Source organism: Actinomadura macra NBRC 14102 (genome assembly GCF_001552215.1).
Lineage (GTDB): Bacteria > Actinomycetota > Actinomycetes > Streptosporangiales > Streptosporangiaceae > Spirillospora > Spirillospora macra.
In genome coordinates, this window is record NZ_BCQT01000017.1 from 341,859 (window position 1) to 398,652 (window position 56,794).

Consider the following 56,794-nt stretch of genomic DNA (forward strand, 5'->3'; position numbering starts at 1 on the left):
GTCGTTCACCTCTTCGGGCACCCAGGCGGTGCACCTGGCGGTCCTCGGGGGGCTCCAGGCGCGCCGGCGGGTCGGGCGCCACCTTGTGGTGAGCGCCGTCGAGCACTCCAGCGTGCTGCATGCCGCCGAACTGCACGAGCACGACGGAGGCGAGGTCACCACCGTCGGCGTCGACCGGACCGGCCGGGTCGACCCGGCCCGGTACGCCGCGGCCCTGCGCCCGGACACCGCGCTCGCGTGCCTCCAGTCGGCCAATCACGAGGTCGGCACCCTCCAGCCCATCGCCGAGGTCGCCGCCCGGTGCCGCGCCGCGAACGTGCCTCTGGTCGTCGACGCCGCCCAGTCACTCGGCCGGACGGACGTCCCGGATGGCTGGTCCTTCCTCGCGGGCAGCGCCCACAAGTGGGGCGGCCCCGCGGGCGTCGGCGTCCTCGTGATCCGCAAGGGCACCCGGTGGCGCTCCCCCCTGCCCGCCGACGAACGCGAAGGACGCCGCGTCCCCGGGTTCGAGAACGTCCCCGCCGTCGCCGCCGCGTCCGCCGCGTTGGAGGCGTACCGGGCCGACATGGCGGACGAGGCGCCCCGCCTGTCCGCGCTCGTCGACCTGATCCGTCAACGCGTCGCCCGCGATGTCCCCGATGTCGAGATCGTCGGCGACCCCGACCGGCGACTCCCACACCTGGTCACCTTCTCCTGCCTCTACGTGGAGGGTGAGGCACTTCTCACCGAACTGGACAGGTTGGGTTTCGCGGTTTCCTCGGGTAGCTCGTGCACGGCGGATACGCTGCGACCCAGTCACGTGCTGGAGGCGATGGGAGTGATTACCCATGGGAACGTGCGGGTATCGCTGCCGCGGGGCACCAATCCCGCGGACGTCGAGCGTTTCCTCGCCGTCCTCCCCGGCATCGTCGCCCGGCTGCGCCGGTCGACGTCGGACACGCTAGAGACAGGGAGGCGGTCGCGCCCATGAGGTTCCGAGGCCGCGCCAAGAGCGAGGAGCCGTCCCCCCCCGAGCCGGCGGGGCCACCGCCGGTACTGGTCATCGACGCGCTCGGCCGCAAATGCCCCATCCCGATCATCATGCTCGCCGAACGCATCCGCGAGGTCCCGGTCGGCGAGATCGTCGCCGTCCTCGCCGACGACGCCGCCGCCCGCACCGACGTCCCCGCCTGGTGCCGCATGAAATCCCAGGACTTCGTCTGGGAGGAGGCCCTCCAGCAAGGCGGCTGGGGCTTCCACATCCGCCGCACGTATTGATGGCGCCGCCTTCCCTCGCCGGTCGGGAGGCTGTTGAGAAACGGGCTTTGCCGGTTGAGAAAGTGAACGGCCGCGTCCTGTCGGACGCGGCCGTTCGGTTTGCTTGTGCCCGGGCTACGGGTTGGGGCAGATGACGTGGGGGGCGACCTCGCCGGCGGCGTCGGTGCCGTAGGCAGTGGCGAAGCGGTCCAGGAACGCCTGGCGGGACAGGGTGTACTCCTGCGGGCCCGCGGCCTCCAGGGCGTGTGCGGCGATGGCGTTGCCCACCTGCGCGGCGCGCTCCAGGGGCAGGCCCCAGGCGGTGGCCGACAGGAACCCGGCGCGGAAGGCGTCGCCGACACCGGTCGGGTCGACGACGGTCTCGACGGACACGGCGGGGACGTGCAGGCCCTCCTCGCCCTTACGGTCGATGACGACGCCCTTGGCTCCGAGGGTGGTGACGCGGACGCCGACGCGGGACAGGATCTCCTCGCCGGTCCAGCCGGTCTTCTCCTCGCAGAGGGCCTTCTCGTACTCGTTGGTGAACAGGTACACGCCGCCGTCGATCAGGCGGCGGACATCCGCGCCGTCCATCCGGGCGAGCTGCTGGGACGGGTCGCCGGCGAACGGGATGCCCCGGACACGGCACTCGTCGGTATGCCGGAGCATGGCCTCGGGGTCGTTGGGGCTGACCACGACGAGGTCGAGGCCGCCGACGCGGTCGGCGACCGGGCCCAGCTCGATCGAGCGGGCCTCGCTCATCGCGCCGGCGTAGAACGTGGCGATCTGGTTCTGGTCCTGGTCGGTGGTGCACAGGAACCGGGCGGTGTGATGTAGCTCGGACACGTGCACCGAGCCGGTGTCCACCCCGTGCCGGTCGAGCCAGGAGCGATAGTCGGCGAAGTCGTCGCCGACGGAACCGACGAGGATCGAGCCCTTGCCGAGGCTTCCCATCCCGAAGCAGATGTTGGCGGCGATGCCGCCGCGGCGGATCTCCAGCTCGTCCACCAGGAACGACAGCGACACCTGATCGAGTTGATCGGGCAAGAGCTGATCGGTGAACCTTCCGGGGAAGGTCATCAGATGGTCGGTGGCAATGGAGCCAGTCACGGCGATGCGCACGGCGTCGCTCTCCTCGTCGTGGTCGTCCGGCTGTTCACCGGCTGTTCAACCCGGAAAAGACTACTTCCCATCGGACCACACGTCGCCGCCGCACGCACCCCGCGACGGCGAAGGGCGGCCCGGAACCAGTGTCCGGGCCGCCCTTTGCGTGACGCTTGAGCCGCGCTCAGTTGAACGAGTCGCCACAGGCGCAGGAGCCCGAGGCGTTGGGGTTGTCGATCGTGAACCCCTGCTTCTCGATCGTGTCGACGAAGTCGATGGTGGCGCCGGTCAGGTAGGGGGCACTCATCCGGTCCACCCGGACCGAGAGGCCGCCGAAGTCCTGAATCTGGTCCCCGTCCATCTCCCGCTCGTCGAAGAAGAGCTGGTAAATCAGACCGGAGCAGCCTCCCGGCTGCACGGCGACACGCAGCGCAAGGTCGTCACGGCCCTCCTGCTCGAGCAGGCCCCTGGCCTTCTCGGCGGCGGCGTCGGTGATGATGACGCCCTGCTGCGTGGTCTCCTGCGTCGTCTCGCCTGAAACCGTCATGTGTTCAGCTCCCGGGTCTGCCGCGCCGCGGGTGCGGCGAACTGTCGCTTGTTCCGAGGACGTCGAACGACCTCTCTTTGTTAGGACAACGTACCTCGCTACAGGCCCATTCCGCTTATCCGCCCGGTTTAACTCCCCTGGCAGGTGCGGTCTACGTCACACCGCCGGACTCCGCCGGATGTGCCATGATTAGTCGTCAAAGCGACGATAAGTCCCCGTCGCAGGAGGGAGACTCCCGTGACCACTCCAGTGCGTGATCTTCCGCTGCTGCTGCTCGGCAGCGGCGCCGACCCGGCCAGCGAGCGTGGTGTGGACTGTCCCGGCGAGCTGCCGCCCGCGTCCGATCCGCTGCTGGTCGAGCGCGCCGCCGCCGCGAAGGCCGCGCTCGGCGACCGGGTGTTCGTCCTCGGCCACCACTACCAGCGCGACGAGGTCATCCGCTTCGCCGATGTCACCGGCGACTCGTTCAAGCTCGCCCAGCAGGCGGCGGCGCGGCCCGACGCGCCCTACGTGGTGTTCTGCGGTGTGCACTTCATGGCGGAGTCGGCCGACATCCTGACCGCCGGCCACCAGCGGGTGATCCTGCCGGACCTCGGCGCGGGCTGCTCGATGGCCGACATGGCGACGTTCGACCAGGTCGAGGAGTGCTGGGACGTCCTGGAGGACGCCGGGATCGCCGATGACGTCGTCCCCGTCACGTACATGAACTCCTCGGCCGACATCAAGGGCTTCGTCGGACGGCACGGCGGCGTGGTCTGCACCTCGTCCAATGCCAAGCGCGCCCTGGACTGGGCCTACTCCAAGGGTAGGAAGGTCCTCTTCCTGCCGGACCAGCACCTCGGCCGCAACACCGCCGTTTTGGAGATGGGGCTTTCCCTGGACGACTGCGTCGTCTACAGCCCGCACCGCCGCGAGGGCGGGCTGACGCAGCGGCAGCTACAGGACGCCAAGATGATCCTCTGGCGCGGCCACTGCTCGGTGCACGGCCGGTTCAGCAAGGAGTCGGTGGACGACGTCCGCGCCCGCGTGCCCGGCGTCAACGTGCTCGTCCACCCCGAGTGCCGGCACGAGGTCGTCACCGCCGCGGACCAGATCGGGTCGACCGAGTACATCATCAAGACGATCGAGGCGGCCGAGCCCGGCTCCTCCTGGGCGGTGGGCACGGAACTGAACCTCGTCCGGCGGCTGGCGGGTGCCCACCCGGACAAGAACGTCATGTTCCTCGACAAGACCGTCTGCTACTGCTCGACGATGAATCGCATCGACCTGCCGCACCTGGTGTGGTCGCTGGAGTCCCTGGTGCGCGGCGAGGTCGAGAACGTCATCCAGGTGGACGAGGAGACCGCCCGCTACGCGCGGGTGGCCCTGGACCAGATGCTCGCCCTGCCGTGAGCTTCTGGGCGGTTCACAGGCCGGGGACATCCCACAGGGGGAACCAGCGGGCCGTGTCCTGCTCGACGGGCAGTTCATCGGTGAGGGAGTCGCAGGCACGCCTCTCCAAGGCGTTGTCGCGGCGCCCCCGATCCCCCGGCCCCTGGGACGCGCTGGGCGCGAAGGGGTAGAACGTCCCGCGTCCGTGCAGGTGGACGAGGAACAGCCGCCGGGAGGAGTCGCCCTGGCGGAAGCACACCACCGTGCACAGCAGGTAAGGGCCGTATCCTGCGGCGGCCAAGGTGGCGTTGACCAGGTGCAGGTCGCTCACGAGCCGGTCGAGAGCCCCGGATGGGCGGATGACGTGCGCCCATCCCCAGCCGTGGGGGCCTCGGCTCGTCCCGGTTTCGCGGGTCTGGTTCCCGGCGCTGGAGAGTCCGAGCAGCCGGGCCGCCTCGCGCTGCGCCCGCCCGAACGCGCCGAACGGGCCGCCCTCCACGAGACGGTGGCAGACGGCGCCGCCGCCGGTGGCGGTGAAGCCGGTCGCGGCGTCCAGGGCCGCCGCGGCGGCGGGCAGGGCGAACAGCCCGTCCAGGTCGGGCGCGGCGGGCGCGGGACGGCCGAGCAGGCCGTCCAGGAGGCCCACCGCCTCAGCCCCCGCTCGCGAGCCGACGGGAGATCGCGGTGAGCCGCTCCGTGCGCCGCGCCAGCGTCGGGTGGGTGGACAGCAGCCCGGCGGCGCCCTCACCGCGCGCCGCCGCCACACAGAGGGCCCGCACGGGGCGCAGCGCGCGCAGATCGTCCCGGGACGCGTCCCGCAGGCCGTCGTCGACCTTGCCGAGGGCCGAGGCGAGGTCGGCGGGACGGCCGGTCAGCAGCGCCCCCGTCGAGTCGGCGCACAGCTCCCGGTGCCGGGACAGGGCGAGCCCCACCAGCGTCCCCGCGCCGTGCAGCAGGGCCGCCGCCGCCGCGACCGGCAGCAGGACGAGCCCGCCGGTCCACACGACCCCGGCCATGGTGCCCTGCCCGCCCCCGCGGAACAGGTCCGTCCACCAGCCGAGGAAAAGGCCGGCGACCAGGGCCGGAAAGGAGGCGACGGCCGTGACGAGCACGTCCCGGTTGGCCACGTGCGCGGTCTCGTGGGCGAGCACCGCGGCGACCTCCGCCGGTTCCAGGCGGTCGCGCAGCCCGTCGGTGACGCACACCACCGCCGAGCCGGGCCCCGACCCGGCGGCGAAGGCGTTCGGGATGTCGAGCGCGGAGACGGCCAGGCGCGGCTTCGGCAACCCCGAGGACATGCAGAGCCGGTCCAGGACGGCGTGCAGCTCCGGTTCCTCGCTCGGGTCGACGAGGCGCGCGTCCATCGCGTACAGCGCCAGCCGGTCCGCCCACCGGGACGACGCCACCGCGAGGGCGACGGCGACGGCCGCCGCGGCGGTGCCCCACACCGGACCCGCGAGGAACGCGGGCAGCACCGCCGCCGCGTAGACGAGGGTGACGAGGGTCATCGTGGCGAGCATCCGCCAGGTCAGCCCGGAGTCGGGCGCGTCGCGCGTGGGCCCCATGATCCGACGTTAGGGCGGTCGCTCGGGACGATCAGCGTCGCATGACACAGAAGAACTCGACAGGGGGGCGAACAGGCCGGTCAGGGGCCGGTCAGAGGCCCGGCGCGCCCCAGACGGGGAACCAGCGGCCGAGGTCGTCCTCGAACGGCAGGTCGGCACCGACGGCGCCGCGCACCTGGAGTTCCAGCGCGTTGTCGCGCTTGTCGCCGGGCAGCGGAGCGAACGGGTAGAAGGTGCCGCGCTTGTAGAGGTAGACCAGCGCGAGCCGCTGCCCGTCGGGGCCGGTGAAACCGGCCAGCGAGCACAGCAGATGCGGCCCGAAACCGCCGGACTCCAGTGTCGCGTTCACCGCGTGCAGGTCGGTGACCAGATCGGGCAACTGCTCGGGCGGATGTTCTGCGAGCAGCCAGGTGTAGCCGTAGGAGTCGGTGCTGATCTTGACCTTGGGGCCCTCGTCGGCGTCCAGCAGTTCCTGGACGTCGCGCTGGAGCCGCGCGAACGCGCCCCCCTCGGCGGCGCGAAAGCACACCGAGCCGAGCCCGGTGGGCGTGAATCCGGTCGCCGCCTCCAGCGTGATCGCGGCGGTGGACAGCGCGAACAGCCGGTCGAGATCGGGTTTGACCGGCTTGGACCGGCCGAGCAGCGTGTCCAGAAATCCCATCAGGCTCCCCTACTGAGCTGGTCGGAGATCGCCGAGAGCTGCGCGAGCCGCCGGTCCAGCGGCGGGTGGGTGGAGAACAGCGAGGAGATGCTGAAGCCCTTGCCGAACGCCGGGGTGAAGAAGAAGGCGTTGAACGCCTGGGCGGAACGCAGGTCGTTGGTGGGGATCCGTGCGATCTCGCCGGAGACCTTCGTCAGCGCGCTGGCCAGCGCGGACGGGCGGCCGGTGAGCAGCGCGGCGGCCCGGTCGGCCGACAGTTCCCGGTAGCGCGACAGCGCCCGGGTGAGCAGGAAGCTGATCGCGTACGCGACGGCGCTCACCGCGACCACCGCGAGCAGGACGAGCCCGGTGTTCTGGTCGCCGTCCCGGCGGTTGAAGCCGCCCCACAGGCCCCACTGCAGACCGAACCGGGTGATCAGGCCGGCGCAGATGCCAAGGAACGAGGCGATCGTCATGACCGCGACGTCCTTGTGCGCGACGTGGGCCATCTCGTGCGCGAGCACGCCCTCCAGTTCGACCGGGTCGAGCCGGCGCAGCAGCCCGGTCGTGACGCAGACGACGGCCTTCTTCTGGTTGCGGCCGGTGGCGAACGCGTTGGGCAGGTCGGTGTCGGCTATCGCGACCCTCGGCTTCGGCGCATCCGACATGGCGCAGATGCGGTCGATGACGCCGTGCAGCTCGGGCGCTTCCTCTACGGACACCTCCCGGCCGTGCATGGCGAACATGGTCAGCCGGTCGGAGAAGAAGTACTGGGCGAGCAGGAACAGCACCGCGACACCCAGCGCGATCACACCGAACTTCGGCGCGACGACGAAGAACGCCGACACGAAGACGACGTAGACCAGCCCCAGCAGGAACATGGTCACGAGCATGCGTGACGTCAGCCCTCGGTCGGAGGCGTAACGCGTCTGGGCCATTCCGAATCCCCCAGTTCTCCCCATTCACTTTGTAGGAACGCACGAGACCCGGGTTTTGTGCCTGAACCGGCGGTGGAGCGGTCCCACGACCGGCCGGCGACGGTCCCCCCGCTAGTCGGGGATCAGCCCCTCGTCGCCCAGCATCGAGCGGACCTCGTCGATGTGCGCGTCCGCCGGGGGGAGGATCAGCTCGGACGGCGCCAGGCTGTCGGCCGGCAGGGGGGTGCCCACCTTCCGGACGTTGTCCAGCAGCGCGTGCAGCGCGGAGCGGAAGGCCGCCTCGTCGCCGGACTCGATCGCCGACTCCAGTTCGGCGTCGAGCGTGTTCAGCGCGGACAGGTCGTCGGCCGCCACGTCCAGCTGGCCCTCGCCCATCAGGCGGACGATCACTGGGCACCCCCCGGCTTCTGCGGCCACGGGGCCTGCTGCGGGGTGTCGTGCGGCTGCTGCTGGGACTGCGCGGTGGGCGACCCCTGGTTCAGCTCCTTGGGCGCGGGGCCCTGGCCCAGTTCGGCCTTGAGCCGCTCCAGCTCCAGGTCGACACCCGGCCCGGAACCCATCCGGTCGAGCTCGGCCTGGATGTCGTCCTTGGGTCCGGAGAAGTCCTCCAGGGCGCCGGACGCCAGCAGCTCGTCGATCGCCCCGGCGCGGGCCTTCATCGTCTCGGTCTTCTCCTCGGCGCGCTGGATCGCCAGACCCACGTCGCCCATCTCTTCGGAGATGCCGGAGAACGCCTCGTTGATCTTCGTCTGCGCCTCGGCGGCGGTGTAGGTCGCCTTGATCGTCTCCTTGCGGGTGCGGAACGAGTCGACCTTGGTCTGCAGCCGCTGGGAGGCGAGCGTGAGCTTCTCCTCCTCGCCCTGGAGCTGCTGGTACTGCGCGCGCAGGTCGTTCAGCTGGCTGTCCAGCCCGGAACGGCGGGTGAGCGCCTCGCGGGCGAGGTCCTCGCGGCCCACCTGCAACGCCTTCTTGCCCTGTTCGGTCAGCTTGTTCTGCTGGCCCTCAAGCTGGTTGATCTGCAGCTCAAGACGCTTGCGCGAGGTGGCGACGTCGGCGACCCCCCGACGGACCTTCTGCAGCATCTCCAGCTGGCGCTGGTAGGAGTAATCGAGCGTCTCGCGAGGATCCTCCATCCGGTCCAGGGCTTTGTTCGCCTTGGACTTGAAGATCATCGACATTCGCTTCATCACGCTCATCGCGCGGCGCCGGTCCCTTCGTGCTGTCGCCTCAGTCACAAACTGGGCTCAATGACCACTGCTGGGGTTCTTATCACCCTACGCGTTAACGCGCGAGGCAGCCACGATGTTCGCAGCCGGTAGGCTGAGCCCGTGTTCAAGCGTCGTACCCCGGAAGCCCCGGCGAATCCTCCTCAGGTAGTAAAGCCGGGAGGAAAGGGCCGCCCCACGCCGAAGCGCAGTGAGGCCGAGAAGCGCCGTCGTCAGCCCATCACCGCCCCCGCCTCCCGCAAGGAGGCATACAAGAAGGTCAGGGCGAAGCAGGCCGACGAGCGTGTCCGAGCCCGCGCGGGCATGGCCAAGGGCGAGGAGAAGTACCTGCTCAAGCGGGACAAGGGCCCCGTCCGCAGGCTCGCCCGCAACTACGTGGACGCACGCCGCACCTTCGGCTCGTACCTCATGTACGCGCTGTTCGCGATCGTGATCCTCAGCCTGATGCCGATCCCCGCCGCGCGGCTGTTGGGGCTGTTCGCCCCGCCGGTGGTGCTGCTGATCGTGCTCGCCGAGGGCGTGTTCCTGAGCCGGGGCATCAAGAGGCTCGCTGCGGAACGCCACCCGGATGAGGACACCCGGGGCGTCGGGCTGTACGCCGCCATGCGCGCCATGCAGATCCGCCGGCTGCGGATGCCGGCCCCGATGGTCAAGCCGGGCGAGAAGGACAAGGTCTGACCGGACTGTCCCGATCCACGTCCGGCTAGGGTTCGTGACCATGGAGTTCCGATACTTGGGCCGGAGCGGTCTGAAGATCAGCGAGATCGCGTACGGCAACTGGCTCACCCACGGCTCCCAGGTCGAGGAGGACGCCGCGCGCGCCTGCGTGCGGGCGGCCCTCGACGAGGGGATCACCACCTTCGACACGGCGGACGTGTACGCCGGCACGCGCGCCGAGGAGGTCCTGGGGCGCGCGCTCAAGGGGCAGCGCCGTGCGGGGCTGGAGATCTTCACGAAGGTCTTCTGGCCCACCGGCCCCGGCCAGAACGACCGGGGCCTGTCCCGCAAGCACATCATCGAGTCGATCGACGGCTCGCTCCGCCGGCTCGGCACCGACTACATCGACCTGTACCAGGCGCACCGGTTCGACCACGAGACGCCGCTGGAGGAGACCCTCAAGGCGTTCGACGACCTCGTCCGGCAGGGCAAGGTGCTCTACATCGGCGTCTCGGAGTGGCGCGCCGAGGAGATCGAACGCGCTCTGAAGATCGCGGACGAGATGGGCCTGGACCGGATCATCTCCAGCCAACCGCAGTACTCGATGCTGTGGCGGGTCATCGAGGAGGAGGTCGTCCCGCTGTCCGAGCGCGAGGGGATCGGGCAGATCGTCTGGTCGCCGATCGCGCAGGGCGTGCTCACCGGCAAGTACAAGCCGGGGCAGCCGCTGCCGGAGGGGTCGCGCGCCACCGACGACAAGGGCGGCGCCGACATGATCAGGCGCTACCTGAACGACGACGTGCTGACTCGCGTGCAGAACCTGCGACCCATCGCCGACGACCTCGGGCTGTCGATGGCGCAGCTCGCCATCGCCTGGACGCTGCAGAACCCGAACGTGTCGGCGGCGATCGTCGGGGCGTCACGTCCTGAGCAGGTGGCCGACAACGTGAAGGCCGCCGGGGTCAAGCTGGACGCCGACGTGCTGAAGCGCATCGACGAGGTGCTCGGCGACGCGGTCGTCCGCGACCCGTCGAAGACGGTCAGCCCGAGCTCGCGCCCCTGAACATGAGGGCCGCGGGGTCCACGACCCCGCGGCCCGGTGTGCTCGGCCTTGCCGTCCGTCTCGCCGGGCGGCGCCCGGGACAAGCGGCATGCCCGGCGCCGCGTGTCACACGGGGTCGTCCAGGCTCATCCCGTACACGACCGTCTCGCCGTCCAGCAACGTCACCTTGTCGACCTCGTCGGCGCGCAGGCCGCGCCAGTTCTCGCCCAGCCAGCTCTCCGCGTCCGCCTGGGTGGAGAAGGTCTCCTCCGACACCCCCGCCGGCCGCCCGTCGGCCCTCTCCAAACGCCAGCTCCACGCCATCGCTCTCGACCTCCCTCGTCGCGGTGAGACTAGTGCCTCGACGGCGTCATCCGATCAAGACGCGGCCTCGATCGCGCGGCGCAATGTCTCGGGGCTGGCCGTCTCGGTCGAGCTGAGCATGCGCCCGTTGACCCGCACACTGGGCGTGCCTTGGAGACCGGCCGCGATATACCCCTGGCTGACCGTCGTGACCTCGCTCGCGTGCCGCTGGCTCGTCACGCACTTCTTGAAGCCGTCGCCGGTCAGCCCGAACGGCACGGCATAGGAGACGAGGTCGGACGTGGCATAGCCCTTGTCGTTCAGGGACGGCGGCTGGTGCGCGTACAGCGCGTCCTGGTAGGAGAGCCAGCGTGCGCCGTCCGGCACGCAGCGCAGAGCCGCGGCCGCGCGCAGCGAGTTGCTGTGCGCGGGCTCGTTGGTCGAACCGAAGATCACGACCGGGCGGAAGACCACCTTCGCGCGGCCGGAGACCGCAAGGTCCTTGAGCATCGGGTCGTGCATGCGGTCGAACGCGCCGCAGTGCGGGCAGGCGAAGTCCTCGTAGACGTCGACGACGGGTCCGGTGACTCCCGGCCGCGCCATGGTGAGGCTGCCGTCGGGCCCGGGGGTGGCGAGCGCACCGCCCTTAATCTCGCCGGCCTTCGGCCGGGCCTGCGCCCCGCCTCCCCCACCTCCGCCGCCGTCGTCGTCCCGGGCGGCGAGCACGACGGCCGCCACCACGATCAGGACGAGCACCAGCCCGCCGGTGGCGAGGGCGATAGCCAGCCCGGCCCCGTTCCGCCGGGGCGGCGGGCCGACCGGGCCGACCGGGCCGACCGGGCCGACCGGGCCAGGCGGCCAGCCCGGGCCGTGGCCTCCCGGCGGCATGGAGGGCGGCGGCCCGTAAGGCGGGCCCGGCTGCTGCGGCCACGGTGTGTTCGGGGGATTGCCCACCGGGTCTCCTCAGAGGACGGCGCGAACTTCCAGGCGAGGGTATCCAGCGAAGACCCCTCTCCAGGGCGGCCGTAGAGTTCCGATCGACATGAATATCGAGCTTCGCGCCTTCGCCGGTCCGCGGGGATGGCCCGCTACCGGCTGCGGTTGCGCGTCCTGCAACCGGTTGCGCCTCGCCGGGATCCGGCACGAACCGGCCAGCATCCTCATCGACGGCTTGCCGCTGGAGGAGTGCGCCCGCGCGCTCGTGCCCGGCGGCTACGACGTGACGGGCCCGAGCGGCGGGCGCGCCTTGGTGGCGTCCGCGCCGGGGACGACCCCCGAACCCGTCGCGGACGTGGAGTACGACGCCGTCCTGCTGGACCTGGTCGGTTCGCCAGAGCACCTGGGTCATCTGCGCCACCGGGGTGCGGCCACGTCCAAGACGAAGGTCATGGCCGTACACGTTGACCACCGCATCTCCTCTCCTGCCGAGCTGGAGCGCCGTATGGCGTTCTGGAGGCATCCCCCAGCCGGCTCCTTCCGGACACTGCTGCTGGGCGGTGCCCGGTCGGGCAAGTCGGCCGAGGCGGAGCTCCGTCTGGCCGCGTGCCCGGACGTGACGTACGTGGCGACCGCCGCGATCCGCGACGACGACCCCGAATGGGCCGCGCGAATCGCCTCGCACCGAAGCCGCCGCCCCGCGTGGTGGCGGACCGTCGAGACCACCGACCTCGCCGGCGCCCTCAAGGCGGCGTCGGGCACGGTGCTGGTGGACGGCATCGGCACCTGGCTCACCGCGGCGATCGACGAGGCCGGCGCCTGGGACGACCCCTCGCGGGTGCGGCCCCGGCTCGACGACCTGGTCGCCGCCTGGCGGCGGACCCGCGCGCACGTGGTCGCGGTCACCGACGAGGTCGGGCTCTCCCTGGTGCCGGCGACACCGTCGGGACGGACGTTCCGCGATCTGCTCGGCCACCTCAACCAGCGGCTCGCGGCGGAGTCCGAGGAGTCGGCGCTGGTCGTGGCGGGGCGCGTCACGGAGCTGTCGTGACGGCGGGGCCGCGGCTGGCGATCACTCTCCTCACGATCGTCCCGCTCCGCGCAGGCGACCACGGCGAGGGGGTGGACCGGGGCACCGCCCGCACCGCCATGCTGGTCGCACCCGCGGTGGGATTGATCACGGGCGGGGCAGCCGCGCTGGTCCTGCTCCTGGGCGATGCGCTGGGGCTGTCGCCCCTCCTCCGCGCGGCCCTGGCCGTGGCCGCCACGGCGGTCATCACGCGCGCCCTCCATCTGGACGGCCTGGCCGACCTCGCCGACGGCCTGGGCAGCGGCCGTCCCGCGGCCGAGGCGCTCGCGGTGATGAAGCGGTCCGACATCGGCCCGTTCGGCGTGGTGGCGCTGCTGCTGACCATGCTCGTCCAGGTCGCGGCCCTGGCCTCCGCACCGCACGCGGTCACCGCCGCGCTCATCGCCGCCGTCACGGGCCGCCTGGCGCTCCCCTGGGCGTGCCGCGCCGGCGTCCCCGCGGCCCGGCCCGGCGGGCTGGGCGCCCTGGTGGCGGGGACCGTCCCCCCTCGGGCGGCCCTGCTGGTGACGGCCGCCACCGTCGTGGCCGCCGGCGCCGCCGGGGCCGGTCCCGGCGGCGCCGGCGGTGGTCTGCGCGCCGCCGCCGCGGTCGTCATCGGCGTGGCCGCCGCGGTCCTGCTGCTGCATCACGCCGTCCGTCGGCTGGGCGGTGTCACCGGCGACGTCCTCGGCGCCCTGGTCGAGATCGCCGCGACCGCCGCCCTGATCACCCTGGCCCGCTGACCGCACCAGCGGCCAGGCCCCGGCGCGCGTAGGCGCGGACATCGGCGTCCGGGTCCGTCCGGGCCCGTCCCAGCGCGTCGGCGACCTCGGAGAGGGCGGAGTCGCCGTGCAGCAGACGGGCCGACCGCAGGTGATCGGACAGCGAGATGACGGCGGCCTTGCGGACGTCCAGGTGCGGATCGTCCAGCGCCTTGACCAGCGGCCCGGCGGCGATCTCCGGGGCGGCGGGGGCCAGGCCGCGGGCCGCGCCCGCCCGGACCTGCCAGGCGGGGTCGTGCAGGGCGTCGGCGGCCAGGGCATCGAGCGGCGGCGGGCACCCGATGCCCGCGAGGGACTCAAGTGCGGCGGCCCTGACCAGATCGTCCCCGTCCCGGACGAGCGTGGCGAGCGCGTCGCCGGCGGCCGGTTCGCCGATCGTGCCGAGCCCGTGCGCGACCGCCACCCGCACCTCCCGGGAGGCATCGCGGGCGGCCCGCGCGACCACCCCGGCCGCGTCATGCGAGACCAGCCCGCGGACGGCCTGGAGGCGGACGCGGTGGTCGGGGTCGAGCAGGGCGTCGCGGAACACCTCCGGGAGACCGAGGCGCAGGGCGCGCAGCACGTCCAGGACGGCCGCGCGCACCTGCGCGTCCTGGCTGGCGAGGGCGCCGGACAGGGCACCCTGCACCTCCCGGGTCGGGGGAAGCACCTCGACCAGCTCCCGCAGTGCCGTCGCGGCGGCGTGGCGGACGGAGCCGTGGCCGTCGGCGAGCGCGACGGCGAGGGCGCCGGCGACACCGTCGGGGGCCACCTCGGTCAGTGTGGCCACCGCCGCGCGGCGGACTTTCGGGTCCGGGTCGTCCAGATAGGGGGTGATCGCCTCGACGGGCGGCTCCGTCTCGGCCAACCGCTGGAGTTCCAGCAGCCGCGGGGAGCGGCCGATGGCCATGGCCGGACGCGCGTCCCGGCCGTTCCCGGCGGGCCCGCCGGCGGCGACCGGAGCGGGCGCCGCCGGCGGCACCAGGACGACCGGTTCGCCCGCGGGCGGGACGGTGAACTCCTCGACCGGCACCAGGTAGGGCGCGACCGGGCGTTTGACGAACTCCATCGCCCCGTCGTCCCGCCGCCGCAGGTTCAGGTGGTACATCCAGGACGCGTCGTCGCGCTCGGGCAGGTCGGCGCGGTCGTGGTAGAGCCCCCAGCGGCTCTCGGTGCGGGTCAGGGACGAGCGGGCGGCCATCTCCGCGCAGTCGCGGATGAACGACACCTCGGCGCAGCGCATCAGCTCGTGCGGGGTCCGCGCCCCCATCGCCGCGATCTCCGCCTCCATGCGGGTGAACGTCTCGACGGCGATGTCGAGCTTGGCCCGGGTCTTCGGCGGGGCGACGTAGTCGTTGACGAAACGGCGGAGCTTGTACTCCACCTGCGGCTGCGGCGGCCCGTCCGGGTGACGGAGCGGCCGGTAGATCAGCTCGTGTGCCATCGCGATCTGGTGCTCGGGCAGCGGCGCGGCGTCCCGGCCCGCGCCGTGATGGGTGGCGGCGTGGGCGCCGGCCAGATCACCGAAGACGAACGCGCCGATCATGTAGTTGTGCGGGACGCAGGCCAGGTCACCCGCCGCGTACAGGCCGGGCACCGTGGTGCGGGCGTTCTCGTCCACCCAGACGCCCGACGCGGAATGGCCGCCGCACAGGCCGATCTCGGAGATGTGCATCTCCACGTCGTGGGTGCGGTAGTCGTGGCCGCGGCCGCTGTGAAAGGTGCCACGGGTCGGCCGCTCGGTGGTGTGCAGGATGCCTTCGAGCGCGCTCAGCGTCTCGTCGGGCAGGTGGGTGAGCTTGAGGTAGATGGGACCGCGCGCGGAGTCGATCTCGCGTTTGACCTCGGACATCATCTGCCCGGACCAGTAGTCGCAGTCCACGAAGCGCGTGCCCTCGGCATTGACCTGGTACCCGCCGAACGGGTTGGCGACGTACGCGCACGCAGGACCGTTGTAGTCCTTGATGAGCGGGTTGATCTGGAAGCACTCGATTCCGCTCAGCTCCGCGCCCGCGTGGTAGGCCATCGCGTGCCCGTCACCGGCGTTGGTGGGGTTCTCGTACGTTCCGTACAGGTAGCCGGACGCGGGCAGGCCGAGCCGTCCGCACGCACCCGTCGCAAGGATCACCGCTCCGGCCTTCACGGTGACGAACTCACCGGTGCGGGTGTCGAACCCCACGGCCCCCACCGCGCGCCCACCGGACGTGAGGACGCGCACAGGCATCACACGATTCTCGATCTGGACCTTCTCCCGGATGGACCGCTGCCGCAGCACCCGGTACAGGACCTTCTTGACGTCCTTCCCCTCCGGCATGGGCAACACATAGGCCCCCGACCGGTGAACGCGGCGGACCGCGTACTCGCCATGCTCGTCCTTCTCGAACTTCACCCCGTAGCGTTCGAGGCGCTTCACCATCGCGAAGCCGCGGGTCGCGGTCTGCCGGACGGTCGCCTGGTTGACGATGCCGTCGTTGGCCCGGGTGATCTCGGCGACGTAGTCCTCGGGGGTGGCCTTCCCGGGGATGACCGCGTTGTTCACGCCGTCCATCCCCATGGCGAGGGCACCGGAGTGCCGGACGTGCGCCTTCTCCAGCAGCAGCACCGACGCGCCGTGCTCGGCCGCGGTGATCGCGGCCATCGTCCCGGCGGTGCCGCCGCCGACGACCAGCACATCGCAGCTCAGCTCGCGCCGCTCCGCCATGGACGGGATCTCCATCAGACCACTTCTTTCTGGATGCGCGCCTCGGGCGCGCCCAGCGCCGCGAGGACCAGGTCACGGGACGCGGGGACCGGGAACTCCGCGGTGACGCCCGCCGCGCCCAGCACCACGACCCGGTGGCCCAGCAGCAGCGCCTCGTCCACGTCATGCGTGACGAACACGACGGTGGCGGGCGTGTCGGCGAGGACGTCCAGGAGCAGGCGCTGCATCGCCGCACGGGTCTGCGCGTCCAGGGCGCCGAACGGCTCGTCCATGAGGACGGCGCGGGGCGCGGCGGCGAGCGTCCGGGCGAGCTGGACGCGCTGCCGCATCCCGCCCGACAACTCGCGCGGCAGCCGGTCCGCGGCCTCGCCGAGCCCGACCCGATCGAGCCATTGCAGGGCCGCCGCGCGGCGCTTGGAACGCGGGACGCCGCGCAGCGACAGCGCCAGCTCGACGTTGCGGCGGGCCGACCGCCAGGGCAGCAGCGCGTCGTCCTGGAAGACGAGCGCGCGGTCGGCGGAGGTGCCCGTGACCGGCTCGCCGTCGGCGAGAACGCGCCCCGACACCGCCGGCAGCAGCCCGGCGAACGCCCGCAGCAACGTGGACTTGCCGCAGCCGGACGGGCCGACCACGACCAGGACCTCTCCCGCCGCGACCGCCAGGTTCAGCCCGGAGACGACGACACGGCCGCCGTACCCGAGCGTCACCCCCTCGGTTCGCAGGGACACCGCGCCCCGCTCAGCCTGCGGAGGGACGACCCTCCACACCCCCCGCCCGGCTTCGCCGCGCGTGTCAACATGTGGGGGAGCGACCCCCCACTCCCCCCGGCCGGCTTCGCCGCTCATGTCAACATGTGGGGGGGCGACCCCCCACTCCCCCCGGCCGGCTTCGCCGCTCATGAGCGTTCCTCCCTCGGCAACCACCGGGTCAGCCGGCGGCCGGCCAGCTCCACCGAGGCGGAGGTGAGCCAGCCGAGCAACCCGATGGTCGCCATCCCGACGAGCACGCCGGGGTAGTCGACGATCGTGTACGCCTGCCAGGTGCGGTAGCCGACGCCGAAGTCACCGGAGATCATCTCCGCGGAGATGACGCAGATCCACGCGACGCCCATGCCGATCGACAGGCCACCGAACACGCCCGGCAGCACGCCCGGCAGCACGACCCGCAGCAGCACCCGCGCCCGGCCCGCGCCGAGCGTCCGCAGCGCGTCCTCCCAGACGAGCGGAAGCGCGTGCACCGCGTGCCGCGTGCTCACCAGGACCGGGAAGAACGCGGCGACGAAGGTGATGAAGACGATGCCCTGCTCGTTCGCCGGGAACAGCAGGATCGCCACCGGCACGAGCGCGATGGCGGGGATCGGGCGCGCCACCTCGAACAGCGGCTGGAGGAGGTCGCCCGCCCACCGCGAGCGGGCGGTGGCCACGCCGAGCACGAGGCCGAGAACGGCGGCCAGCGCGAACCCGGTGAGGATCCGCACGAGGCTCTGCGCGACGTCCTGCCAGAACTGGCCGTGCTCGATCTGCCGCCCGAACTCCCGCAGCACCTCGGCGGGGCCGGGGAAGCGGTCGAACCGGACCCAGAGCCGCACGTCGGCGGCGGTGAGGACCTGCCAGACCGCGAGGGCCGCCGCCAGCGACGCCACCCGCACCGGCCAGCGCAGGAGCCCGGTCATGCGCGTCGCACCGCCTCGTCGTAGGTGACGATCTTGGCGCCGGAGTGGGCAGTGACGTACTTCTCCGCGCCCTCCCGTGTCGCGAAGGGCTTGAACCGCTTCGCCGCATCGGCGGACGGGTCGTCCACCCAGACGTCCTTGTCGGCGAACCAGCGCGTGCCGGTCGCGGTGTCGGGGATGTACGCCGCGCGGATCTGCTTTCCCTCGCCCTTGAGCGCGTGCACGTTCCTCAGCAGGCACACGGGGTCGGCGACGGGACGTGTCGTGGGCTCACCCTGCACCCACACCTCACCCGCCGTGGCCGGGCCGCTCACCTCCTTCTTGCAGACCTCGTCCCTCCCGGTGATCGCGGCGGGATTCGCGGTGGACGCGGCGGCGCCGTCGTAGGACGGGCCGACCGCCTTCCTGATGTAGGCGTCGTTGACGAAGGGATCGACCTTCAGGGGCGCCTGGATGACGCCGATCGACTTGAGGAAAGGGACGTCCTGGACGAACGCGTCCCGCAGCGGCTTCTTGATGGTCGGGTCGAACGTCGCGACACCGCCCGCGCCGTTGTAGAGATAGACCGTCTCCACCGGCAGGCCGGTCGTCGACGCCACCGACTCGGCCGCCTCCACGGGATGGGCGTGCAGGTAGTCGGTCGCGTCGATCTGCGCGCGCAGGAACGCCTGGAGGATCTTCTCGTTCTCCTTGGCGTACCGCTTGCGGACGACGACCCCGTGGAACGTCGGCACGTTCAGGTCACCGCCGTCGTACAGCAGCCTGGCCTGCCCCTTGTTCACCAGCAGCCCCGGCCAGGCGACGAACTGGGCAAGGGCCGCGACGTTCCCCGCCTGAAGCGCCGACGTGCCCACCGTGGGCTGCTGGTTCTCGACCTTGACGTCCTTGACCGGGTCCAGCCCGTACTTGCGCGCCGCCTGGACGAACGTCCCGTGCCCGGCCGATCCGACGCTGGCCGAGACGGTCTTGCCCTTGAGGTCGCGTAGCGTCCGTGTCTTGGAGTCGTTGGAGACCACCACGCCGTTCAGCGAGCCGCGCAGGTTGTAGCCGGTGACCGACACCCACTCGGTCTCGGCGTCGCTCCCCTGCGCCTGCGACCGCGATCCGTTGATCAGCAGCGGGTAGTCGCCCATCGACCCGATATCGATCTTTCCGGCGAGCATCTGCGCGGTGATCGGCGCGCCGGTGTCATAGTCGCGCCACGCGACCGAGTACTTCTTGCCCTCGGATCCGCCCAGTTCCTTCAGGCGCTTCTCGAAGAAGCCCTGCGCGCGCAGGAGGGTCCCGGCCGTGACCGTGTTGATCGTCTTGGACTGGTATCCCACGACGATCTGGTCGGCTCCGCCCTCGCCGGAGGCGTTGCCCGCGACGGTGCAGCCGGCCAAGAGCGGTATCAGGGCGGCACCGGCCGCCAGTGTTCTGTTCATCGCAGGGCCCTTCAGCGCAGCAGGTAAGGCATGTTCACGGTCACGGCACCGGTGGGGCATCGATCGGCGCACGGGCCGCAGTACCAGCATTCGTCCACGTGCATGTACGCCTTGCCGGTCTCGGGATGGACGGCGAGGGCATCCAGCGGGCAGACGTCGATGCACAGCGTGCAGCCGTCGATACAGAGCACTTCGTCCACGGTCACGGGGACGTCGGCGCGGTGGTCCACAAGGGACATGGAGGTCTCCAGGAATCGGCGGGCTCAGGCCGGCCCGGGGTCGGTCCGGTACAGGTCCGGCGGTCCTCGCCGGTGGTGTCAGGAGCGGCTCATCGAGCCGCTCATGGTGATGCGGTCGCCGCGGAACCGGATGAACTCCAGGTCGACGGGACGACCGTCCGCGAGGTGGGTCAGGCGTTCGAGCATCAGCAGGGCGGTGCCGCGCGGGGCGTCCAGGGTCGCGGCGGAATGCGGGTCGGCGTTGACCGCCTCCAGCGTGACCTCCGCGCGGCCGAGCGGCTGCCCGGCGATCCGCTCCAGCAGCACGAAGATGTCGTTGTGGGCCAGGTCCTCGGCGAGCAGCGGCTCGCCGAGATCCCGGGACACATAGGTCAGGTCGAGTGAGAGCGGCAGCCCGTCGAGCCGCCGGATCCGCTCGATGTAGACGACGGGTTCCCCCGCCGGCAGTCGCAGCCGGGACGAGATCTCCCGGGACGGAGAGATCAGCCCGGTGGTGCGGACCTCGTTGGTGACCACCCCGTGCTCGCGCAGGGTCTCGGCCAGCCCCCGGAGCCGCTCCAGCCCGTGCGGGTACTTCTCGGCCACCGCGAGCGTCCCGACACCGGGACAGCGCTCGACCAGGCCCTCCGCGCGCAGCAGGTCCAGCGCCGCCCGGACGGTGTTGCGGGACGTGCCGAACTCGCGGACGAGCTCCGCCTCCGTGGGCAGGGCCCCGCCGCGGAATCCGCCGTCCAGCACCTGGCGGCGCAGCACATCGGCCACCTGCCGGGCACGGTCGGCCCGAAGGCGCCGCGCGTCCGTCAGTGTCAGCGCCTCAGCGGCGGTGTCTCTCCTGGTCACAGGGTTAACCTACTAAAACCATCGGAATAGGTGAATAGGGTTCCCGTTACGCCACCCGGACATGTTCGGAACCGGCGCTCGACCTGCGACAAAGCCGCCGCCCGGCGACGTTCCGCCACCCCTAGCGCGGTCCCGCGCACCTTTGCGACGCCGCACACGGTCCCCAGCACGCGTTCCGGGAGGGTAAGGCTTGATCCAAAAGGGCGAAACCGGTCACCGGGAGGACTAACATCGGGCTACGTGACGAGCATCAGCCTTGACAGCGCAGCCCCGGCCACTCTCGACGTCGACGCGATCGTGATCGGCGTCTCCCCGGCCGAGGCCGGCGCGACACCGGCCGCCGGGGCCGAGGGCCTCGACAAGGCCCTGGACGGGCGGCTCGCGGACGCGCTACGCGCACTCGGCGCCACCGGCAAGGCCGGCGAGGTCGTCAAGCTCCCCACGCTCGGCGCCGTCCCCGCCCCGGTGATCGTGGCCGCCGGCCTGGGCGAGCGGCCCGCCGCCGAGGATCTGCGCCGCGCCGCCGGAGCCGCCCTGCGCACGCTCGCCGGCAGCACCCGGGTCGCCGTCGCCCTTCCCGCCGCGTCCGCCGGCGAGGTCGAGGCTGTCGCCCTGGGCGCGCTGCTCGGCAACTACGCCTTCGACCTCTACCGCACCGACGGGCGCAAGGGCCCGGCCGAGGAGATCCGGCTGCTGGCCCCCGCCTCCGAGACGGCCGCCGTCGACCGCGCGCGGATCCTCGCCGCCTCGATCAACCTCGTCCGCGACCTCGTCAACACCCCGCCGTCCCACCTGTCCCCCGAGGACCTCGCCGGCGAGGCCGAGCGGATCGCCGGCGAGACGGGCCTGGCCATCGAGGTGCTCGACGAGCGGGCCCTGGTGGAGGGCGGCTACGGCGGGATCGCGGGTGTCGGCCAGGGCTCGGCCAACCCGCCGCGCCTCGTCCGCCTCGCCTACACCCACCCCGAGGCGTCCAAGACCCTCGCGCTGGTCGGCAAGGGCATCACCTTCGACTCCGGCGGTCTGTCGCTCAAGCCGTCCGAGGCCATGGACTGGATGAAGTCCGACATGGGCGGCGCCGGCGCCGTGCTCGGCGCGCTGGAGGCGATCGCCAAGCTCGGACCCAAGGTCAACGTCGTCGGCTACCTGGCCATCGCCGAGAACATGCCGAGCGGCACCGCGCAGCGTCCGTCCGACGTCCTGCGCATCTACGGAGGCAAGACCGTCGAGGTCCTCAACACCGACGCCGAGGGCCGCCTCGTCATGGCCGACGCCATCGTGCGCGCCTGCGAGGACTCCCCCGACCTGCTGGTGGACGTGGCGACGCTCACCGGCGCGCAACTCGTCGCGCTCGGCACCCGGACCACCGGGGTCATGGCCAACGACGACGGCGTCCGTGAGAAGGTGGTCGCGGCGGCCGTCCGCGCGGGAGAGGCGTCCTGGGGCATGCCGCTGCCCGCTGAGCTGCGCAAGGGCCTGGACTCCGCGGTCGCCGACATCGCCAACATCAGCGGCGAGCGCTGGGGAGGCATGCTGGTGGCCGGAGTGTTCCTCAAGGAGTTCGTGCCGGACGGCGTCAAGTGGGCGCACCTCGACATCGCCGGCCCGTCCTTCCACAAGGGCGAGCCGTACGGATACACCCCCAAGGGCGGCACGGGCGCGGCGACCCGCACGCTCGTCCAGATCGCCGAGGACCTCGCCGACGGGACTCTGTAGGGGCCGCCGGATGTTACCGGGGTGACAAGCTAATAGGTTTGCTCGTGGCGGTAGGGGCCCCGTGCCTGTGCGCCCCGCCCCGCCCAAAGCGCCGCGACACACGCGGCGCCAAGACCGGGAAAGGGAGCGTCCAGTGGCCAACAGCGGCCCCTTCGACATCGTCGTCCTGGGTGCCGGCAGCGGCGGGTACGCGTGCGCGCTGCGCGCCGCCGAGCTCGGCAAGTCGGTCGCGCTCATCGAGCGGGACGAGTTCCTCGGCGGCACCTGCCTCAACCGCGGCTGCATCCCCACCAAGGCGCTGCTGCACGCCGCCGAGGTGGCGGACCAGACCCGTGAGGCCGCGAAGTTCGGCGTCAAGGCCGTGTTCGAGGGAATCGACGTCGCCGGCGTCAACGCCTACAAGGACAAGGTCGTCTCGACGACCGTCAAGGGCCTGACCGGACTGATCAAGTCCCGGGGCATCGAGGTCGTGCACGGCACCGGCCGCCTCGCCGGCCCCACCACCGTCGAGGTCACGACCGGCGACGGCCAGGTCCGGTCCCTGGAGGGCGCCCACATCGTGCTCGGCACCGGGTCGGCGCCGAAGTCCCTGCCCGGTCTGAACATCGACGGCGAGCGCGTCATCTCCAGCGACCACGCGCTGCGCCTGGAGCACGTCCCCGGCTCCGTCGTGATCCTCGGCGGCGGCGTGATCGGCGTGGAGTTCGCCAGCGTCTGGCGCTCGTTCGGCGCCGAGGTCACGATCGTCGAGGCGCTCCCCCACCTGCTGCCGCTGGAGGAGGAGTCCAGCTCCAAGCGGCTGGAGCGGGCGTTCCGCAAGCGCGGCATCAAGTACGAGCTCGGCACGCGCTTCGAGAGCGCCAAGCCCACCCAGGGCGGCGTCTCCGTCACCCTGGAGGGCGGCAAGACCATCGACGCGGAGATCCTCCTGGTCGCCGTCGGCCGCGGCCCCGTCTCCGACGGCATCGGCCTGGCCGAGGCGGGTGTCGAGACCGAGCGCGGATTCGTCAAGGTCGACGAGTTCTGCCGGACGAGCGTCCCCACGATCTCGGCGGTCGGCGACCTGATCCCGACGCCGCAGCTGGCCCACGTCGGGTTCGCCGAGGGCATCCTCGTCGCCGAGAGGCTGGGCGGGCTCACCCCGCCCCCGATCGACTACGACGGCGTGCCCCGCATCACCTACTCCGACCCCGAGGTCGCGTCGGTGGGCATCACCACCGCCGTCGCCCGGGAGCGCGGTTACGAGGTCAAGGAGGTCACCTACGACCTGGCCGGCAACCCCAAGAGCAAGATCCTGGGGACGCAGGGCGAGGTCAAGGTGATCGCCGCAGTGGACGGCCCCGTCCTTGGCCTGCACATGGTCGGCGCACGCGTCGGCGAACTCATCGCGGAGGGTCAGCTCATCTACAACTGGGAGGCCTTGCCCGGCGAGGTCGCCCAGCTGATCCACCCCCACCCGACCCAGTCCGAGGCGGTCGGTGAGGCGCATCTCGCGCTCGCCGGCAAGCCACTGCACGTGCACGGCTGAACGCCGCGCAGTATTTCTCGAAGGAGTCGCTGAGAGCCATGCCGGTCTCCGTCACTATGCCCCAGCTCGGCGAGAGCGTTACCGAGGGCACCGTCACCCGCTGGTTGAAGAAGGAGGGTGAGCGCGTCGAGACCGACGAGCCGCTTCTCGAGGTGTCGACCGACAAGGTCGACACCGAGATCCCTTCACCCGCCTCCGGAGTCCTGACCAGCATCACCGTCGCCGAGGACGAGACCGTCGAGGTCGGCGCCGAACTCGCGATCATCGGGGACGAGGGCGACGCGCCGTCCGGCGGCGACGCCCCGGCCGCGCAGGAGGCCCCCGCGCACGACGCGCCCGCCCAGGAGTCCCCGGAGCCGCCCGCGCAGCAGGCACCGCAGCAGCCCCCGGCGCAGCAGGGCCCACCGCCCGCAGCGTGGCCGCCGCCCGCCCAGCAGCAGCCCCCGGCTCCCCCGGCGCCCGCGCCGGCCCCGCAGCCGTCGGCGCCCGCACCGGCCCCGGCAGCCCAGCAGCCCGCGCAGGAGCCCGCACAGGAGTCCGCGCCGTCCGGCGACGGCCCGTACGTGACCCCGCTCGTCCGCAAGCTCGCCACCGAGCACGAGGTCGACCTGACCACGGTGAAGGGCACCGGCGTCGGCGGCCGCATCCGCAAGCAGGACGTCCTGGAGGCCGCCCGCGCCGCCCAGCAGGCCGCGCCCGCCGCCCCTGCGCAGGCCCAGCCCGCCCAGCAGGCCGCGCCCACCACCGCGCCCGCCGCGCAGGCCCAGCCCACCCAGCAGGCGGGCCGGCACGCCGCCCCGGCGCCCGCCGGCGCCCCGGCCGAGCAGCTCGCGCTGCGCGGCCGCACCGAGAAGATGACGCGGATCCGGCAGACGATCGCCCGCCGCATGGTGGAGTCGCTCCAGGTCTCGGCGCAGCTCACCACCGTGGTCGAGGTGGACATCACCAAGATCGCGCGGCTACGGGACCGCGCCAAGGCCGACTTCCAGGCCCGCGAAGGCGTCAAGCTGTCGTTCCTGCCGTTCTTCGCGCTGGCGGCGGTCGAGGCCCTCAAGGCGCACCCGAAGGTCAACGCCGTCATCGACAGCGAGACCAACGAGGTCACCTACCACGACGTCGAGAACCTCGGCATGGCCGTGGACGTGCCCGAGCGCGGCCTCATGGTGCCGGTCGTGCACAACGCCGGCCAGCTCAACCTGGGCGGCCTCGCGCAGCGGATCGCCGACCTCGCCGAGCGCACCCGTACCAACAAGGTGAACCCCGACGAGCTGTCGGGCGGCACGTTCACGCTGACCAACACCGGCAGCCGCGGCGCGCTGTTCGACACCCCGATCCTCAACCAGCCGCAGGTCGGCATGCTCGGCACCGGCGCCGTGGTCAAGCGCCCCGCCGTCATCGACGACCCGGACCTCGGCGAGGTCATCGCCGTCCGCTCGATGGTCTACCTGGCCCTGACCTACGACCACCGCCTCATCGACGGCGCCGACGCCGCCCGCTTCCTCGGCACGATCAAGCACCGCCTGGAGGAGGGCAACTTCGAGGCCGACCTCGGCCTGTGAGGCGCACCTGACACGCCGCCGGCACGGCGCCGGCGCCCGTTCGTCCCGCAGGACCCCGCCGCTCCGCGCGGAGCGGCGGGGTCCTGCGAGTGGGGCCGCTGATCCGGGAAAACCCTGGAAGGGGGGGGAATCTCCCGGGATGGTCAGGAGCGTCGGCTTAGGCTGGGAGTCATGAAGGTGACCGTGACGGGCTCGTCGGGCCTGATCGGCTCCGCTCTCGTGAGGTCGTTGCGCGCCGACGGGCACGAGGTCCTGCGCCTCGTGCGCAGGGAACCCGCCGCAGCGGACGAGGCGCGGTGGTCCCCCGCCGACGGATGCGTGGAAGTGGCGGCCGTGGACGGTGCTGACGCCGTCGTGCACCTGGCCGGGGCGGGCGTGGGCGATCGGCTGTGGACGGCGTCGTACAAGCGGCGGATCAGGGACAGCAGGCTCAGCGGCACCCGCACGCTCGCGGAGGCCATCGCGGCGGCGGACCGGCGGCCGTCCGTGCTGGTCTGCGGGTCGGCGATCGGGTTCTACGGCGACACCGGTGACCGGACGGTCGATGAGAAGGCGGGCATGGGCCGGGGGTTCCTGGCCGAGCTCGTCCGCGACTGGGAGGCCGCCGCGACGCCCGCGCGGGAGGTCGGCGTCCGGGTCGTCCATCCGCGGGCGGGGGTGGTGCTGGCGCGTTCGGGTGGACTGCTCGGGCGCACGCTCCCGCTGTTCCGGCTCGGTCTCGGTGGCAGGCTGGGCGACGGCCGGCAGTGGATCAGCTGGATCTCCCTGGACGACCAGATCGCGGCACTGCGGTTCCTCATCGACCACGAGATCGCTGGACCGGTCAACGTCACCGCGCCGAACCCGGTGACCAACGAGGACTTCACGCGCGCGCTGGGCCGGTCCCTCGGACGACCCGCCCGCCTCGCCGTCCCGAAGTTCGCGCTGCGGGCCGCGCTGCGCGGGTTCGCCGACGAGGGCCCGCTGGTCAGCCAGCGGGTGCTGCCGCGGCGGCTGGAGAAGGCGGGGTTCCGGTTCACGCACACGGAGCTGAGCGCGGCCCTTGAAGCGGTTCTGTGAGCCCCAAGAAACGTCAAAGTCGCATCCGGTCCCGATCAGTAGCCATACGGTGACAAAGAGACTGCACGCCCAGAGGAGGGTGAATGAGCACCGACGGACAGCCGCACATCCTCGCGATCGGCGGCGGGACCTTCGTCCCGGACGACCGGCAGGGGATCTCCCCGAGTCCCCTGCTGCGCTACGCCCTGGACCTGACCGGCCAGGACCGCCCGAGGGTCTGCTTCCTGACGACGGCGGTCGGCGACGACGCCGGATACATCGCCCGCTTCTACGCTGCGTTCTCCTCGCTGGACGCGGAGGTCAGCCACCTCGCCCTGTTCCCGATGCCGAACGTGCAGGACATGCGCGCCCACCTGCTCCCCCAGGACCTGGTGTACGTGTCCGGCGGCAGCGTCGCCAACCTCCTCGCCCTGTGGCGCTTGCACGGCCTGGACGAGATCATGCGCGAGGCATGGCAGGAGGGCGTCGTCCTGTCCGGGCAGAGCGCGGGCGCGCTGTGCTGGCACGTGGGCGGCAACACCGACTCCTACGGCCCCCAGCTGCGGCCGCTGACGGACGGGCTCGGGTTCCTGCCGTACTCGTGCGGTGTGCACTACGACAGCGACCCGCAGCGCCGTCCGCTGCTGCAGCAGCTCGTCGGTGAGGGGACCCTGCCGGGCGGATACGCGGCGGACGAGTCGGTCGCCCTGCACTATGTCGGGACGGAGTTCGTCCAGGCCGTTTCCTACCGGGCCGAGGCGGGCGCCTACCGGCTGGAGCCGGACGGTCCGGGCACCGCCAAGGAGGCCCGCCTGGAGCCGCGGTTGCTGGCCGCCCTGTAAGTAAGCTGGCGGGCGTGAGCGATGTAGACGTACGCGAGGTGCCCCAGTCCACCGACACCGCCGAGGCGCGGCCGCCGGGTTTCGACATCGACGAGCTGGTGGTCGTCCACGTGGGCTTCGGGGCCGCCGCCGTCCCTTACCTGGACGGCTGGGGCCTGCAGAAGCGCACGCACGCCCTCCGGGTCGCCGGAGAGATCCCCGACACCGTCCTGCTGTTGGAGCACGAGCCGGTGTACACGGCGGGAAAGCGCACCGCGGCGCTCGACCGCCCCCTCGGCGACCCCGGCGCCCCCGTCGTGGACGTGGACCGTGGCGGCAAGATCACCTGGCATGGCCCGGGGCAGCTGACCGGCTACCCGATCCTGCGGCTGCCCGACCCCGTCGACGTGGTCGCCTACGTGCGGCTGCTGGAGCGGATGCTGATGGACGTCTGCGCCGAGTTCGGTCTGGAGACCACCTTCGTCGAGGGACGCAGCGGACTGTGGGTGCCCGGCACCCCGGACCGCAAGATCGGTTCCATCGGCATCCGGGTGTCACAGGGCGTGACCATGCACGGCTTCCAGCTGAACTGCGACAACGACATGGGCTGGTTCGACAAGATCATTCCCTGCGGGATCCGGGACGCGGGCTCCACGAACCTCAGCCGCGAGGTCGGCCGCGAGGTCACGGTCGCCGAGGTCACCCCGCTGGCCGAACGCCACCTGGCCCGGGTGCTCGGCGCCGCGGGCACACTCCACCGGAGTGTCGGGTCGATCCCGGCTGTGTCTCCTTCACCCCCGGCCCAAGGGCTCGCCTAGCGGCTCGCCCTTGACCCTGCTCGGGCGAACGCGACATCGCTTCGCGATCTTCCCCGGTGAGGCTCGCCTTCGGCTTCACCTCACCGGGTCAGGATGTGGGTGCCATCACCTTGTAGACGGCCTGGCCGCCGGTCGCCGCCGCCACGAAGAAGGCGGTCAGGTTCTCGTAGGCGGGCTTGAGGACGCGGTCGCGGGCCGCGGCGTCGAGGGCGCGTGCGTCCTGGACTCCCGCCTCGGCCATCGCCGCCGGGTCGTACCGTTCGGCGACCTTGCCGAACGGCGTCGCGGCCAGATGGTCCGCGGCGGGCTTCACACGGTCGGGCGCCAGGAAGATCACGTCCATGCCGAGTTCGTCCGCGCCGTCCTCGGTGAGGAGCCGCCCGCCGCACACCGCGTCCGCCTCGGGCTGGCGGCCCTCCCAGGCGTCACCTGTGACGATGTAGTGCATCGCCTGCCAGGCGGCACCGAGATCGAACAGCTCCGATGCGCTCCGCCGGCGCCAGTCGGCGGTGCCGAAGATGTGGCGGGCGATCCGGCCGGGATCCGGCTCTCCCTCCAGCACCGGCGGCACCCTGAGGTACGACATTGCCAGACCCACTGCGGTCCTCCTGCTAACGCTGTTGCGTGACGACAGGGAGTCACCCTAGAGAGATCCACTGCCGGCGACGACAGAAACACGCGAACCGGCAAGGCGAAACCGGGTCTTGTCACGCATTCGAGATCACCCCGATACATCTTCGAATCCGGATCGACGTCGGGGTGCCCGCCGGGGGCCGCACGTGCCGCCACCATCGGTCGGGACGTACCCTGAACGAGTGACGACGGTGACACCTGAGGGGCGCAAGCTTCTGCGCATCGAGGCCCGCAACAGCCAGACCCCGATCGAGCGCAAGCCCGAATGGATCAAGACGCGGCTGAAGATGGGCCCGCAGTACAAGGAGCTCACCAACCTGGTGAAGTCCGAGGGCCTGCACACGGTGTGCCAGGAGGCCGGCTGTCCCAACATCTTCGAATGCTGGGAGGACCGCGAGGCCACCTTCCTCATCGGCGGCGACCAGTGCACCCGGCGGTGCGACTTCTGCCAGATCGACACCGGCAAACCCGCCGAACTCGACCGGGACGAGCCCCGCCGTGTCGCCGAGTCCGTGTCGACGATGGGGCTGCGGTACGCGACCGTCACCGGTGTCGCCCGCGACGACCTGGAGGACGGCGGCGCCTGGCTGTACGCCGAGACCGTCCGGCAGATCCACGCGGCCATCCCCGGCTGCGGCGTCGAGCTGCTGATCCCCGACTTCAACGCCGTCCCGGAGCAGCTCGCCGAGGTCTTCTCCGCCCGTCCCGAGGTGCTGGCGCACAATGTGGAGACCGTCCCGCGGATCTTCAAGCGCATCCGCCCCGGGTTCCGCTACGAGCGCTCGCTGGACGTCATCACCAGGGCCCGCGAGGACGGGCTGGTCACCAAGTCCAACCTGATCCTCGGCATGGGCGAGACGCGCGAGGAGGTCTCCGCCGCGCTGCGCGACCTGCACGAGGCCGGCTGCGAGCTGATCACGATCACCCAGTACCTGCGGCCGAGCGCCCGCCACCACCCGGTCGAGCGGTGGGTGAAGCCGGAGGAGTTCGTCGAGCTGTCCGCCGAGGCCGAGGAGATCGGGTTCGCCGGCGTCATGTCGGGGCCACTCGTCCGGTCGAGCTACCGCGCCGGCCGCCTCTACAAGCAGGCGATCGAGGCGCGCGGCGCCTGACCGCCGCCGCGGCTCGTTCCGGGGCCCGGCCACGCGCTCGCGCTCAAGGTTCGTCCCCTTGCCTGCGGGGCCGGGGTGGTCGGAACGGGGCCTTCGGCATGACTATCCTTGATTACATGACGAAACAGCCCACGGACGGGGCCCAGGAGCGTCCGGGCCGCCTCAAGCAGATCCGCATGGTCGCCCAGGTCCTCCGCCAGGCGGACCCGAAGGCCCTCCCGATCGTCTTCGCCTCGGCGATCGGCACGCTGGTCGTCGTCGTCCTGATCGGGCTGTTCATCGGTCAACTCTGGTTCTTCATCCCGCTCGGGGTCCTCGCCGCGTTCGCCGTCGGCATGATCGTTTTCGGGCAGCTGGCGCAGCGGGCGCAGTACAAGGTGATCTCAGGGCAGCCGGGCGCGGCCGCCGCGATCCTGAAGAACATGCGCGGCGGCTGGACGGTCACCGAGGCGGTCAGCGGGAACCGGAACCTCGACATGGTGCACCGGGCGGTCGGCCGCGCCGGCGTGGTGCTGGTGTCGGAGGGGCCGCGCAACCGCGTCGGGCAGCTCCTCGGCGCGGAGAAGAAGCGCATCTCCCGCGCCGCCCAGCAGGTCCCGATCTACGACGTGCAGGTCGGTGAGGACGAGGGCCAGGTCCCGGTCGACAAGCTGCAGCGGCACCTGATGAAGCTTCCGCGCAACCTCACCAAGGGCCAGGTGTCGGAGCTGAACGACCGTCTGCAGGCCCTGCCGCGCTCCATGCAGATGCCGAAGGGGCCGATGCCGAAGGGCGCGAAGATGCCCAAGGGCCCCAAGCCGAAGATGCGCTGAGGGAACTCCCGCGCCCGTCCCTCAGAGGCTCACGACCACCGTGTTGGCCGCCCGGTCGTGCAGGCCACGGTAGTCCCGGTCCCACAGCAGCGCGGGGACGACGAGCAGAAGCAGCACCGCCCGGGCCAGTGACCAGCCCAGCCCCACCGGACGCCCGTCCAGCCGGACGACCCGCATCCCGCACAGCCGCTTGCCGAGCGTCGTGCCCACGGCTCCGGTCAGCAGCCAGGCCTGCACACCGAAGATGATCAGCGTCCACATGCTGCGCTGGGACGGCGACCAGTCCAGCGTCCGCGCCAGCAGGCTCGCGACGAGCATCGACAGCCCCCAGTCGACGAAAAGCGCGACCAGCCTGCGACCGTAACCCGCGACGGCTCCGCTCCCGCTTCCGGGAAGGCCGAGCCGTTCCCCAGGCTGCCCGAGGTCAGCCCCCGCCGCGCGCGCGCCGCTGAGCCAGGTCTGCGTCCACCGCGCGTCTCGCTCCTTGCCACTGGTCATGTCCCTAAGCTATCCGGTGCTCTTGGGGGGTTCTGACTCACCCATCCCTGGGCAAGGACAGGGACGTGTGAGACGCGCATCCCAGCGCCGCCTGTGACGCGTAACACAGCCGAAACATATGGGACATAGCCGGGAAACGGCCTGTCCGTAGCCTGCGGAAACCCCACGAGCGCCCCAAGGAGGCTGGATGTTCAGCAGCGCCGAAGAGGTCCTGAGCTTCATCAGGAACGAAGGAGTCCGATTCGTCGACTGCCGGTTCGTGGACCTGCCGGGCAAAATGCAACATTTCACGTTCCCCGTGGAGAGCTTCGGCGAGAGCGTCTTCACCGAGGGACTGATGTTCGACGGCTCGTCGGTCCGCGGATTCCAGGAGATCCACGAGTCCGACATGCTCCTGCTCCCCGACCCGTCCACCGCGGTCGTCGACCCGTTCCGCCAGCACAAGACCCTGATCCTGAACTTCTTCGTCCACGACCCGCTGACAGGCGAGCCCTACAGCCGCGACCCGCGCAACGTCGCCAAGAAGGCGCAGGACTACCTGCGCGGCACCGGCATCGCCGACACGTGCTATTTCGGTCCCGAAGCCGAGTTCTACATCTTCGATGACGTCCGTTTCGAGACCAAGCAGAACGCCGGCTACTACTACCTCGATTCCGTCGAGGGCGCCTGGAACACCGGCCGTGAGGAGCCCGGCGGCAACCTCGGCGCCAAGCCCCCCTACAAGGGCGGCTATTTCCCGGTGCCGCCGATGGACCACTACACCGACCTGCGCTCGGAGATGGTCTCCCAGCTCCTCACCTCGGGTATCCACGTCGAGATGCAGCACCACGAGGTCGGCACCGCCGGCCAGGCGGAGATCGACTTCCGCTTCGACACCCTGCTGAAGACGGCCGACCAGCTCATGCTCTACAAGTACATCGTCAAGAACGTCGCGCGCGACGCGGGCAAGACCGTCACGTTCATGCCGAAGCCCATCTTCGGCGACAACGGTTCCGGCATGCACTGCCACCAGTCCCTCTGGAAGGACGGCTCGCCCCTCTTCTACGACGAGGTCGGCTACGCGGGCCTGTCCGACAGCGCGCGCTACTACATCGGCGGGCTGCTCAGGCACGCCCCGTCCCTGTTGGCCTTCACCAACCCGACGGTCAACAGCTACCACCGCCTCGTCCCCGGCTACGAGGCCCCGGTCAACCTGGTCTACTCCCAGCGCAACCGCTCGGCGTGCATCCGCGTCCCGATCACCGGTTCGAACCCCAAGGCCAAGCGCATCGAGTTCCGCGTTCCGGACCCGTCCTGCAACCCCTACCTGGCCTTCTCGGCCATGCTCATGGCCGGCCTGGACGGCATCAAGAACAAGATCGAGCCCGCCGACCCGGTCGACAAGGACCTCTACGAGCTCCCGCCCGAGGAGGCCCGCGCCATTCCGCAGGTTCCCGGCAGCCTTCCCGAGGTCCTCGCCGCCCTGGAGGCCGACCACGACTACCTCCTCGAAGGCGGCGTCTTCACTCCGGACCTCATCGACACCTACATCACGATGAAGAACGAGTTCGAGATCGACCCGATCCGTCTTCGCCCCCACCCGCATGAGTTTGAGCTGTACTACGACATCTAGTCCGAACTGTGTGAGGGCCCCGGCGAGCACCATCCGCCGGGGCCCTCGCGCCCGTACAACATTGGCGGCCTGTCCGTACAGCAGGCGATCGGCCTGCGCACGCACACGTGCCTGTGCGACGTACGGACGGTTCCGTGGTTGCCTTACCGCACTGGCCCGGGCCCGCGAGAAGACCGGCGAGTCGCGACGAAACACCGATCAGGCTTCCGCCGCTCCTGGCATACCCGCTGCGGCCCTCCCCGCTGTGGGACGGGTGCTCAGTCAGCGCTGGCCTCGATGGCGAGGCCCGCCTTCCGGACGTGCCGGGCGGCGGGCCAGGTTCGGTTCCGACGTTTCGTCACCGGCCTCGCTTGTCGGGGGCGAAGATGGGCCTGCTCTCGGCGTCCACTCCCGCCTCGTCGTCCGGAGCGGCGGCGTTCTGGCAGGCGGTCAGGAGCCAGCGTCCATCCTCCTTCGCCAGGATCCACAAGGGCGAGCCCACGTCCAGCCCGTCGGCCGCCCGGTACACCTGGCGCAGCTTGACGGCGGCGACGTCGGTGCGGATGAACAGCACGTGCTCGATCTCGAACGCGACCGTCAGCCCCCGCATCCCGCCGGGAAGCACCTGATGGGTGAAGTCCGCGATCTCGTCGAGGCCGAAGAGGCGCTTTCCGCCGCCGGTCGTCCAGATCGCGTCGGGCCGGAACAGGCCGAGGAACTCGTCGGGAAGCTCGTTGTTCTGGGCGTGCTCGACCGTGGCGACCACCTGCTCGATCGCCTCGATCTCGGCTTCGCGCGTCCGCGCGTCGATGTCCACAGTGCTCATGGCCCTCAGGCTGGTCCATCAAGCGCACTTGAGGTCAAGGTTCCGCAGCGCGATGACCTCTGGGGATCGTCTATCCGCAATCTGTAAAATGTCCGCTGGTTTTGGGCCGCTGCTGATCGACAGGACGGCATCGCCCACAGCGCGGACGGGCTGAGGCCCCCGGGCGGTGGAGCGCCCGGAGAGTGAGGAGTGGCGGGCTTGAGAAGCGCCGAGCCGAAGGAGCTTCTGCGCGACGGGCGTACTCTGCTGCGTGCCGCGCGTGCCCTCCTGGACGACCATCGGCTGGCCCTCGCGGAGGTGCACCGGGCACTGGAGCCGCTGCGGCTGGACGGGGCGCGCGAGCAGCTGGCCTCGATCCCGCTGGCCAGGCTCAAGGACGTGACGGACGGGCGGCTCCGCCTCGGCCTGATCGAACAGGGCGGGTTCTCCACCGTGCTGGACGTCCTGGACAGCACCCCGTACCGGCTCCAGCTCCTCCCCGGGGTCGGCCCCCAGACCGCGCAACAGGTCCACGCGGCGGCGGGGCAGCTGGCGGACGCGGCGGCGCGGACGGCCGGCATCAGGCTCGACGCCGAGCGGCGGGACGAGCGGACGACCCCGCTGGTCATCGCGCTGCACCGGATGGTCGCCGCCGGGCCGGAGCTGCCGCACGCCAGGGCCGCGGCCGCGCGGCTGGACGAGCGGCTGCGCTCCCTCGTCCACGACGCGCGGACCGAGACCTCGTGGTGGCGGAGGCTGGTCGCCGGGGCGGCGAAGCGGGAGCGGGCGCGCGCGGCGCTCGGTGAGCTGGCCGAGGTCGTGACAGCGGAGGAGGCGCGGGGTACCGGGCTGCTCATCGCACAGGCGTCGACCGACCTGCTGCGCCCGGACGTCTCGCCCGACGAGGCGTGGATCGACTTCGAGCTGCGTGCGTCCGACTACCAGACCCTGCTGGCGGACCTGGCCGCGCTGGAGCCTGAGCGCGACGCGGCGGAGGGGTTCCTGCCCGGGGATCTCGCGGCGAGGGTGAAGGCCCAGCCGCTGGACGACACGCATCGGCGGGTCTCGCTGCGCGGCTACCAGTCGTTCGGTGCGCGGTTCGCGCTCGTCCAGGGGCGGGTCATCCTGGGGGACGAGATGGGGCTCGGGAAGACGGTCCAGGCCATCGCCGCCATCGCGCACCTGCGGGCCGAGGGCGCGACGCACTTTCTCGTGGCCTGCCCCGCCAGCGTGTTGATCAACTGGGTACGGGAGATCGAGGCGCGCAGCGCTCTGGTGGCGCATCCGCTGCACGGGCCGAAACGGGCGGCGGCCGTGCAGGAGTGGGCGGGTTCCGGCGGCATCGCGGTGACGACACTGGACTCGCTGCACACGCTGGAGGTCCCCGAGGACGTCGCGCTCGGGATGTTCGTCGTGGACGAGGCCCACTACGCCAAGAACCACGAGACGCGCCGCGCCAAGGCCGTCGCCGCGTGGTGCGCCCGGACGAAGCGGGTGCTGTTCCTCACCGGGACGCCGATGGAGAACCGTGTGGAGGAGTTCCGCAGCCTGGTGGCGCACCTGCGGCCCGAACTGGTCCCCGGGATCCGTCCCGGGGACGCGGCGGTGGGGCCGACGGCGTTCCGCAAGGCGGTCGCGCCCGTGTACCTACGCCGCAACCAGCGGGACGTGCTGGTGGAGCTTCCCGAGGTCGTGCACGTGGACGAGTGGGAGGAGTTCAGCCGGGCGGACGAGGCGGCCTACCGCAGCGCCGTCACGGAGGGCAACTTCATGGCGATGCGCCGCGCCGCGTACGCGGTCCCGGAGCGGTCGGCCAAGCTCGGTCGCCTGGCGGAGCTGGTGGACGAGGCCGCCGCGAACGGGCTGAAGGTCGTGGTTTTCTCCTTCTTCCGGGACGTGCTGGCGGCGGCCGGCGCGGTGGCCGGGCCGGACGCGCGAGGCCCGATCGACGGCCGGATGCCGGCGGCGCGGCGGCAGGAGCTGGTGGACGCGTTCACCGCGGCCCCCGGTCATGCGGTGCTCCTGGCGCAGATCCAGGCGGGCGGGGTGGGGCTGAACCTCCAGGCCGCATCCGTCGTGATCATCTGTGAGCCGCAGGTGAAGCCGACCATGGAGACGCAGGCGGTCGCCCGCGCCCACCGGATGGGGCAGGTCCGCACGGTGCAGGTGCACCGGCTGCTCACGCCGGGCGGCGTCGACCAGCGGATGCTGGAGATCCTCGCCGCCAAGTCCCGGCTGTTCGACGAGTACGCGCGGCGCAGCGATCTCGCCGAGCGGACCCCGGACGCGGTCGACATCTCCGAGCAGGCCCTCGCCCGGCAGATCGTCGCGGCGGAGCGGGAGCGGCTCGGCGCCGCCTGACCCGTCCTCCCGGCCGCCGCGCCTGACGTGGGCGCGATGGGGAAGAACCCGCGGAGCGTCCGCGTTGCGATGGGCGGACGTCATCGAGATCAAGGGAGATGTCATGGCCGAGGTCCGGGTGGAGCGCACCGAGGACGGGTTCCGGGCGGTCAACGACCGGGGCGCGGAGGTCGCCGTCGGCGCCGGGGACACCGCCGGCGTCTTCACGCCGGTCGAGCTGCTGCTGGCGGCGCTCGGCGGCTGCGAGCTGGTCACCGTGGAGCCGCTGACGGCCAAGCGCGGGCACCGGATGGCGCGGCTCGCCGCGACGGTCCAGGCCGACAAGGTCGCCACCAGCACGCTGGGCACGATCACGATCACCTATGACGTCGAGCTCCCCGCGGGCGACGAGAAGGCCGGGGACGTGCTGGAGGCGGTCGCCAAGCGCGTCCACGACAGCTACTGCACGGTCGGCAATGCGCTCAAGGAGCCGATGAAGGTCGAGCAGGTCGTCTAGCCGGCGCCGCCCCGTCCGCCGCACGTGGTGCCGGAGGCGGGCACCTGCCCGTCGAGGAGGTAGGCGTCCACGACGCGTCGCACGCACGGGTCGCCGGTGTCGTAGGCGCCGTGGCCCTCCCCCCTGAGGGTGAGGAGGGTCGCCCGCCCGCCGAGGGCCTCGGTGAGCGCCGACGCCCACGCGTAGGGGGTGGCCGGGTCGCCGGTGTTGCCGAGGACGAGGATCGGGGCCGCGGACGGCGCGGACACGTCCCGTGCGGCGTCGTCCCCCTGGACCGGCCAGCCGGTGCACCGCAGCAGGCTCCACGCCATCGACGCGCCGAAGACCGGTGAGGCGGCACGGAACTTCGGCAGGAGCCGCCGGACGTCGTCCGGGGTGTACCGGTCGGTGCCGTCCGCGCAGGCGATCGCGGTGTTGGCGGCGGCCAGGTTGCTGTAGGTCCCGTCCTCCCGGCGCCCGTTCTGCAGGTCGGCGAGGACGCGCAGGAAGCTGCCGTCGCGGCGCTTGGACGCGTCGACGAGGCCCTGGGCGAGCATCGGCCACGCCCGCCGGGAGTAGAGGGCGGCGGAGACGCCGGTGGTGGCGAGGCTCTCGGTCAGCCGGCGGCCGTTCCCGGCGGGCAGCGGGGCACGGTCGAGGCCGGCGAGGATCCGCCCGGTGGACGCGGCCACCTCCGTCCCGTCGCGGCCGAGCGGGCAGGCGCGCCGGCCGAGTGCCGCGCAGGCCGCGCCGAAGTCGCCGAGCGCGCGCTGGAACGCCGCGGCCTGCTGGAGGCCCAGGTCCGCGCTACCGATCCCGGTGTCCACGGCGCCGTCGAGGACGGCGCGCCCGACATCGCCGGGGTGCTGGTGGGCGTAGCTGCCGCCGAGCCAGGTGCCGTAGGAGACGCCGAAGTAGTGCAGTTTCGCGTCGCCGACCGCACGGCGGATCATGTCCATGTCGCGGGCGGCGCTGAGCGTGCCGACATGCGGCAGGAGTCTGCCGGAGCGTGCCTGGCACTGCCGGATGTAGGACCGTCCTGCGTTGATCAGCGCCTTCTCCTCGGCCGCGGTGTCGGGGGTGCCGTCCTGGGCGGCGAGCTGATCCATGCGGCGGTCGTCGACGCAGGCCACGGGGGCGCTCCGCCCGACGCCGCGCGGGTCGAAGCCGATGAGGTCGTAGCGCGTGTTCAGGTTCCGGTACTCGCCCGCGGCCTGGGCGAGCGTGTCGACGCCGTCGCCTCCCGGGCCGCCGAAGTTCATCAGCAGCGAGCCGATGCGGGGGCCGCCGGTGGCCGGGACGCGGATCAGGGCGATGCCGATCGTGTCGCCGGACGGCGCGGCGTAGTCCAGCGGCACCTGGACGGTCGCGCAGCGGAGCCCGGTCGGCGGCGGTTTCGGGCCCGGTGGCGGTGCGGGCAGCGCGGTGCAGCGCTTCCACTCGGCCCGTCGGACCGGCGGCGCCATGGCTGGAGCCGAGGCCCCTAAGGCCGCCGCCGGAGCCGTTTCCGGGCCCGAAGCCGGGCCCGGAAACGGAGTCGATACGGGGACGGTGGGGCCCGGTGCGGTCCGTGGTGAGCCCGCGAAGGCTCGTGGAAGGCCCGACGCGCCGTCCACGGCCAGTCCGAAAGCGGTCAACGCGATGGCACCGACGACCACAATGCCTGGTATCGATGCAATCCGACGCATATGTCCCCCGTTCGATTCACGGGGGGCCGGTCGTGACCTACCCAGCGCCTCCTATGCTGATACCTGATCAACTTCATAGGCTCCGCGCGGGGAGCTGACCTAGGGGGGACCCCCTGAGGGCCCCTCCCCCGAAAGTCCGGATACCGCGTCAGGGTTGTACTACTCAGGTCTGAGATGAAGACCATTCGGTGCGGTGATCTCAATCAGGGGGCCGCGAGGCAAAGATAGGTAGCATGGCCCAGACCGCCCCCCCAGCAGCCCGCCAAGGCCAGGCCAGACCGGCCCGGCGAGGCGAGCCGCGCAAGACCGCCGAGACGACGCGGCGAAGGGTGCTCGCCGCACCTCCGGTGTGGCGAGAGCTCCTGCTGATCGTGCTCTTCTACACCGGCTATACGCTGACCCGCATCGTCCTGGTTCAGGACGGCACCGCGTCGGCGTTCGCCCACGCCGACCAGATCCTCGACGTGGAACGGTTTCTGGGCATCGACGTGGAGCTGGGCCTGAACCAGACCCTGCTGGGCGTGCCCTGGCTGGCGCGCACGGCCAACATCTTCTACGCCACGATGCACTTCATCGTGACGCTCGCCATCGTCGTGTGGCTGTACCGGTTCCGGCCGCAGGACTACCGGTGGCTGCGCACCTCGATCATGGTCGCCACCGGGATCGCCCTGCTCGGCTTCTGGCTCTACCCGCTGGCCCCGCCGAGGTTCCTGCACAGCGAGGGCTTCGTCGACCCGGTGACCGCGCTGCACTCGCTCGGCCTGTACGCCAGCGACGCCTCGGGCAGCCTCACCAACCAGTACGCCGCGATGCCGTCCATGCACGCCGGATGGGCGCTGTGGTGCGGGTTCATCCTGGTCAAGCTGGCCACCCAGCGCTGGGCCAAGATCGTCGGCGTGCTGTACCCGGCCACGACGGTGTTCGTGATCCTGTCCACCGCCAACCATTACGTCCTGGACGCGGTCGCCGGGATCGCGCTGATCGCCGGGACCCTCGGGCTCTCCTGGGTCCTGTACATGCGCTGCCCCCGGCAGGTCCTGGAGCTCCGACACCGCCTGGCCCAGGGCATCTCCGAGCGCCTCCCCCAGCGGGCGGAGCAGCGCTCCGGACCAGCGGCACAGCGCTCTCGGGCCGGTACCAGGGCCGACTCGGCGGCGGCCGGGGGTGCGTCGGGGTCGGCCATTTGACACGATAGGGAAGGTGGCCAGCCCGGCACGTCTTCCCGGGACCGGCCGCGGCGTTGCCGGCGGCGCGGCGGGCGGGCGCCGTGCTGCGCCGGCCAGGCCGCGCCTGTGGCCCGAGGTCCTGCTGCTGGTCCTGTGCTATCTCGCGTACCAGGCGGTGCGCAATCTGGTGCCGACCGACCACGCGATGGCGGCGCACCGGGCCTACCAGATCCTTGAGCTGGAGTCCTCACTCCACCTTGATGTCGAGTACGACCTGAACCGGCTGTTCGCGGCCCATACGGCGTTGGCGGTCACGGCCAACTACTTCTACGCCGTCATGCACTTCGTCATGACGATCGCCGTCATGGTGTGGCTGTACCTGCGGCAACCCGCCCGCTATGCGGGATATCGAACGCTGCTGTTCGCCACCACGCTGCTGGGCCTCGGCGGGTTCTGGGCCTATCCGCTGGCCCCGCCGAGGATGCTGCCCGGCTTCACCGACACGGTGATCGCCTTCGGAACGTGGGGTATCTACGATTCCGGGCCGAGCGCCTCCGTCACCAACCAGTACGCCGCGATGCCCTCCATGCACACCGCGTGGTCGCTGTGGTGCGCCGCGGCGATCATCACCATCACCCGGCGATGGTGGGTGATGGTCCTCGCCACCCTGTACCCCGTCCTGACCATCGTGGTGATCATGGGGACGGCGAACCACTTCCTGCTGGACGCGGTGGGCGGCGGCGGTGCCCTCGCCGGTGGCCTCGCGCTCACCCGCGGCGCCTGCGGCGCCTTCCACATGGCCGCGCACGCCCGGCCGTCCGGTCAACCGCCCGCGCCGTAGAAGACGCGTTCGACGACGGCGCGGGCCCGGCGGGCGTGCCTGCGGTGGTCCTCCAGGAGCTCGCCCGTCCCGCGGTAGCCGAGGACCCGGCTGACCGCGCTGCGCTCCCGGAGATGGTCGGTGGGCAGCAGGTCGGACGCCCGGCCCCGCACCAGCATGATCGCCCCGCGGATGCGGGTGGCCAGGCACCACGCCTCCGCCAGGACCTCCGCGTCGTCCTCGTCCAGCAGGCGGGCGGTCACCGCCGCGTCCAGCGCGGCGAGCGTGCGGGTGGTGCGCAGCGCGGGAACGTCATGGGCGTGCCTGAGCTGCAGGAGCTGCGCGACCCACTCGACGTCGGCGAGGCCACCGGGGCCGAGTTTGATGTGCAGCCGCCGTTCCACCCCGCGCGGCAGCCGCTCGGACTCCATCCGTGCCTTCAGCCGCCTGATCTGCCGGACAGCGTCGTCGCCGATGCCGCCCTCGGGGAAGCGGATCGGGTCGATCAGGGCGCGGAACCGCTCGCACAGCCCCGGATCGCCGATCAGCGGGTCGGCACGCAGCAGCGCCTGCGACTCCCAGGGCTCCGACCAGCGGGCGTAGTAGGCGGCGTAGGAGGTCAGCGTGCGGACGAGCGGCCCCTGCCGGCCCTCGGGACGCAGGTTCGGGTCGATCTGCAGCGGCGGGTCGGGGGCGGGCAGGGACAACAGCCGCCGCAGTTCCTCGGCGACGGCGTGCGCGGCGCGGCCCGCCGCCCGCTCGTCCGCGCCGGGGAGCGGGTCGTGCACGAACATCACGTCGGCGTCGCTGCCGTAGCCGAGCTCGTGTCCGCCGAACCGGCCCATCGCGACGACGGCGAACCGGGTGGGCAGCGGCTCCCCCGCCGTCTCGATCTTGCCGATGGCGGTCCACAGCGCGGCCTCGATCGTCACGGTGGCGATGTCGGTGAGGGCCTCCCCCACCGTCCGGACGTCGGCCAGGCCCAGCAGGTCGGCGACCGCCACCCGGAACAGCTCCCGGCGGCGCAGCGCCCGCACCACCGCGACCGCCTCCTCCGGCGCCGGCACCCGCGGCGCGGCGGCCTCGGCGGGCACGTGGCGGCGGACGGCGGCGAGGGCCTCCGAGCGCAGCGCCTCCGCCGGGCGGGGCGCCAGCCCCGCGGTGCTGCCGAGCATCGCGACCGCCTCGGGGGCCCGCAGCAGCAGGTCGGTGGCGTAGCGGCTGGAGGCGAGCACGCAGGCCATCCGCTCGGCCACCGTCACCTCGTCCCGCAGCAGCCGCAGGTACCAGGGGGTGGTCCCCAGTGCGTCGCTGACCTGCCGGAACCCGAGCAGCCCCGCGTCCGGGTCGGGCGCGTCGGCGAACCAGCCGAGCATGACCGGCAGCAGTGTCCGCTGGATCGCGGCGCGCCGCGACACCCCGGCGGTGAGCGCCTCGATGTGCCGGAGCGCGCCCGCGGGATCGGCGTAGCCGAGCGCCTCCAGCCGGACGCGGGCGGCCTCGGGCGTGAGCCGTGACTCCTCGCCGGGCAGCCGGGCGACGGCGCGCAGCAGCGGCCGGTAGAACAGCTTCTCGTGAATCCGGCGGACCTCCCGAGCGTGCCGCCGCCACAGCGCGCTGAACTCACCGACCGGGTCGGTGCGCAGTCCGAGGGCCCGGCCGAGGCGGCGCAGCCCGGCCTCGTCGTCCGGCACGAGGTGGGTGCGGCGCAGCCGGTGCAGCTGGACGAGGTGCTCCACGCGCCGCAGGAACCGGTAGGCAGACGTCAGCGCCGCCGCGTCGTCGCGCCCGACGTAGCCGCCCCGCGACAGCTCCGACAGCGCGTCCAGTGTGGTCGGGCTGCGCAGCGTCTCGTCGGCGCGGCCGTGGACGAGCTGGAGCAGCTGCACCGCGAACTCGACATCGCGCAGGCCGCCGGGACCGAGCTTGAGCTGTCGCTCGGCCTCGGCGGTGCGCTGGTTGAGGTCGGCCTCGACCCGGCGCCGCATGGCCTGGACGTCCTCGACGAAGCTCTCGCCCTCGGCGGCCTTCCACACCATCGGGGTGATCGCCTCCATATAACGGGCGCCGAGCCCGGCGTCGCCGGCGATCGGCCTGGCCTTCAGCAGCGCCTGGAACTCCCATGTCGCGGCCCAGCGTTCGTAGTACGCGCGGTGGCTGGCGAGGGTGCGCACGAGGGGACCCGACCTGCCTTCGGGGCGCAGCGCCGCATCCACCTCCCACAGGGCGCCCTCCGCCGTGCTGGACGAGCAGGCCCGCATCATCGCCGAGGCCAGCCGGGTCGCCGCGCGCAGGGCGGCGTCCTCCCCGCCGGGGCCCGCACCCTCGCGCGCCTCCGCCACGAAGATCACATCGACGTCGGAGACGTAGTTGAGCTCGCGGCCGCCGCACTTGCCCATCCCGATCACCGCGAGCCGGCAGAGGCCATGCTCGGGCACCTCGGCGCGGGCCGCGGCGAGCCCGGTCTCCAGGGCGGCGGCGGCGAGGTCGGCCAGCTCGGCGGCCACGTCCGCGACGTCGGCGTTGCCGATCAGGTCGCGGCCGGCGAGGTCCAGCAACCGGCGGCGGTAGGCGGCGCGCAGCGCGGTGAGGGCCTGCGGGCCGGGGAGGGCAGCGACCGGGTCGGCCGCGCCGGGGTCGGCGCCGACGGCCTCCAGCAGGTCGGCGCGCAGCTGCGCCGCGGTGGGCCGCCGCCCGCCCGGCGGCCCGTCGTGGAGCGCTCCATCGTCGCGCAGGACACGCCAGTCCCCCGGATGCCGGACGAGGTGGTCGGCGAGCGCGGCGCTCACCCCGAGCACCGTGGTCAGCCGCTCGCGGGTACCGGGCTCGGCGGCGAGAGCGGCCCGCAGCGCCCCGTCCTCGCCCCGTTCGGCGGCGGCGGCGAGGAGGCGCAGCAGCCCGTCCAGGGCGAGGTCGGGATCGGCGGTGGCGCCGAGCGCCTCCGGCAGATCGTCGCCCAGCCCGGCGCCGGCGGTGGCCTCGGCCTCCAGGATAAGCCGCCCCGCCCGGCCCACGTCGGTGAAGCCCAGCCTCGCCAGCCGCGCGGTCAAGGAGGGACGTCGGTCGGTCCACGACTCGCTCACGGGCTCAACCGTAATCCGGCGGTGCCCCCGGTCACTACAGGACGGCCAGGAGGCGCTTGCGCTCGAACGCCGTCACCTCGCGCCGGTACTCCTCCCATTCCTGCCGCTTGTTGCGCAGGAAGAAGTCGAAGACGTGCTCGCCGAGGACGTCGGCCACCAGCTCACTGCGCTCCATCGCCCGGATCGCCTCGTCCAGGTTCTGCGGGAGCGGCTCGATGCCGAGGGCGCGCCGCTCGGCGACGGTGAGCGCCCACACGTCGTCCTCGGCGCCCGGGGGCAGCTCGTACCCCTCCTCGATGCCCTTCAGCCCGGCGCCGAGGATCGCCGCGAACGCCAGGTAGGGGTTGGTGGCCGTGTCCAGAGAGCGGAACTCGATGCGGGTGGAGTGGCCCTTGTGCGGCTTGTACATCGGCACCCGGACGAGCGCGGACCGGTTGTTGTGCCCCCAGCAGATGTAGGACGGGGCCTCTCCCCCGGCACCGGCGGCCGACCCGACATTGCCCCACAGCCGCTTATAGGAGTTCACCCACTGGTTGCACACGGCGGTGATCTCGGCGGAGTGGCGCAGCAGGCCCGCGATGAACGCGCGCCCGGCCTTGGAGAGCTTGTACTCCGCGCCCGGCTCGTAGAAGGCGTTGCGGTCGCCCTCGAACAGCGACATGTGGGTGTGCATGCCGGAGCCGGGGTGCTCGGTGAACGGCTTCGGCATGAACGAGGCGTAAACGCCCTGCTCCAGCGCCACCTCCTTCATCACCAGCCGGAACGTCATGATGTTGTCGGCGGTGGTGAGCGCGTCGGCGTAGCGCAGGTCGATCTCCTGCTGGCCGGGGGCACCCTCGTGGTGGCTGTACTCCACCGAGATGCCCATGGCCTCAAGCATCGTGATCGCGTTGCGCCGGAAGTCGTGCGCGGCGCTGTGCGGGGTGTGGTCGAAGTAGCCGCCCGCGTCCGCCGGCTCGGGCTCGCCACCGTCCTCCGGGCGGTCGTTGAGCAGGAAGAACTCGATCTCGGGATGGGTGTAGAAGGTGAACCCGAGGTCGGCGGCCCGCGCCAGCGCCCGCTTGAGGACGTAGCGGGGGTCGGCGAAGCTCGGCGTCCCGTCCGGCATGAGGATGTCGCAGAACATCCGGCCCACGCCGGGCGACTCCGAGCGCCAGGGCAGCACCTGGAACGTGGACGGGTCCGGCTTGGCGATCATGTCGGCCTCGTAGACGCGGGCGAAGCCCTCGATCGCCGAGCCGTCGAAGCCGATGCCCTCGCCGAAGGCGCCCTCGAGCTCGGCGGGCGCGACGGCCACGGACTTCAGGAATCCGAGCACGTCGGTGAACCACAGCCGGATGAAGCGGATGTCGCGCTCCTCCAGCGTGCGGAGCACGAACTCCTGCTGTCGGTCCAAGGCCTTCTCCCTCGCTGGTCCCCGGCCGGCCCGGGGCGTGCCTCCGGGTCCGGCTACCTTGCAGTATGCCCGTCCGCTGTTACCGCGACGTTACGCGCCGGGCCTCCTGACCGGAACATATCCGACCCTTCACCCTTCTCCCTCCCCCACCCGGGCGGCGGCGGGATCCAGGACCCGGGACAGGAACACGCGCGTCCGCTCGTGCCCGGGGTCGGTGATCATCCGGGCCGCCGGGCCCTCCTCGACGACCACGCCGCCGTCCAGGAACACCACCCGGTCGGCGACCTCGCGGGCGAAGCTCATCTCGTGGGTGACCACGAGCATGGTCATCCCCGCCTCGGCCAGACCGCGCATCACGCCGAGGACGTCGCCGACGAGCTCGGGGTCCAGCGCTGACGTCGGCTCGTCGAACAGCATCACCTCGGGTCCCATCGCGAGCGCGCGGGCGATCGCCACGCGCTGCTGCTGACCGCCGGACAGCTGTGCGGGATAGGCACCGACCTTGTCGGCGAGCCCGACCCGGTCGAGGTTCTCGCGGGCGATCCGCTCGGCCTCCGCCCGATCGCGCCCCAGCACTTTGCGCTGTGCGATCGTGACGTTGCCGAGCGCGGTCAGGTGCGGGAACAGGTTGAACGATTGGAAGACCATGCCGATCCGGCGGCGGACGGCGTCGATGTCGACCTCGGGGCCGGTCACCTCGGCGCCCACGACCCGGACCGTCCCCGCGTCCGGCTCCTCCAGCAGGTTGACACAGCGCAGCAGCGTCGACTTGCCGGAGCCGGACGGGCCGATGACGCACACCACCTCGCCCCGCTCCACGTGGAAGTCGATACCGCGCAGGACCTCGTTCGTCCCGAACGACTTGCGCAGTCCGCGGATCTCGATGGCGCGCCCGCCGTCCGCGTCCCGCGCCGGCGTGTCGAGGCCGGTCATCGCTGCCCCCTCCGCTGCCGCGCTTCGAGCCGCCGGGCCAACAGGCTCAGCGGGATCGTGATGATCAGGTAGCAGATGCCCGCCACGATGATCGGGGTGGTGTTGCCCTCCTGCCCGGCCAGGTCACGGCCGAACTTGGTGAGCTCCCGCTGCTCCAGCGTGATGCCGAGGAACAGCACCAGCGAGGAGTCCTTGCACAGCAGCACCAGCTCGTTGGTGAGCGGCGGGATGATGATCCGGAACGCCTGCGGCAGGATGATCGACCGCATCGCCCGGCCGTGCGACATGCCGAGCGACCGCGCGGCCTCCAGCTGCCCCTTGGGGACGGCCTGGATACCGGCCCGGATCGTCTCGGCCATGTAGGCCGCGGCGGCCAGGCCGAGGGCGAGCCCGGCCTGGCCGACGGCGCCGCCGGGGATGGTGGTGCCGGGGAAGGCCAGCGGCACGCCGACGCCCACGAAGATGAAGATCAGCAGCAGTGGCAGGCCGCGGAACGTCTCGATGTAGGCCGTGGCGAACCATCGGTAGGGCGGCGCCGACGACAGCCGCATCAGCGCGACGACCAGCCCGCCGGCCAGGCCGAGGCCGAACCCCACCGCGGTGTAGACGGCGGTGTTACGCAGCCCGACCGTGATGATGTCGGGGAACAACTCCTTGGCGACGCCCCAGTTGGCGAAGTTGAGCCGCAGCGTCGGCCAGTCCGCCAGCAGCACGACGGCCGCGACGATGACGGCGAACAGCGCGTACTGCGCGCCCAGCGAGAGCCGGCGGCGCCTGCGCGGTGACATCCCGACGGGCGGGCTCGCCTGCGCGGGCTCGGCCGTCACGACGGGCGGCCCGTGGCCGGCATGGGACCAATCCACTTCTCGTAGATCTTCTTGTAGGTGCCGTCGGCCTTCGCCTGCGTGATGGCCTGGTTCGTGAGCTCGACGAGGCGGGGGTTCTCATCCTTGCGGATCCAGAAGCCGTACTGCTCGCCGGTGTTCAGGTTGGCGACGATCTCGTATCCGGTGTTCGCCGGGTCCTTCAGCCAGCCCTTGACGACCGGGTAGTCCTGGACGATCACTTTGACCTGGCCGGTCCGCAGCCCGTCCAGCTCGGCGCTGGAGTTGTCGAAGGACGCCGGGTCCAGCCCCTGGCCCTTGACGTAGTCCTCACCGGTCGTGGCGGCCTGCGAGCCGATCTTGAGTTTGCGGACCTTGACGTCGCCCAATGAGGTGATCCCGCTGCCCTTCTTCGCCATCAGCGCCTGCGTGGCGTCGAAGTAGGGTTGCGAAACGGCCATGAATTTCTTTCGGTCGGGCGTTATCGTCATGCCGCCCATCACGATGTCGCATTTGCCGGCATTCAGCGCCGCGCCCGTCTTCATCGTCTCGAACGGGGTGTCGACGACCTTCTGCGTCACGCCCAGCTTCTTCGCGACAAGGTCGACGATGTCGACGTCGAGACCGACGACCTTGCCACCCTGTTCCACCTGGAACGGCGGGTACGGCAGGTGCGTGCAGGACGTGAGCGCGCCCTTCTTGACAAGCTTGACGCCCTGCACCGTGGCACCCTCGTCACCGCCGCACGCCGAGGCGGTCAGCGCCAGGGTGGCCAGGCCGGCGCCCAGGGTCCATCGCGTGGTCCGTCTGGACACGTCTCCTCCTGAGTCGATCGTGATCAAGCACTATGTCACGGCCGCCGGGGGGACCGGCAGACTCGCCCATGACCGTCCCCACATTTCCGTTTCTCCAAAAATTGACGTGGCGATCATGGGACCGGTCCGAGCCGGTCATTAGCGTGGGCCAGGTCGTGGACATCTCACTTCTTCTCTCGACGACCGACCGGGCGGCCCCGCTGGCCGCCCCGTCGGTCATGCACCCGGAGTCGTGGCAGCTGTGCGCGCAGGTGGAGTCCTGGGCGCGCGGCCGGGGTCTGGTGCTCGGCGACCCCGACACCTCACCGCTCGGCCGGGCCAGATGCGAGCGGCTCGCCGCGCGGATCTTCCCGGACGCCGACCTCGGCGCCGTGGACCTGTTCGCCCGCTGGCTGACCTGGACGCTCGCGCTGGACGACACCCTGGACCACCCGCCGCTCGCCGACAGCGGCAGCGCCGTCCACGGACTGTACGACGACCTGCTGCGCGCGATGCGGCGCGGCCACGCCCGGCCCGGCGCCCGGCCGCTGGAGGCGGCGCTGGTGGAGTTGTGGCACGCCACGTCCGGCGAGATGAGCCGCGACTGGCGCCGCCGGTTCATGCTGCACCTGGAGGCACACCGGGACGGCTGCGCCGAGGAGGCCGTGAACCGCCGCATCGGGCACACCCCGACGCCCGCCGAGTACGCGCCGCTGCGCCGCCGGGCGTGCGGCCCGTTCCTGTGGGACCTGATCGAGCCCGTCCTCGGCGTCGAGCTGTCGCCGAGGCTGCTGCGCACGCCCGACTGGAAGACCCTCGCCGACAGCGTCGCCGACGTCGTGGCCTGGGCGAACGACCTGGCCTCGCATGACCTGGAATCCGAGCGCGGCGACCTGCACAACCTGCCCGCCGTGCTGGCAGCCGCCCACGGGGTGGACATCGCGCAGGCGGGCGATCTGGTGGTCGAGCACGTCGGAGACCGGATCGAGGCGGCGTGGAAGGCGGCCCGCAAGCTGCCGGACATGCTCGACCGGTTGCAGCTCACGGTCGCGCAGCGCGCCGCCGCCGCACAGGTCGTGAAAGTCCTGCTGGACACGCCCCGCGCCCATCTGGACTGGCTCGCCGAGTCCGGCCGCTACGAGTCCGAAGGCACCCCGTCCTCGATACGCCTGGACGCCCTAGCCTCACTGCGCTAGCGCTCAGGTTCGAGGTCGGCCCCAACTGTCGCGCGAGCGCGGTATCTGACCGGTGGGGCGAAGCCGAAGGCAAGCCCCACCGGGAAGATCGCGAAGCGATGACGCGCTCGCCCAAGCACGGTCAAGGGGTCGAGCCGCCAGGCGAGCCCTCTTGAGTCGGGATCGCTGAGAAGAGGTCGCCTTCCGGTGTGCGGACGTAGAGGACGCGGCGGCCCAGGCGATGCCCGGTGACCAGGCCGCAGGCGCGCAGAACCCCCAGGTGCTGGCTCACCGCGCCCGCCGTGACGCCCATCCGTCTCGCCAGCTCGGTCGTGGACGCGGGGGTGGCGAGCGCGGTGAGCAGTTCGGCGCGGCGGCGGCCGATGAGCGCGGCGAGCGCGTCCGGCGCCCTGCCCTTATCCGGGGCGGACGGCCCGCCGGCCTCCCAGAGTGTCGCCACGCCGGTCGGCGGGTAGCTGAGCATCGCCTGGTAGGGCGGCAGCATCACCGACACGTCCGGCCACACGAACACACTCGGGACGAGCAGCAGCCCCTGCCCCGCCAGTTCGCCGTGGAACTCCCAGCTCCGGTCGATGGACAGCGTCCCCGCACGCCAGGCGACGGCCTCGTGCAGGTCGGCGAACACGCCCTCGGCGCCGTGGGCGGCGAGGGCGCGGGTGCGGCGCAGAACGTCACCCTCCAGCAGGTCGCGGACGCGCGGCCAGAACGGCTCCACGACGGCGGCCCAGTACCCCTCAAGCAGGTCGGCGATGGTCTCCAGGGTCCGCTCCGGGTCATCGGCCATCGCCAGCCGGACGGGCCCGGCCCGGTTCCCGCGCTCGGTCCAGCGCAGCTCGCCGGCGACCACCTCGGGGGGCGTCGCGCGGACGGTGGCCAGTTCGGCGCCGAGGTCGGGCAGCGGAGTGCTCGGCGGCGGAGTGAGGAAGTCGGGAATGTAGCCCCAGGAGGGGACGAGCTCTCGGAGCGGTCCGATGTCGAGACCCCGCAGCCGGGGCTGGACGGCATGCACCCACGGCAGGTGCAGCGCATGCCCGGACGGGTCGGCGAGGACTCGCAGGCTGCGCACCATCTCCCACAGCGGGGAGAACGCGAACCGGACGCGGGCCACGTCGTCCGGTGCGAACACCAGCTCGATCATTTAGTCCAGCCTAAATGAATGTCGCGCCCCGCGGCGCTGCTCGACCATCATGTGAGTGACCACCCTGGAAGACACTCCTGTCGGCCCGCCGCCCGGCAGGCTCGCGGCGTTCCTGCGGCCCCGGGTCGGCGGCTTCCCCCGGCCGTTCTGGATCCTGTGGGCGGGGACGCTGCTCAACCGGCTCGGGACGATGGTCGAGCCGTTCATGGGGCTGTACCTGACGACGATGCGCGGGCTGTCGCTGGGCGAGGCGGGCGTGGTGATGGCCGTCCTCGGCGCGGGCTCGTTCGCGGGCCAGCTCGTGGGCGGCATGCTCGCCGACCGGATCGGGCGGCGCGCCACCCTGACGTTCGCGACCGTCGGCACCGGCGCCGCGATGCTCGCGCTCGGCTACGCGCAGGGACTCCCCGCCATCGTCGTGGCGGCGCTGCTGCTCGGCGTGCTGCTGGACATGTACCGTCCCGCGTCGCAGGCGATGGTGGCCGACCTGATCTCCCCGGCGGAGCGGCCGCGCGCGTTCGGCCTGCTGTTCTGGGCGGTCAACCTCGGCTGGGCGTTCGCGATGGTGCTCGGCGGGACGCTCGCCCAGCAGGGCTTCCTGTGGCTGTTCTGGATCGACGCGCTGACCTGTGCGGCGTTCGGGCTGCTGGTGTGGCGTGCCGTCCCGGAGACGCGGCGGCGGGACGCGGCGGGCAGCGCGCCCGGCGGGTTCGGCCGCGTCCTGCGCGACCGAGTCATGGTCACGTACGTACTGATCACGGTGGTCTACACGTTCGTGCTGATGCAGGGCATGACCACGATGCCGCTCGCGATGAGGGAGGAGGGCCTCGGCCCCCAGGCGTACGGGCTCGCCATCGCCGCCAACGGCGTGCTGATCATCATCGTGCAGCCGGTGGTCAACGCGTGGCTGAGCCGGCGCGACCACAGCCTGGTGATGGTGGCCGGGTTCGCGCTGGTCGGCGTCGGATACGGGCTGACCGCACCCGCGTCGTCGCTGCTCGCCTACACCGGCGCGATCCTGGTGTGGACGATCGGGGAGATCATCGCCGCGGCCGTCCTGCAGGCGGTCGTGGCCGACCTGGCGCCGGCCGACCTGCGCGGGCGCTACAGCGGCCTGTACGGGATGGCGTGGTCGGCGGGGTTCCTGCTGGCGCCGCTCGGCGGCACCCAGCTACTGGAGGCCGGCGGCCCGCCCGCGCTGTGGCTGACGTGCATGGCCCTCGGCCTGCTCGCCGCCGCCGGACAGCTCGCGCTCGCCCCGGCGATCCGGCGCCGCCGCGCACTCGCCCTCGACCCCCTCTTTTCGTCAAAGTGACGAGACCCGGCCGGAGGACTTAGGCTGGGGGCGTGGCACAGCTCAGAATCGCGCTCGCGCAGGTGAACCCGACCGTCGGCGACCTCGACGGCAACGCCGACCTGATCGTGGAATGGACCCGGCGCGCCGCCGACGCGGGCGCGCACCTGGTCGCCTTCCCCGAGATGATGTTGACCGGGTACCCGGTGGAGGACCTCGCGCTCCGCGCGTCCTTCGTCGAGGCGTCCCAGCGGGCGCTGGAGCGGGTCGCGCGGCGGCTCGCGGACGAGGGGCTCGGCGACCTGCCGGTCGTCACCGGGTACCTCGACCGCCGGACGGTCGGGCTCGTCCGCCCCGGGCAGCCCGCCGGGTCGCCGCTGGACGGTGCCGCGTGGCTGCACGGCGGCGAGGTGCTCGTCCGGTCCGCCAAGCACCACCTGCCGAACTACGGCGTGTTCGACGAGTACCGGATCTTCGTGCGCGGCGACCGGCTGCCGGTCGTCCGGCTGCACGGCGTGGACATCGCCACGGTGATCTGCGAGGACCTGTGGCAGGACGGCGGGCCCGTCAGCGTCACGAGCGCGGCGGGTGCCGGGCTGCTCCTCGCCGTCAACGCCTCCCCCTACGAGCGCAACAAGGACGACGTCCGGCTCGACCTGTGCGCCGAGCGCGCGCGGGAGGCCGGCTGCGCCCTCGCCTACGTCAACATGGTCGGCGGCCAGGACGAGCTGGTCTTCGACGGCGACTCCGTCATCGTCGGCGCGGACGGCACCCTCCTCGCCCGCGGCCCGCAGTTCGCCGAGCACCTCCTGATCGCCGACCTCGCGCTGCCCGCCGCCGACCCGTCCGTCCGTCCCGGGCGCACGCCCGTGAACGCGCAGGACGGCACCACCATCACCGTCGACCGCTATGAGCTGTCCGCTGCGCCGTTGCCCGGCTACACCGTCGAGCCGCAGACCGTCGCCGCGCCTCTGGACGACCCCGCCGAGGTGTACGCCGCACTCGTCCTCGGCACCCGCGACTACGTCCGCAAGAACGGTTTCCGGTCGGTCATCCTCGGCCTGTCGGGCGGTATCGACTCCGCGCTCGTCGCGACCATCGCCTCGGACGCCATCGGTCCGGAGAACGTGCACGCCGTGCTGCTGCCGAGCCGGTACTCCTCCGAAGGGTCGGTCACCGACGCCGAGGACCTCGTGAAGCGGCAGGGGATATCCTCGCGGATCGTGCCCATCGGCGGCATGGTCAAGGCCTTCGAGGCGGAATTGGACCTGCACGGCCTCGCGGAGGAGAACCTCCAGGCCCGCATCCGCGCCAACGTCTGGATGGCGCTGTCCAACGAGGACGGCCACCTCGTGCTGACCGGCGGTAACAAGAGCGAGCTGGCCACCGGCTACTCCACCCTCTACGGCGACTCCGCGGGCGGTTTCGGCCCCATCAAGGACCTCACCAAGACGATGGTGTGGGCGCTGGCCCGCTGGCGCAACACGCAGGCGGGCACCGACCTGCCGTTCCTGCACCCGTTCGCGCAGGAGCCGATCCCCGAGGTGATCATCGTGAAGGAGCCGTCCGCCGAGTTGCGCCCCGACCAGCGCGACCGCGACTCCCTCCCGGAGTACTCGGTACTGGATCCGCTGCTCGTCGACTACGTCGAGCGCGACATGGGCCGCGACGCCCTGGTCGCCGCCGGCCACGACCCCGCCCTGGTGGACCGCGTGATCCGCCTGGTCGACCTGGCCGAGTACAAGCGCCGCCAGTACCCGCCCGGCCCGAAGATCACCCCGAAGAACTTCGGTCGCGATCGCCGCCTGCCCATCACCAGCCGCTGGCGGGAGTCGGTGTGACCACAGGCCCGGGCCCAGGGAGGCTCGCCTCCCTGACCGTGCTTGTCATGGACACGGCCGCCAGGCGAGCACCGTGCCGCCGGAATCCTGACACGCTGTTCAGCGGTGGTGGCTCTCCCCCGGCCAGGACGAGACCTGCTCGGACGGGTCGGGGTCCACGCCCGGGACGATCTGCTCGCACCACACGACCTTGCCCGCGGCGGTACGGCGCGCGCCCCAGCGGTGGGCGAGTTGGCTGACGACGACGAGCCCGCGGCCGTTCTCGTCGTCGTCCTCGGCCCGCCGCAACCGAGGCAGCGCCGCAGAACGGTCCAGGACTTCACAGACGAGCGTGCGCTCCAGCAGCAGCCGCAGCTCGATGGGGCCGTGCGCGTACCGCATCGCGTTCGTGATGAGTTCGGACGCCAGCAGCTGGGTGGTGTAGTCGAGGTCCGCCAGGCCCCACTCCTCCAGCCGGGTGCGGACGAGACCCCGCGCGCGGCGGACGGCGGCGGGGTCGGCGGGCAGCGTCCAGGAGGCGTAGCGGTCCTCGGGCAGCCGGCGCAGCCGGGCGATCAGCACGGCGATGTCGTCGCGGTGCTGGTCGGCGTACACGCCGTCGAGCGTGGCCTTGGCCAGATCCTCCATGGGACGGTCCACCGAGTCCGGGCCGAAGATCCCCTGGAGCCGCGCCAGGCCGTCGTCGATGTCGCGGCCCCGGTTCTCCACCAGACCGTCGGTGTAGATGACGAAGAGGCTGCCGTCCTCGACGGTGAACTCGCGGCTCTCGATGGCCGCGCCGCCGGCGACACCGAGCGGCGGCGCGGGCGGGACCTGAAGGTACTCGTTGTCGCCGCCGGGACCGGCGAGCAGCGGCGGCAGGTGCCCGGCCGAGGCGATCTCGATCGTGCCGCTCGTGGCGTCGTACACCGCGTACACGCAGGTCGCGAAGTGCGGCTCCTGCTCGCCCAGCTCGATCATCAGCTCGTGCATGACGTGCAGCGCGTCGGCGGGCGGGAGCTCCAGGTTCGCGAGGGTGTGCAGGGCGGTGCGGAGCCGTCCCATCGTGACGGCGGCGCGCACGCCGTGCCCGGCGACGTCGCCGACGATCAGTGCGACGCGGGCGCCGGGCAGCGCGATCGACTCGTACCAGTCGCCGCCGACCTCCACGAGCTTGCTGCCCGGCAGATAGCGGTGCCTGACCTCGACCGAGGACGGCGCCGACAGCCGGTTCGGCAGCAGGCTGCGCTGTAGCGCCAGCGCGGTCGCCCGCTCGCGGCTGAACAGCCGCGCGTTGTCGATGACGATCGCGGCGCGGGCCGCGAACTCCATGCCGATCTCGACGTCGTAGGCGTCGAACCGGCGGAACCCGGGCACGCGCGTGCAGGCGATGAAGCCGAGCAGGGTGTCGCGCGCGATCATCGGCAGCAGCACCATCGACACGCCCGTGAGCAGTTCGCCCGCCGGGGTGCGCCGCCACTTGTTGCCGATGTCACCCGCCAGATCCACATCGATGTTCGGCAGATGGACGGGCCGTGCGGTGTCCATGACCTCGCGGTAGGGGGTGCCCTCGGGGAACACCAGCACCTCGCCGACCGGGAACGTGGACGTCCACGCCGGGTTGCCGTCGTCGGAGGTGACGGCGATGCGGCGCAGCACCGCCGAGCCGGACTCGCTGTGCACCTCGTCCGCCGCGACGAGGCTCTCCAGCACGAGCACCGAGGCGGCCGTGCAGAAGTGCGGGACGACGACGTCGACGAGCCCGCGTGCGGACTGGTCGAGGTCGAGGGAGGCGCCGAACCGGGTGACCTGGTCGTCCATCAGCGCTCGCCGCATCAGCGCCGGGTCCTGGTAGCGCTCGCTCGGCGGCAGCGCCACCCGGACGAACAGCAGCCCGGCGGGGCCGCCGCCGTCCGCGGCGCCGCCGACCATGGGCTGCGCGGTCACCACCGCGTCCGTGACCGCGCGGTCGGCCCCGCGCAGCACCGGCAGCACGGCGGTGCGCTCCTGCCCGGCGCCGATCGCCTCCAGCAGGGCCTCCAACTCGGCCTTGCCCTCGTCCCCGACCAGATCACCGGCGGGACGGCCGATCAGGTCCTCGGCGGTGCGCGCGATGACGGCGCCCGCGTTGGGCCCGCACTGCACGATCTGCCGTGCCCCGTCGATGCCGATCACCAGGGTCCGGGACGCGGAATCGGCGGCGGGCGCATCGCCTCGCGGCGCCATGACGGATCTCACCTGACGCGCTCCAGAAAGCCGTTCGTCTTAGCACTACCCAGCGACAGTATGGGGCATGACATAGGGCGAGGGGGAGAAGATCACGCTTACGACGTGGAAATCCGGCGTCCGGCTCACCCGGAGGGGGCGCCGATCCCCCGCAGCAACGCGTCGACGACGGCCTCGGCGTAGCCGGCCGGGAGCGCCTCCCCGGGCGGCTTGCTGGTGAGCGAACCGACCAGCATCGTGACCCCGACCTCCAGGTCGAGGTCGGCGCGCAGCTCGCCCGCGGCCACGCCCCGGCCCAGCACCGCGCGGATGACCGCGCGGCGCGGCTCGATGATGTCGTGCCGGTAGCGGGCGTACAGCTCGGGATACTTCTCCGCGCTGCCGACCACGTTCCAGAAACACTTGGCGTGCTTGCGCTTGCGCTCGGCACCGAGCGCCCGCGCCAGTTCCAGCAGATCGCCGCGGACGGACCCGCTGGACGGCTCGGGCAGCGGCCTCTTCACCGCCGCCAGCGCGTGCACGATCAGCGTCTCCTTGTTGGGCCAGCGCCGGTAGATCGTGGTCTTGCCGACGCCGGCGCGGGCGGCGACGGCCTCCATCGTGACACCCGCCACCCCCGATTCGGCGGCGAGCAGGTCGAGCGTGGCGTCGACGATGGCCTTCTCGGCCCGCTCGCTGCGCGGCCGTCCCGCCCGTCGCTCCGGCGCAATTCCCGTCGTCATCCCTGTCACGCTCTCACACCTTGGCCGTCTCCTGCTCGGATGCCCGCGGCAGTGCCTCGGTCTGGGTGCCCGCGTCGCGCCCGGGCATCCACTTCAGGACGAGCAGGGCGCCGAGGAACGCGACGACGGCGGCGGCGACGGACGCGGTGTGCATGGCGTGCACGAACGCGGCGTCCGCGTGATCGACCAGTGTCTGACCACCGACGCGCGAGGCGACGGCGTGCGCGCCGGCGATGGACTCGCCCGCCGCCTCGCGTGCGTCGGGCGGCAGCGCGGCGAGGTCGTCCCGGAGGTCACCGCGGTAGACGGAGGCGATGACGGAGCCGAGCACCGCCACGCCCATGGCGACCGCCACCTGCCGGGCGGTGTTGTTGATGGCCGACCCGGCCCCCGCCTTCTCGCGGGGCAGCGCCGACATGACCGACTCCGTCGCGGGCGGCATCACGTTCGCCATCCCGGCGCCCTGCACGAAGAAGATGGCACCGAGAATCCACAGCGGTGTGTCGATCCCGACGAAGTGGTAGCTCGCGAGCGCGCCGGCCACCAGCAGCAGCCCCACCGTGCAGACGGCCTTGGCGCCGAAGCGGCGCACCATCCCGGCGCTGCGGGTGGAGAAGATCAGCTGTGCGACGGCGAACGGCAGCACCATCGCGCCGGATTCCAGCGGGGTCAGGCCGCGCACCGACTGCATGTAGAAGTTGGCGAAGAAGAACACGCCGGCGGCGGCGAAGAAGCACAGCGCGATGGAAGCGACGGCCGCGGACATGCGCGCGTCCTTGAACAGCCCGACGTCGAAGGCGGGCGAGTCGCTGCGGGCCTCGTGCCAGACGAACAGCGCGAGCACGGCGGCCCCGGCGAAGATCGGACCGAGGACGGCGGGCGCGAGCCAGTCGCCCCTCTCGCCGCCCTGGATGATCCCGTACGACAGGACCACGAGCCCGATCACCGAGAGCACCACGCCCAGCGGGTCGAGACGTCCGGGCTGGGGGTTGCGTGATTCGGGCACCAGCATCGCCATCAGCACGACGCCCACCGCGATGACCGGCACGTTGATCAGGAAGACCGAGCCCCACCAGAAGTGGGCCAGCAGCACCCCGCCGGTGAGCGGGCCGATCGCCACGCCGAGGCCGACGGCACCGGCCCAGATGCCGATGGCACGGCCGCGCTCGTGTGGCTCGAAGACGTTGGTGATGATCGACAGCGTCTGCGGCATCACCGCGGCGCCGCCGAGGCCCATCAGGGCACGGGCGTAGATGAGCTGGTCGGGGGATTGCGCGTAAGCAGAGGCGAGGGAGGCGAGGGCGAACACCGCCATGCCGCCCATCAGGACGCGCTTGCGGCCGAGCCGGTCGCCGAGCACCCCGAAGGTGAACAGCAGCCCGGCGAAGACCAGCGTGTAGGAGTTGATCGACCACTCGAGCTGGCTCTGGGTCGCGCCGAGCCCCTTGTCGGGGTCGGCGATGGTCTTGAGCGCCACGTTGAGGATGGTGTTGTCGAGCACCACCACCAGCAGGCTCACGGTCAGTACACCGAGGATGTACCAGCGGCGCCGTTGGATGGTCTCGGAGTCCAAGGTGCTCCTCTATCGATACGTCTGCGTTGCGTAATGAGCGTACGCCTCGTCACTGCGATACGCAACGGTATCGTTTCGGA

At 71.9% G+C, this 56,794-nt stretch carries 52 protein-coding genes (1 of these 52 running past the window's edge); 23 read left to right on the forward strand and 29 right to left on the reverse strand.

The genetic code is table 11. From position 1 onward, the window contains the following. Both AMA02S_RS27640 and AMA02S_RS27645 read left to right on the forward strand, forming a co-directional pair. Nucleotides 1-970 carry the 3' portion of a cysteine desulfurase family protein gene (locus AMA02S_RS27640; RefSeq protein ID WP_067463268.1) on the forward strand. Its footprint begins 209 nt before the window's first position, so the window shows 970 of its 1,179 coding nt (coding positions 210-1,179); its start codon lies off the left edge, out of view; it ends in the stop codon at nt 968-970. Beyond that, nucleotides 967-1,257, forward strand: coding sequence for a sulfurtransferase TusA family protein (locus tag AMA02S_RS27645; RefSeq protein WP_084265643.1), 291 nt, complete (start codon nt 967-969; stop codon nt 1,255-1,257). Before AMA02S_RS27640 ends, AMA02S_RS27645 begins: the two co-directional genes overlap by 4 nt. 114 nt (nt 1,258-1,371) lie before the next feature. Here the strand turns inward: AMA02S_RS27645 and AMA02S_RS27650 are convergent, their stop codons facing one another. Both AMA02S_RS27650 and AMA02S_RS27655 read right to left on the reverse strand, forming a co-directional pair. Beyond that, a complete protein-coding gene (locus tag AMA02S_RS27650) occupies nt 1,372-2,358 on the reverse strand; it encodes a carbohydrate kinase family protein (protein WP_067463271.1) in 987 nt (328 codons plus the stop codon). Between the two features lie 166 nt (nt 2,359-2,524). Continuing rightward, nucleotides 2,525-2,887 carry a HesB/IscA family protein gene (locus AMA02S_RS27655; protein WP_067463274.1) on the reverse strand — a complete coding sequence of 121 codons (363 nt, stop codon included), beginning with the start codon at nt 2,885-2,887 and terminating at the stop codon, nt 2,525-2,527. A gap of 237 nt (nt 2,888-3,124) precedes the next feature. On the opposite strand from AMA02S_RS27655, the gene nadA reads away from it, so the two are divergent. After that, nucleotides 3,125-4,279, forward strand: a complete 1,155-nt coding sequence (gene nadA, locus AMA02S_RS27660; protein WP_084265644.1) for a quinolinate synthase NadA — start codon at nt 3,125-3,127, stop codon at nt 4,277-4,279. 13 nt (nt 4,280-4,292) lie between these two features. Here nadA and pspAB (AMA02S_RS27665) read toward each other — a convergent pair whose 3' ends face one another. The 6 genes from pspAB (AMA02S_RS27665) to AMA02S_RS27690 form a co-directional block, all read right to left on the reverse strand. Beyond that, complete coding sequence (gene pspAB, locus AMA02S_RS27665; RefSeq protein ID WP_067463277.1) at nt 4,293-4,904, reverse strand: PspA-associated protein PspAB; 612 nt, start codon at nt 4,902-4,904, stop codon at nt 4,293-4,295. A gap of 4 nt (nt 4,905-4,908) precedes the next feature. After that, nucleotides 4,909-5,823: a M48 family metalloprotease gene (locus AMA02S_RS27670; protein ID WP_067463280.1), complete on the reverse strand. Its 915-nt coding sequence runs from the start codon at nt 5,821-5,823 to the stop codon at nt 4,909-4,911. Between the two features lie 91 nt (nt 5,824-5,914). Then, a complete protein-coding gene (pspAB, locus tag AMA02S_RS27675) occupies nt 5,915-6,484 on the reverse strand; it encodes a PspA-associated protein PspAB (protein ID WP_067463287.1) in 570 nt (189 codons plus the stop codon). Continuing rightward, nucleotides 6,484-7,401, reverse strand: coding sequence for a zinc metalloprotease HtpX (gene htpX / locus AMA02S_RS27680; protein WP_067463288.1), 918 nt, complete (start codon nt 7,399-7,401; stop codon nt 6,484-6,486). The genes pspAB (AMA02S_RS27675) and htpX overlap by 1 nt, the downstream gene beginning before the upstream one ends. Before the next feature lie 111 nt (nt 7,402-7,512). Then, nucleotides 7,513-7,791, reverse strand: coding sequence for a PspA-associated protein PspAA (pspAA, locus tag AMA02S_RS27685; RefSeq protein ID WP_067463289.1), 279 nt, complete (start codon nt 7,789-7,791; stop codon nt 7,513-7,515). Beyond that, nucleotides 7,788-8,597 carry a PspA/IM30 family protein gene (locus tag AMA02S_RS27690; RefSeq protein ID WP_218005135.1) on the reverse strand — a complete coding sequence of 270 codons (810 nt, stop codon included), beginning with the start codon at nt 8,595-8,597 and terminating at the stop codon, nt 7,788-7,790. The genes pspAA and AMA02S_RS27690 overlap by 4 nt, the downstream gene beginning before the upstream one ends. Before the next feature lie 132 nt (nt 8,598-8,729). Here AMA02S_RS27690 and AMA02S_RS27695 point away from each other — a divergent pair, with 132 nt between their 5' ends. Together AMA02S_RS27695 and AMA02S_RS27700 are read left to right on the forward strand one after the other, a co-directional pair. Then, nucleotides 8,730-9,305, forward strand: a complete 576-nt coding sequence (locus tag AMA02S_RS27695) for a DUF3043 domain-containing protein (RefSeq protein WP_067463297.1) — start codon at nt 8,730-8,732, stop codon at nt 9,303-9,305. A 40-nt stretch (nt 9,306-9,345) separates the two neighbouring features. Then, entirely contained in the window at nt 9,346-10,347 is a 1,002-nt protein-coding gene (locus tag AMA02S_RS27700; protein ID WP_067463300.1) for an aldo/keto reductase family protein, read from the forward strand. Nucleotides 10,348-10,452: 105 nt separating this feature from the next. On the opposite strand, the gene AMA02S_RS27705 is transcribed toward AMA02S_RS27700, so the two are convergent. Together AMA02S_RS27705 and AMA02S_RS27710 are read right to left on the reverse strand one after the other, a co-directional pair. Further along, nucleotides 10,453-10,632: a hypothetical protein gene (locus AMA02S_RS27705; RefSeq protein ID WP_369688409.1), complete on the reverse strand. Its 180-nt coding sequence runs from the start codon at nt 10,630-10,632 to the stop codon at nt 10,453-10,455. Between the two features lie 72 nt (nt 10,633-10,704). Then, a complete protein-coding gene (locus AMA02S_RS27710; protein WP_067463306.1) occupies nt 10,705-11,583 on the reverse strand; it encodes a DsbA family protein in 879 nt (292 codons plus the stop codon). Between the two features lie 88 nt (nt 11,584-11,671). On the opposite strand from AMA02S_RS27710, the gene AMA02S_RS44360 reads away from it, so the two are divergent. Continuing rightward, nucleotides 11,672-12,616 (forward strand): bifunctional adenosylcobinamide kinase/adenosylcobinamide-phosphate guanylyltransferase, encoded by a 945-nt coding sequence (locus AMA02S_RS44360; RefSeq protein ID WP_067463309.1) that lies wholly within the window; start codon nt 11,672-11,674, stop codon nt 12,614-12,616. Next, nucleotides 12,613-13,377, forward strand: coding sequence for an adenosylcobinamide-GDP ribazoletransferase (locus tag AMA02S_RS27720; protein WP_067463312.1), 765 nt, complete (start codon nt 12,613-12,615; stop codon nt 13,375-13,377). The genes AMA02S_RS44360 and AMA02S_RS27720 overlap by 4 nt, the downstream gene beginning before the upstream one ends. On the opposite strand, the gene AMA02S_RS27725 is transcribed toward AMA02S_RS27720, so the two are convergent. The 6 genes from AMA02S_RS27725 to AMA02S_RS27750 form a co-directional block, all read right to left on the reverse strand. Next, nucleotides 13,361-16,111 (reverse strand): fumarate reductase/succinate dehydrogenase flavoprotein subunit, encoded by a 2,751-nt coding sequence (locus AMA02S_RS27725; protein WP_067463317.1) that lies wholly within the window; start codon nt 16,109-16,111, stop codon nt 13,361-13,363. The two genes, AMA02S_RS27720 and AMA02S_RS27725, sit on opposite strands and share 17 nt — an antisense overlap. Then, nucleotides 16,111-16,824: an ABC transporter ATP-binding protein gene (locus tag AMA02S_RS27730; protein ID WP_245667863.1), complete on the reverse strand. Its 714-nt coding sequence runs from the start codon at nt 16,822-16,824 to the stop codon at nt 16,111-16,113. The genes AMA02S_RS27725 and AMA02S_RS27730 overlap by 1 nt, the downstream gene beginning before the upstream one ends. A 167-nt stretch (nt 16,825-16,991) precedes the next feature. Further along, nucleotides 16,992-17,768, reverse strand: a complete 777-nt coding sequence (locus tag AMA02S_RS27735) for an ABC transporter permease (RefSeq protein WP_067463325.1) — start codon at nt 17,766-17,768, stop codon at nt 16,992-16,994. Further along, the gene (locus tag AMA02S_RS27740; protein ID WP_067463329.1) at nt 17,765-19,195 is read right to left on the reverse strand and encodes an ABC transporter substrate-binding protein; all 1,431 of its coding nucleotides are present in this window, start codon (nt 19,193-19,195) and stop codon (nt 17,765-17,767) included. The genes AMA02S_RS27735 and AMA02S_RS27740 overlap by 4 nt, the downstream gene beginning before the upstream one ends. An 11-nt stretch (nt 19,196-19,206) precedes the next feature. Continuing rightward, nucleotides 19,207-19,434, reverse strand: a complete 228-nt coding sequence (locus AMA02S_RS27745; protein ID WP_067463331.1) for a 4Fe-4S dicluster domain-containing protein — start codon at nt 19,432-19,434, stop codon at nt 19,207-19,209. A gap of 78 nt (nt 19,435-19,512) precedes the next feature. Beyond that, complete coding sequence (locus AMA02S_RS27750) at nt 19,513-20,274, reverse strand: GntR family transcriptional regulator (RefSeq protein WP_067463333.1); 762 nt, start codon at nt 20,272-20,274, stop codon at nt 19,513-19,515. Nucleotides 20,275-20,514: 240 nt separating this feature from the next. Between AMA02S_RS27750 and AMA02S_RS27755 the strand changes: the two genes are divergently transcribed. From AMA02S_RS27755 to lipB, 6 genes are all read left to right on the forward strand, one after another. Further along, entirely contained in the window at nt 20,515-21,990 is a 1,476-nt protein-coding gene (locus AMA02S_RS27755; protein WP_067463337.1) for a leucyl aminopeptidase, read from the forward strand. 133 nt (nt 21,991-22,123) lie between these two features. Further along, the gene (gene lpdA / locus AMA02S_RS27760) at nt 22,124-23,518 is read left to right on the forward strand and encodes a dihydrolipoyl dehydrogenase (protein WP_067463340.1); all 1,395 of its coding nucleotides are present in this window, start codon (nt 22,124-22,126) and stop codon (nt 23,516-23,518) included. A gap of 38 nt (nt 23,519-23,556) precedes the next feature. Beyond that, nucleotides 23,557-25,077 (forward strand): 2-oxoglutarate dehydrogenase, E2 component, dihydrolipoamide succinyltransferase, encoded by a 1,521-nt coding sequence (gene sucB / locus AMA02S_RS27765; RefSeq protein ID WP_067463343.1) that lies wholly within the window; start codon nt 23,557-23,559, stop codon nt 25,075-25,077. 171 nt (nt 25,078-25,248) lie between these two features. Then, nucleotides 25,249-26,136: a TIGR01777 family oxidoreductase gene (locus tag AMA02S_RS27770; RefSeq protein ID WP_067463346.1), complete on the forward strand. Its 888-nt coding sequence runs from the start codon at nt 25,249-25,251 to the stop codon at nt 26,134-26,136. An 83-nt stretch (nt 26,137-26,219) separates the two neighbouring features. After that, nucleotides 26,220-26,957 (forward strand): Type 1 glutamine amidotransferase-like domain-containing protein, encoded by a 738-nt coding sequence (locus AMA02S_RS27775; protein ID WP_067463349.1) that lies wholly within the window; start codon nt 26,220-26,222, stop codon nt 26,955-26,957. 95 nt (nt 26,958-27,052) lie between these two features. Beyond that, nucleotides 27,053-27,754, forward strand: a complete 702-nt coding sequence (gene lipB / locus AMA02S_RS27780) for a lipoyl(octanoyl) transferase LipB (protein ID WP_439951613.1) — start codon at nt 27,053-27,055, stop codon at nt 27,752-27,754. Between the two features lie 88 nt (nt 27,755-27,842). Here the strand turns inward: lipB and AMA02S_RS27785 are convergent, their stop codons facing one another. Beyond that, entirely contained in the window at nt 27,843-28,352 is a 510-nt protein-coding gene (locus tag AMA02S_RS27785; RefSeq protein WP_067463355.1) for a DUF1877 family protein, read from the reverse strand. A 217-nt stretch (nt 28,353-28,569) separates the two neighbouring features. Here AMA02S_RS27785 and lipA point away from each other — a divergent pair, with 217 nt between their 5' ends. Both lipA and AMA02S_RS27795 read left to right on the forward strand, forming a co-directional pair. Further along, a complete protein-coding gene (gene lipA, locus AMA02S_RS27790; RefSeq protein WP_067463358.1) occupies nt 28,570-29,499 on the forward strand; it encodes a lipoyl synthase in 930 nt (309 codons plus the stop codon). Between the two features lie 116 nt (nt 29,500-29,615). Further along, complete coding sequence (locus tag AMA02S_RS27795) at nt 29,616-30,311, forward strand: DUF4191 domain-containing protein (RefSeq protein ID WP_067463361.1); 696 nt, start codon at nt 29,616-29,618, stop codon at nt 30,309-30,311. Between the two features lie 21 nt (nt 30,312-30,332). Here the strand turns inward: AMA02S_RS27795 and AMA02S_RS27800 are convergent, their stop codons facing one another. Next, the gene (locus AMA02S_RS27800) at nt 30,333-30,809 is read right to left on the reverse strand and encodes an RDD family protein (protein ID WP_067463364.1); all 477 of its coding nucleotides are present in this window, start codon (nt 30,807-30,809) and stop codon (nt 30,333-30,335) included. 187 nt (nt 30,810-30,996) lie between these two features. On the opposite strand from AMA02S_RS27800, the gene glnA reads away from it, so the two are divergent. Next, nucleotides 30,997-32,421, forward strand: a complete 1,425-nt coding sequence (glnA, locus tag AMA02S_RS27805) for a type I glutamate--ammonia ligase (protein WP_067463367.1) — start codon at nt 30,997-30,999, stop codon at nt 32,419-32,421. Nucleotides 32,422-32,758: 337 nt separating this feature from the next. Here glnA and AMA02S_RS27810 read toward each other — a convergent pair whose 3' ends face one another. Continuing rightward, nucleotides 32,759-33,226, reverse strand: coding sequence for an SgcJ/EcaC family oxidoreductase (locus AMA02S_RS27810; RefSeq protein ID WP_084265647.1), 468 nt, complete (start codon nt 33,224-33,226; stop codon nt 32,759-32,761). Between the two features lie 198 nt (nt 33,227-33,424). On the opposite strand from AMA02S_RS27810, the gene AMA02S_RS27815 reads away from it, so the two are divergent. Further along, the gene (locus AMA02S_RS27815; RefSeq protein WP_218005136.1) at nt 33,425-35,566 is read left to right on the forward strand and encodes a DEAD/DEAH box helicase; all 2,142 of its coding nucleotides are present in this window, start codon (nt 33,425-33,427) and stop codon (nt 35,564-35,566) included. Nucleotides 35,567-35,669: 103 nt separating this feature from the next. Beyond that, nucleotides 35,670-36,062: an OsmC family protein gene (locus AMA02S_RS27820; protein ID WP_067463594.1), complete on the forward strand. Its 393-nt coding sequence runs from the start codon at nt 35,670-35,672 to the stop codon at nt 36,060-36,062. Here AMA02S_RS27820 and AMA02S_RS27825 read toward each other — a convergent pair. Continuing rightward, a complete protein-coding gene (locus AMA02S_RS27825) occupies nt 36,059-37,507 on the reverse strand; it encodes an alpha/beta hydrolase (RefSeq protein WP_218005137.1) in 1,449 nt (482 codons plus the stop codon). The genes AMA02S_RS27820 and AMA02S_RS27825 overlap by 4 nt on opposite strands. Nucleotides 37,508-37,962: 455 nt before the next feature. On the opposite strand from AMA02S_RS27825, the gene AMA02S_RS27830 reads away from it, so the two are divergent. Then, a complete protein-coding gene (locus tag AMA02S_RS27830; RefSeq protein WP_245667864.1) occupies nt 37,963-38,916 on the forward strand; it encodes a phosphatase PAP2 family protein in 954 nt (317 codons plus the stop codon). Nucleotides 38,917-38,929: 13 nt separating this feature from the next. Further along, nucleotides 38,930-39,736: a phosphatase PAP2 family protein gene (locus tag AMA02S_RS27835; protein ID WP_067463376.1), complete on the forward strand. Its 807-nt coding sequence runs from the start codon at nt 38,930-38,932 to the stop codon at nt 39,734-39,736. On the opposite strand, the gene AMA02S_RS27840 is transcribed toward AMA02S_RS27835, so the two are convergent. The 5 genes from AMA02S_RS27840 to AMA02S_RS27860 form a co-directional block, all read right to left on the reverse strand. After that, nucleotides 39,718-42,798, reverse strand: a complete 3,081-nt coding sequence (locus AMA02S_RS27840) for a bifunctional [glutamine synthetase] adenylyltransferase/[glutamine synthetase]-adenylyl-L-tyrosine phosphorylase (protein ID WP_084265649.1) — start codon at nt 42,796-42,798, stop codon at nt 39,718-39,720. The two genes, AMA02S_RS27835 and AMA02S_RS27840, sit on opposite strands and share 19 nt — an antisense overlap. Before the next feature lie 34 nt (nt 42,799-42,832). Beyond that, nucleotides 42,833-44,194 (reverse strand): gamma-glutamylpolyamine synthetase GlnA2, encoded by a 1,362-nt coding sequence (glnA2, locus tag AMA02S_RS27845; protein ID WP_067463379.1) that lies wholly within the window; start codon nt 44,192-44,194, stop codon nt 42,833-42,835. 129 nt (nt 44,195-44,323) lie between these two features. Next, nucleotides 44,324-45,127, reverse strand: coding sequence for an amino acid ABC transporter ATP-binding protein (locus tag AMA02S_RS27850; protein WP_067463382.1), 804 nt, complete (start codon nt 45,125-45,127; stop codon nt 44,324-44,326). Continuing rightward, a complete protein-coding gene (locus AMA02S_RS27855; protein ID WP_245667865.1) occupies nt 45,124-45,990 on the reverse strand; it encodes an amino acid ABC transporter permease in 867 nt (288 codons plus the stop codon). The genes AMA02S_RS27850 and AMA02S_RS27855 overlap by 4 nt, the downstream gene beginning before the upstream one ends. After that, complete coding sequence (locus tag AMA02S_RS27860) at nt 45,951-46,766, reverse strand: substrate-binding periplasmic protein (protein ID WP_067463385.1); 816 nt, start codon at nt 46,764-46,766, stop codon at nt 45,951-45,953. Before AMA02S_RS27860 ends, AMA02S_RS27855 begins: the two co-directional genes overlap by 40 nt. Nucleotides 46,767-46,921: 155 nt before the next feature. Between AMA02S_RS27860 and AMA02S_RS27865 the strand changes: the two genes are divergently transcribed. After that, nucleotides 46,922-47,941 carry a terpene synthase family protein gene (locus tag AMA02S_RS27865; protein ID WP_067463602.1) on the forward strand — a complete coding sequence of 340 codons (1,020 nt, stop codon included), beginning with the start codon at nt 46,922-46,924 and terminating at the stop codon, nt 47,939-47,941. A gap of 121 nt (nt 47,942-48,062) precedes the next feature. On the opposite strand, the gene AMA02S_RS27870 is transcribed toward AMA02S_RS27865, so the two are convergent. Beyond that, complete coding sequence (locus AMA02S_RS27870) at nt 48,063-49,079, reverse strand: ArsR/SmtB family transcription factor (RefSeq protein WP_067463388.1); 1,017 nt, start codon at nt 49,077-49,079, stop codon at nt 48,063-48,065. Nucleotides 49,080-49,134: 55 nt separating this feature from the next. Between AMA02S_RS27870 and AMA02S_RS27875 the strand changes: the two genes are divergently transcribed. Continuing rightward, nucleotides 49,135-50,394, forward strand: coding sequence for an MDR family MFS transporter (locus tag AMA02S_RS27875; RefSeq protein ID WP_369688410.1), 1,260 nt, complete (start codon nt 49,135-49,137; stop codon nt 50,392-50,394). A gap of 32 nt (nt 50,395-50,426) precedes the next feature. Further along, nucleotides 50,427-52,214, forward strand: coding sequence for an NAD+ synthase (locus AMA02S_RS27880; RefSeq protein WP_067463391.1), 1,788 nt, complete (start codon nt 50,427-50,429; stop codon nt 52,212-52,214). Between the two features lie 99 nt (nt 52,215-52,313). Here AMA02S_RS27880 and AMA02S_RS27885 read toward each other — a convergent pair whose 3' ends face one another. The 3 genes from AMA02S_RS27885 to AMA02S_RS27895 form a co-directional block, all read right to left on the reverse strand. Further along, a complete protein-coding gene (locus AMA02S_RS27885; protein WP_245667866.1) occupies nt 52,314-54,431 on the reverse strand; it encodes an ATP-binding SpoIIE family protein phosphatase in 2,118 nt (705 codons plus the stop codon). 113 nt (nt 54,432-54,544) lie between these two features. Further along, complete coding sequence (locus AMA02S_RS27890; protein WP_067463397.1) at nt 54,545-55,141, reverse strand: TetR/AcrR family transcriptional regulator; 597 nt, start codon at nt 55,139-55,141, stop codon at nt 54,545-54,547. A gap of 13 nt (nt 55,142-55,154) precedes the next feature. Continuing rightward, nucleotides 55,155-56,714 (reverse strand): MFS transporter, encoded by a 1,560-nt coding sequence (locus AMA02S_RS27895; RefSeq protein WP_067463400.1) that lies wholly within the window; start codon nt 56,712-56,714, stop codon nt 55,155-55,157. Between the last annotated feature and the right edge of the window lie 80 nt (nt 56,715-56,794).

Bases quoted from the DNA above. Each gene is read 5' to 3' on its own strand.
- AMA02S_RS27645 (WP_084265643.1), top strand. From the start codon at position 967: ATGAGGTTCCGAGGCCGCGCCAAGAGCGAGGAGCCGTCCCCCCCCGAG.
- AMA02S_RS27655 (WP_067463274.1), bottom strand. From the start codon at position 2,887: ATGACGGTTTCAGGCGAGACGACGCAGGAGACCACGCAGCAGGGCGTC.
- AMA02S_RS27670 (WP_067463280.1), bottom strand. From the start codon at position 5,823: ATGGGGCCCACGCGCGACGCGCCCGACTCCGGGCTGACCTGGCGGATG.
- pspAB (WP_067463287.1), bottom strand. From the start codon at position 6,484: ATGGGATTTCTGGACACGCTGCTCGGCCGGTCCAAGCCGGTCAAACCC.
- htpX (WP_067463288.1), bottom strand. From the start codon at position 7,401: ATGGCCCAGACGCGTTACGCCTCCGACCGAGGGCTGACGTCACGCATG.
- AMA02S_RS27690 (WP_218005135.1), bottom strand. From the start codon at position 8,597: ATGAGCGTGATGAAGCGAATGTCGATGATCTTCAAGTCCAAGGCGAAC.
- AMA02S_RS27700 (WP_067463300.1), top strand. From the start codon at position 9,346: ATGGAGTTCCGATACTTGGGCCGGAGCGGTCTGAAGATCAGCGAGATC.
- AMA02S_RS44360 (WP_067463309.1), top strand. From the start codon at position 11,672: ATGAATATCGAGCTTCGCGCCTTCGCCGGTCCGCGGGGATGGCCCGCT.
- AMA02S_RS27725 (WP_067463317.1), bottom strand. From the start codon at position 16,111: ATGGAGATCCCGTCCATGGCGGAGCGGCGCGAGCTGAGCTGCGATGTG.
- AMA02S_RS27735 (WP_067463325.1), bottom strand. From the start codon at position 17,768: ATGACCGGGCTCCTGCGCTGGCCGGTGCGGGTGGCGTCGCTGGCGGCG.
- AMA02S_RS27740 (WP_067463329.1), bottom strand. From the start codon at position 19,195: ATGAACAGAACACTGGCGGCCGGTGCCGCCCTGATACCGCTCTTGGCC.
- AMA02S_RS27745 (WP_067463331.1), bottom strand. From the start codon at position 19,434: ATGTCCCTTGTGGACCACCGCGCCGACGTCCCCGTGACCGTGGACGAA.
- sucB (WP_067463343.1), top strand. From the start codon at position 23,557: ATGCCGGTCTCCGTCACTATGCCCCAGCTCGGCGAGAGCGTTACCGAG.
- AMA02S_RS27770 (WP_067463346.1), top strand. From the start codon at position 25,249: ATGAAGGTGACCGTGACGGGCTCGTCGGGCCTGATCGGCTCCGCTCTC.
- AMA02S_RS27775 (WP_067463349.1), top strand. From the start codon at position 26,220: ATGAGCACCGACGGACAGCCGCACATCCTCGCGATCGGCGGCGGGACC.
- AMA02S_RS27795 (WP_067463361.1), top strand. From the start codon at position 29,616: ATGACGAAACAGCCCACGGACGGGGCCCAGGAGCGTCCGGGCCGCCTC.
- AMA02S_RS27800 (WP_067463364.1), bottom strand. From the start codon at position 30,809: ATGACCAGTGGCAAGGAGCGAGACGCGCGGTGGACGCAGACCTGGCTC.
- glnA (WP_067463367.1), top strand. From the start codon at position 30,997: ATGTTCAGCAGCGCCGAAGAGGTCCTGAGCTTCATCAGGAACGAAGGA.
- AMA02S_RS27810 (WP_084265647.1), bottom strand. From the start codon at position 33,226: ATGAGCACTGTGGACATCGACGCGCGGACGCGCGAAGCCGAGATCGAG.
- AMA02S_RS27820 (WP_067463594.1), top strand. From the start codon at position 35,670: ATGGCCGAGGTCCGGGTGGAGCGCACCGAGGACGGGTTCCGGGCGGTC.
- AMA02S_RS27825 (WP_218005137.1), bottom strand. From the start codon at position 37,507: ATGGCGCCGCCGGTCCGACGGGCCGAGTGGAAGCGCTGCACCGCGCTG.
- AMA02S_RS27830 (WP_245667864.1), top strand. From the start codon at position 37,963: ATGGCCCAGACCGCCCCCCCAGCAGCCCGCCAAGGCCAGGCCAGACCG.
- AMA02S_RS27850 (WP_067463382.1), bottom strand. From the start codon at position 45,127: ATGACCGGCCTCGACACGCCGGCGCGGGACGCGGACGGCGGGCGCGCC.
- AMA02S_RS27870 (WP_067463388.1), bottom strand. From the start codon at position 49,079: ATGATCGAGCTGGTGTTCGCACCGGACGACGTGGCCCGCGTCCGGTTC.
- AMA02S_RS27890 (WP_067463397.1), bottom strand. From the start codon at position 55,141: ATGACGACGGGAATTGCGCCGGAGCGACGGGCGGGACGGCCGCGCAGC.